This window comes from Bartonella sp. B41 (assembly GCF_053795765.1).
The window spans coordinates 692,055-749,725 of the sequence record NZ_CP200037.1; the positions used below are offsets into that span (position 1 = coordinate 692,055).

Below are 57,671 nucleotides of genomic sequence, written 5' to 3' on the forward strand. Positions count from 1 at the left end.
CTATATCAGCTAAGTCACTGATAACCGCTGACGCCGTCGCCTCTCCCCCAGCACCTGGACCAGAAAATATTAATTCACCTAACAAATCACTCTGAACAGCAAAAGCGTTAGTCACACCATGAATTTGTGCAATCATTGACGATATTGGCACCATCGTTGGATGAACACGTTGTTCAATTCCAGAATCGGTCTTTACCGAAACCCCCAATAACTTAATCCGATACCCTAATTCGTCAGCTGCACGGATATCAATCTGTGAAATATTACTAATACCTTCAACATAAACATCATCCAACGAAACCGAAGTTCCAAATGCCAAACTTGTTAATAAAGCTAATTTATGAGCAGTATCATTTCCTCCAATGTCAAAGGATGGATCGGCTTCAGCATAACCAAGCCTCTGTGCATCTGCTAAACAATCTTTAAATGAAAGACCTTCCGTAAACATACGTGTTAATATATAATTACAGGTTCCGTTCAGAATTCCATAAATTCGTGACACATGATTACCAACAAGCGACTCCCTCAACGCTTTTATGATAGGGATCCCTCCTCCAATAGCAGCTTCAAAATTAAGAAAAACACCTTTTTTCTCTGCTGTAAAAGCCAATTCCATTCCATATCTAGCAAGAAGTGCTTTATTTGCAGTAACAACATGATGTCCCGCTTCCAGCGCTTTCTTAACAGATTCATGCACAACATCTACTTCACCACCAATTAGCTCAACAAAAACATCAATTTCATGAGACGCAGCCATCTCTACAGGTGAATCAAACCACTTCACATAACTTAGATCCACTTTACGATCACGATCTTTATTACGCGCACTGACAGCAACAACTTTAATTTGTCGCCCACATTGGCAAGACAAACTACTTTCCTTTTCACGTAAAATTCGAATAACCGAACTGCCAACCGTACCAATACCTCCAATGCCAACTTTTAAAGCTTCTGTCATTATTCAAACTATCCATTTCTTATCTTCATTTTTAAAATATTCCTAAAATCATAAATAACACAAACAGCACCGATGAAAATCAGCATGGACATACCAATTACTCATACAAACCCTTGAAACAGGAAGCTTCATCTGTTGAATCAAAAACCATAAAAAACGCAAACAATCATACTTTTTAAAATTAATGCAAATAACATAACTTCATCAATGAAAGATTATTAATAAATGCTCCCCAAAGATCCCCGAATGTTTGACTACTAAACATTATGCTTCTTGTTGTATACGTTTTTTTTAACGTTGCAATATCAAAGCTACAACTATCTAAGGCAATGGAAACTATTAGACAATATCTTCTCCAAAAAATTGACTAATAATAGCTCAAATATATGTAAAAATAGTTCAATAAAATACACTTTTTTTTAAAAAAATTAAGCACAGGGCTTGCGAAGTAAAAAGATCCTCTCTATAAGCCTCATCACTGGTTTGCGCCCATCGTCTAGCGGTTAGGACGCCGCCCTTTCACGGCGGAAACAGGGGTTCGATTCCCCTTGGGCGTACCATTATACTTTTTGTTATAAATATCTTATTGATTTTATTAATATTTTATAGTGGTTCGGGATTAAAAAATAAGGTTAGGGAATAGGATTTTTGATCATATCTCTATAAACCACATTCTTTTTTACCAATTTTTTCCATTAATTCCTTCAATTTTTAAATCCTCTCGTAAAAGATCACTAATCACTTTATCAAACATACCTGTAGTTTGATGATTAAGTGAATCAGAACGGTTCATTGCAAAAATCTTCCGACAAGAATCAGCTTCTTTTCTTAAAAGGACTTCTATCTCTTTATCTAAAGCATATAATTCAATGATCTTTTCTTCCATGCCAACTGGTATAGACCTTTTGCCAATTTCTATAGAGGATAGAAAAGCTGACGAAATACCTAGTTTTTTAGACATATCGAAGAGACGCTCTAAGCGATCAATACGAAGCTCGCGTAAAATTTTACCAAATGATGTAAGCATCTGAACAAAGCTCTTATTATTTTAATTACAATCTTAAACCATAACTTTAAAATTATGAAGAAAACTTTGCATAAAGCTCGCTGATTTGTTTTACAAACTCTATAATCTGATTTCCTTTCCCCGCAAGCTCAGCAAGCTTATTCAGTTTGCCCATAATCAATTTAATACCTCCTTTTTTAACCTCATTAATACATAATTTTTGTATAACAGGATCAATACTTCTCGCCGCTCTGGGAGTTGGACTTAATTCGAAAAAATTTTCACAGATAATTTTAGATTCTTCAAAATCATTTGCCTCATTATACACGGAAAATAAATTGACAAGATTATTCTCATCAATGAGATAAGGAGAGTGCGTCGAATAAATTACTTTATTATGCTCTGCTTGTGGCAGATTTTGTAAGCAATTTAATATTTTTCCTTGTGGATAAATGTGTAAATTATTTGCAGGCTCATCTAATAAAAAAATTGTCCCATTTTTACTTCTATGCGTACGAATCTCTGTAAAAATTTTAAAACAAAAAAACCAACGAAATCCTTTACTTCTTTCATGCAAAGAAAAAGAATTACTCTCTGCTTTAATCTTTAAGCAAAAATCCGCAAAATCATTACTAGAATTACTATTGGATCTCTCTTCTTCAGGCACAAAGCTCTTGTTAAACTGAAGCGTATAATCCAGTAAAGAAGGCTCTTGGGGATTTAAATCCTCCATCGACGTAATTAGTTCTACTGGCTCTTTTTTTAACATCTTCTGTTCCTGTGTGAGAACCCCGAATAAGCTCTGCAAGACTGACTTTTTGTGAGTTATCGAATTTGTCAATATTTTCAAAAGGTAAAGTACTAAAAGCAACCTGCTCTAAAACACTAGGCTTATATTGTCCTGCTTTAACGTATTGAGAAGATATCTGTTGGTTTCGCGCTTGCTGCTCTAATATTTTGCGTTGCCGATCTTCTTCACGTTCTAGCTCGTTTAATTCTTCCTGCCAAAACATCACTGCACCCTTTCCATGTTAAAGCCAAGCTTGCTATAATCAACGTGCAGAAATCATGTTGCCTTATTCAAGAACACAGCCTTAGGATTTAATTTTAAAACTTCCTGTGCCATTACACCGCGATAGCGCTCTGGATGTCCCTTATAGTTGTACTCGTAGAGTTTATATCCATTTTTCTGCCCAATCTCTGTGATGTTTTCTTTCGCTCTTCTATCACTAAGCCCAGCAAACCCACCAAGAATACTTCCAATATTTCCAACAGTTTGCCATGGATTTGATTGCGAAGTAGACGTCGATTGTTGCGTTTGCGTTCCGTAATTCCCAGCAACAGCTCCTCCAGCTGCAAGCAACTTACTTAAATGATCCCAATCAAGGTTGTTCTGTTGTTCCCATTTTTGCCGATCTGCATCTAATTTCATTTGATTATTTGCATCAATCAAACTACCCCCAGTCAACGCATTTATATTTGCCTGACCTTGACCTTGAAAAAAGTTATTAGCACCCGCCAACTGGTTTTGATTTGCTTGATCAATAAGGCTGTTAGCATTCATCATGTTGTTGATATCTTGATTATGCTGAGACAAAGCTTGCGTTGCTACGCCTCCCAATTCGTTAGCAAGAACACCCATATGCGCACCTGAACCGTAGCGCCCCGCTCCTGCCAGTGAACTATTAATAGAGTTTGTTGCTTGATTTAATGTATTTTGCAGTGCTTCATTAAAGTAAGGATTATCTCCTACTTGCTGTCCAGAAGCCATATTACTTAGATTTTTGCTTGTTGAATTTTGCTCCGTAGCTAACCCATTCAAAGTGCTGTTATTATAATTATTAACATTATTGTTAAGCCCATTGATTGCGTTCATTGTTTGACTGCTTAAACCCGCAACACGATCACCATCATAAACATTTTTTCCGCTGCCTTGATTATAAAAATTCATTGCATCTTGAGCTGCATTTTCAAAAATACCTGTCGCCCATGCAGGTGGTGCATTTGTTTGTGTAGTATTTTGTTGGGCTGGTTTACTGCTTTTTCCCATATTTAAAGCTGCTTTCTATATTCTAAAAGATTAACAAAATATCCGTGAGATTTAAGAGATTTTTCCCACCCACGGCGACCTATAATGATAAGCTCTTTCGCCCCTTTTCCCCTATAATAGGCTTCAATATCAGAAATAGGTTGGGTTAAAGATTCTCCACCTTTCCCCCCAAGCGTTACAATCACCGCCCGCAGCGTACCAGTGACGAGTTTTTGTAATTGCGTTGTGACATGAGCCATAAAATTTTCATGCTCATCAACAATAATCCAAAGGATTTTTTCTCCCTTTAAAATGTCATTTAAAATAGTCTCTGGATTATAATCATCAGGGAATTTTTTATTAAAGTAAGATATTTATTTTATTACATGATCAAAATAAGGAGCCATTTGTTCAGCGCTCCATTTTTCTGTATTATAAATCTTAAAATTCATCTGATGCCTGCGGGTTTAAGCGTAACATCAAAACCCGTTATATGAGTCCACGGCGTGCCTTTTGGTATTCTAAGACGCAAAGCATGATAACGTGCTCGAGACCGAATATTATACATCCCGTTGTTATAGCCTGCGTAACGTTCCTTAGCCCAATTTAATTTATTTCTATTATCAATGATAAAAGCAGACCTAACACTTAAACAACCATCCATAGTATCAGTTTGAACAAAAGCCTCAGTCATAAGGTTTATCTGTCTGCCTGTATCTCCAACGGTTTGTGAAGCAATAACAGCTTCCATTGGAGAACCTGAAAAAAAGCCAAATCGATTGTCTTGAGTGAATGCTCCCAACACTGGTGCACCATTTTGCCATATTTTACTATCAAGAGAAGCAGGCAAATCTATAAGACGGTCTGCAACTTCATCTAGACCTTCTAATGTATAACCGGTTGCAAAGAGTGGAAATAAGAGAAGTTTCTGATCTTTAATGACACTCCATATTTGAAGAATCCAGTCATAAACATAAATATTCATTCCCATAACATCATCATTGATAGAAAAATAGACGCGTGAATATACTGGATCAATACATGCCTTCATGTCATCAATGGCAAAATTATTGTAAAGTGTAAAAATGGTTTTATCGACTTTGCCAAAGCCGATAGGCAGCATCTCACCTGCACTATTGATTTGATAAAAACCATCATCAGAAACAAAGAAAGTATAGTCTCCGCGACTTGCAATTGCCGTACTGCTTTTTGCCCCTACTTTATCTTTTATTTTTGCAAAGCTGAATATTATTTTAGAACCAGGCACAAAGGTTGCACGATAAATAGCCGATCGCATAAAAATAAGCGGATTGGTTGCTTCATTAGAACCTTGAACATATTCACCGTCTGGAAAATCTTGATAATCGCAATTTTTTTGTCCTACAGTCCAAAATTCAGCATCGTTTAAACCTGACCAATGAACACGGTTTGGCTTATCTGTAAGCTTCATCAAACAAACAAAATCACCCCATACACGCACAACACCAGCACGCGGAGGATTCCAGCCTAAATCACAAAATCTTTCATCCATTTTCAACGAAAGCATCTGTGGTGGATCGTTGCTATTAACGGCAATAATGTGATCGCCAAAGGAAGCAAAAGACCAAGGCGCTGTTTCATTAGCGTGGTATTCAGTGTTAAGCTTGCTTATATCTTTCCACCCACGTGTATTATTATCAAACTCATACAGTTTTGTTGGCGATACAACTATTATACGCACACCATTTAATAATCGTACAGCATAAACCCACAAGATTACATCAGGAAAAGAACTTGATGCTGGCACAACTGTCAGAAACGGAATATAAGATTGTGGAGCAGGCAAAACATTCACTATTTCATTAGAATAGTTGTTATTAATAAATGCAGTATCTGGTCTATATTCAGCAATAGGGATAAAAGTCATTAAAAATCCGTGTGTTGAATTTTGAATAAATTTTTGCGCCGCGAAGTTTCAATTTTAAGTGCATCTAATTGCTCTTGAAACATAGCGAAAGCTGCTGCTGCCATTTGTGGGTCTTTAATAATATTTGTATAAAGCTCATATTTTGCACGGGTTTTAATCAATTCATATGCTTCACAAAACCATATTGAGGTTTCTTGCATAGTCTCAATGTTTTTGACTTTTACAGGATCAAGAATGAGCCTAATAGAATAGGCACGATCTGGTATTGGATATAAAATCAGCTTTTGCTCAAAATAGGCATATCGTGTAGGCGTACCCTCATTAAAACTGTTATCCATATTCTCAATGAAAAGCGAGTCTACACGTAAAAGCTTTGATTTTATTTGATTATTTTCATGAATATAAGCATCAACAATACGCGTAGCATCTGCAATATAAGGATTTGCCTCCACTCCATAGCGGCGTTTTCCCTTTAGCGTTGCAAAAGTAACCTCGCGGCTTTCATTAAAATAAAATGGCAACCGTTCACAAAATCGAATAGCTGAAAATATCGCCTTTTGAACTTGGTCAACATATTCATTCGTTTGGTCATCTATTTCATCCTGAATATCACTTAATATTTGGGTGAAATTTTTTTCCTGAGGAACAACAGCTTCTTTTTCTGTAATGGGATCGCTTGTCTCTATTATTATTGCCATATTAGCCCTTTTCTAAACGTCTCAAGAAAAGCAAGGAACAAACGTTCCCACTTTTTAACGATTTGTATAAAACTCAACAATAACTTCTGCGTCACCTTTGGTGCTTTTTTTGCTTCGTGTCATATAAATCGTGTTTTCAAATTCTAATGGAACACACCGCTCAGCTAGAGGGATTTTAAGTTCTTCAATGTTAGGAGTTAGAAGTGTTGCATTGCCGTAATCATTGCTATTTGGCTCTTTTCAAAACTTGGCTGTAGCTCCTCCAAAATCGGTTAGTGTATAAACCGTAATGCTTTTGATAAAAGCATCTTGGGGTAAAGTGCCAATTTTCGTAACTAACCCACGATCAGTATATTTAACACGAGCTCGAAAGACGTTTACTTTTTGCGTATGAGTGTTACAACCTTGCAAAATAAGTGGCATTCCTTCATCAGTCATTGCGCTAATGCCAGAAGATGGACGTACAATAGGCTGTTGTTCTTCCATAATTTAGTCCTTTTCAATAAAGTTGGTCTTATTAGCTGGCTTCCGCAAAAGAAGGGATTACGATAGTGCCAAAATCTTGCCCCCCTTGATTAGAATGAGGCAAGGTGTAGCGTGACTTTTTCATGCCAATAATGGTTTTTGCAGCAACACCAAATTCGCGTTGATAATCAAACAGCTCTTCAACAAGTTTATAACGCGTTGCACCATTGCTTCCTGTTGTACCATTGCCAACACGTCCATAAGCCATGATAATGCTTTGTGCACCAAGCAAAACAGCACGTCGAACAGATGAAACAGGCTCTTGCGTTTTTGAATTGACACCATTAGGCACATGTTCTGCTTCACGCAAAATCACGCCGTTATACATTCCAAGAGAACCATCAAAAATTGGATTTTTAGCCCCTGAACCATCATAAGCCGCTTTGGTGATATCTAACCATTGTCCATCTTGTGTGTTCGTACGCAATTGGGTTACCTGTGTTGGATGTAAATACATGACGTAAGCTGATTTTCCATCAACACGAACAGGAGGCAAGCGCGGATTAGCGAGTTTAGCACGTTGCACAGCTACATCTATAAGAGCTAATTTAAAGGTGTCATCTTTTGTGAGTTCCTCATCCGTCTTTTTCCCATTTGGACGAATAACACGCAATTTGCTTGGCTCTGATGGCTCATTAAAACCATAATGCACTGGTTTAATTGTGATTGTGCGACCTTCAAACTGAATCCATGGTGCTGTATAGCCTGCTGCCTGAATAAAGAACATTAAACTCAAACGATCTGCATACCAATCAACAAGACCATCTTTTGCTTCTTGACGCAAATTAAATAAAATACGTTGCTGGTCAATCGTGCCTTCATATTTGACGCGCACAGCATGAGCAAGCTCATTGATGCGCACTGTTTCATTCATAAATTGAAGTGCTTCTTCATTGCCCTCTAGCGTTTGCCCCTCGCTCACACCATCACCCATAAGCTGAGCACGCAATCCACTTGTGATTGAATCACCAGCGGTTTTGCCTAATACATCCAAAACTTGAATAATGCTGTTTTTGTCTTTTCCCATCAGCGGAGCAATTTGCAACGCTTTTGAAGTCTCTGTATTTAGCATCTTAGCCCAAACGCCAACGGCTAATGGATCATTGAGCTTTACTTGTGTTACTGCCATTTCAAACAATGCCTTTCTTGGTTTTTAAAACTGCCTTGCGGCATAACCCAAGCGATAACAATCACTCGAATTATCTCTGCTGTTCCATTGCGTATTTCTTCACGCCCTGCTCATAATTTGTTCAAATTTTTCTGGATTTTTCTCAACCCATGCTGCAAATTCTTCTTCTGGCATGGAAAAGAGCGTTCTCGCATCAACGCCACCTATTGGAGCTTGTCCACTGCGCGCTGCCAATGTACGCGCTGCTGTGCTGCGCTCTTGAAGGGCTCCGACTTCATCACTCATCCCAATTTCATTTTTGATTTTTGAGCCATTATATCCAAAAGCTTTTGCTTTTTGCACAAGCATCTCAATTGGATTTATACCAGCTTTTTGACACTGCTGACATATTTGGCGCAGTTCAACACCAATTTGCTGTTGCCTTGCCATAGGGTCTTTCCATTGCGGATAGAGGCTTATTTGCGCTTGTAGTGAATTGTCTGCTATTTCATAGAGATAATCCGTGATATTATCTAAATCTGGATATTTATCCTGTACTTGTGCCTTTGCTGCCTCGAAATAATCCCCTAATTGCTGTCGCTCATGTTGCTCTTGGCTTATACGTGTTTGCTGTTCTCTCATATGAGAAAAATCATCAAGTACTTTCTGTTGCTCCAATACTTTTTGACTAAGCCATGCAATATGTGCTTTTGGATCATCTTCTAATGCAGAAACATTTTCATCAGTGTGTCGAGCAAATTCCTCCTGCATTGCAGCATATTTTTGCGCAAGCTCAATTGCTAGCTCATGAGACTGAGCAGCACTTTTCTCTGCCTTTTGGCGTGCTTGCCGCTCTTGCTCTATTGCTTCGTGAGTTAATTGCTGTTGAGACGATTCTGTGGGTGATTGTTCAGAATTTTGCTCTACATCAAAAACTTCTGCAACTTGTTCAGGTTCAACAATCTCAACATCGTGATTATCACCGACAAACTGCTCATCGTAGATTGCTTGTTCTTCAGGAGTAAATTGTTCTTCCATATTCTGTTCCTTCAATAAGTCTTTGCTCTGATCGTCGCAGCTCGATATTGTTCCAGCTGTGTTTGCAGAGCTTTGCGCTCTAAATCACGCTGCGTTATTTCATTTTTTGCTCGTTGAAGCTCAAGCTGCATCCGCGCTTGTTCTTGCTTCAAGAAAAGCTCAATATTTTTTTGCTGCAATGCCGCCTGTTTCTGCTGCGCATCGAGTTGATAAAGTGTGCTCTTAGCCTGTGCTTCCTGCTGTAAGACGGCAAGCTTTGCTTGTTGCTCTGGTGTTAATTGTGCCCCTTGGCTTTGTTGCATCATCTGTTGCTGCTGCTGTTGTGTCTGTGCTTGTTGTGCCTTTGCAGTTAAACTTGCTACAAGCGTTGCTGGCAGCGGTGAAAGCTTTAGAATATCTGGAATCATCTCAGGTGTTATGAAACCACCAAGCAACGGCAGCATCTGCGTAACCGCCGCGAACGTCTTCTCTTTTTCATTTGGGCTAGTGGGTGAATCATCAACAATAATGTCATATTCAAGAGTCGTTACAGCTTCACGAGTTAACGGCACATATTGAGCATTTTCTGCTCCAGAAATACGCACCAAACGACCATCAGAGAGATAATTTTGGATAAGATAAAGAATAATCTTTCCCTGTCTGCACCGATAAAGCTTTAGATTATCAAATAAGCCTGCAAGCAAATTAAGTGTTGATTGCCGTCGTGTATTTTCTAGAACATTTGCTTGGTTAACCTCTCGTGTTCCTATAAACTCAGCTGACAATCCTGTTACATGGGTTATCGCCTCACGTGATTCATTGAACAGTTGAAAAAGCCTGTAGGAAATTGTGCACTTGGCTTTGGTTGGATTTTCCCGCTAGTCAATGCCCCCTTTTCTAACCACGTGATCGTATCTGTCCGCGCCCAACTTTCTAGTGCTTGGCGCTCATCATCAAAAGCACCCCGTTCTGCCATTAAGCCACCCTTAGATTGGCTATTGAGGATGTACATCACTTGGCTAAAATATTTATTCGACCATTTTTGTGGGTCTTTAGCTGGACGAACAATCCCGTAAAACTGGTTTTTAAGTTTATCCAGTGTACCCGTGATACATTCCCACCCAAGCTGCCCATCAGGTGCTAATGGTCTATCAGGCTTCGCTAAAAGGCGACGTCCTAAAAAAGCACGCTTAACCACTTTTTTATTGAAGCGCGCCCCTTGTAGTTGTGGCACCATCATCTGAATTTGCTTAAACTCTCCCTTGCTATAGTTACGCATCTGACCTGTTTGGAGATCAGGCGCCTTGTAATAAATTTCGTACTCAAACCAACGGCATTCAACGAGCGTAACATACCGTTTTCCAGAAAACTGCTCTGATAAAAAATCTGCATTAGAATGATCATCATACGCATCAAGCGACACATGATGTTCCTCAGTACCTGCTGTACACTCTACAGCCAAATCGGCATTCAAATCTTCAAAAGCCACATTAGGGAAAAGGCTTTTAGCATCCTCGATTGGTTTGCGATCAACATACCACATACGTTGTGCATCAACGAGATTTGGTCTAACAGCGTTGACATCCCATACCATTTTCAGCGGGTCTAAACGTCTAACAGTAGGCATTCCTTCAGGGTCTGTTTCATAATCTAAACGTGTATCTGTCCAGCCCATGCCACAAATGACCATATCCTGAAAAGCATCAGAATCGGCATATTCAGCTTCCGCTTCGTCACGAAACCATTCTGCTGCTCCAGTAAGCAATTCATTTGGTATTGCTGCACCTACTTGTCGTGGCTGAAACTGCACTTCGCGTTTATTATTACGCTCCGCTCCAACAATTGCATTCACAAGTGAAGCAATACGGTTAAAGGTCATAACGGGGCGGCGTTGCATTTTTAAAACTGCAAGGTCTTCTTCAGCCCATTGGCGCCCATTATAAAAATCAAAATCTTCACGCGCCTGTTCACGACATTTATTAACGTGCTCAATATCTTCTGCATACCAAGATTTTAAACGTCGATAGAGATCATACTGATCTAAATCTGTTGTTTTCTTAGAGTCATCCTTTAGAATGCCATCCATGATGCTGCTTCTCTTTCTATGGCGCGATAGCGCTCTTGTTGAGGTTTGGTGCGTGGTGCTTCATAAGAAATACACATCAGTCCAAAGACATCAGCTCCATGACTCGACCAATCATGTTCAGCACCCAAACCAATGCCGCGCTTTTCATCCCATTTTTCGTGATACCAATTTAGTGCCTTGCGACCAGCAACTGTTGTTTCTTCATGAAACCAAACAGATGGCAAAATACGCCGTACTGCCTCAATACGCATCTTCACAGCTCCAGCACCTTGATTAGGAACCACTTGCGTTTTAAAGCCCGCATCATTTAAGGCGCTCTCAAAGCTCACATCATGAACGCGATCTTTGGTCGCTCCATCGTGTGGCAAAACCATCAATGCCTTCTCATAGCCATTGCGACGCAACCAACCTATATGCTCTGAAAGAGCAGCTGCCCCTGTGCTTCGTAATAATCAAGAACCCTTATTTCTTTGCCTACAAATTGTGCAATCCATATTGCTGTAGCATCTGCTTTAGCACCTGTTCCGCCAATATCCCAAAATGCCCGCATTTGCATTAAAGGATCACGTGCAACACGCCCTATTCGCCCATCTTGTTCAACTGCCAACATTTCTTTCTGGTAGTAAGCACCTTGAACAGCCTTAAGATAATCTCCATCCCATATATGTTTATAGGTTTCGGGGCGGTTCTTAAGATCATCAAGCCGTACTTCATCCAAAATCCTCGGAAATTTCGGATTATCTAACCAGTTTATCTCAACACGCTTAATTGACTGATTGTCTGAAAAACGAAACCGCTTCTCAACTGGAGCATTTTCACGCAGCGGGTTCCAAGTTACCCAAAGCTCTGCATGCCAGTCTTCTCCTTCTTCACGCAATGTTGGAATGAGCGTTTGCCAAGCCGTTTCAGTAACTGGTTCTGCTTCATCAACCCAGCAGAGCAAAATACGCCCCATTGACTTGATACTTGCTATATTGCGATCAAGACCTGAAAATTGAAAAGCTATACGACCATCGATCGATTTAATCGACGATTCTCCAACCTTATAATAGCTCTTTAAAAAATCATGGCTCTCAATAGCTCGTTTAATCTCCTCCAAAGAACTCTCAGCAAGCGAATTCTGAAATTGGCGGGCACAAAGAATGGTACCCGATATTCCTCGCATGCCAAATTGATAACCTTTTAAAGCCGCCATCAATGCAAATGATCTTGTCTTTCCAGACCCTCTCCCACCCCAAGCCGCACGAATACCTGCCTTACCTATAAAAATCGGTATAAGCTTTGGTACAATCTTAATTTGCTTGGTTGTCATTGATTAAAGGAACAATTTCAACACGCCCTACCATCTTGATGGCATCCCCATCCTCACCTGTTACTTGGAGAGGCAAAATCTTCCCAAACAATGATAAATAGGCTGCTGGACATTTAAGTGCTTGCTTCTCAAGGTAAGAAATTAAACCATCATCACCATATTTCTTACCCGCTCGTTCAGCAGCTTTAATCACTGCTTCTTTAAGAATACGTGTCGTTTTATTCGGAACACCTTTCACTCGCCCCATACCAGCTTTTGGTGGCGTTCTTTTTGCAGGTTTTGCAATAGTCGCTTTCATGTGTGTTTCTTTTGTGAATAAGATAACAAAAAACCCCGCAAATGCAGGGCTTCAAACAATAAACAATCATATCAATTTTATAAGAGAGATTGTAAACTTACTGTAATTTCAGACACAATTACGCCAGTACAGCAACGTCATTAAATACGACTTTTTATAGATTGTCAATATAAAAAATCTAAATATTGTATTTTTTATTCCTGCTATCCAAATTGAACGTTTAAAAATTTAAAATATGCTTTTGAAAAGTAGACAAATTTTCAATAAATAATTTAATTTCAATATCTTAATATAAAATATATATTTTAAAAATGTATTTCAATTTTCAGAATTTGATTTTAATACTTTACATATTTTTCATCTGCTATATAATAGCTCTTAATAGCTTTACACGTCACAGTAAGGAGCTGTGACGTGTAAAGCTACATAGAATAAAGTGGATGATAAGGTCAATGACAATATGAAAAACCCTCCTCACCCTGGCGAATTATTACGTGAAGATGTAATTAAGGAACTTGGCTTATCTGTTACCGAAGCAGCCAAACGGTTAGGTATGTCTCGCGTAGCTCTTTCTAGAGTTTTGAATGGAAAAGCTGCCATTAGTTCTGACTTAGCGATTAGACTTGAAACGGTTGGTGTTAGTACTGCGCGCACTTGGCTAAACATGCAGACAAGTTATGACTTAGCGCAGGCACGAAAACGCTCTCAGCCTAATGTATATTCTTTATCGCCTACCACAGCTGCGGCATGAATGAGAAGCGCTTTTTGGGAAGAGGTGAAGAGTACTAAAGATGATATTTTCCTAAAGTTAGCAGGAGATTTTTGTTGTATATTGTATCTATACACGATATGATATGCGATATTATGATTCTTTCTAAAAACAATAGCTATTTTAGGAACATTAATGATATTGAATTTTAAGCACAAAGGGCTTGGAGACTTTTATTATAATGATGTTATAAATGGCATTCCACTTTCTCACGTTAAAAAATTAAGACGCATTTTGTTCGCACTTGGAGAAGCCGAATCGCCAGAGAGCTTGGATATACCAGGATTTCGATTGCATTCCCTGAAAGGTGATTTAAAAGAATACTGGTCAATTACTGTCAATAAAAATTGGCGTGTGATATTTCGTTTTGATGGTAGAAATGTTGATTCGGTCGATTACTTGGATTACCATTAAGAAATACCAATAGAATATGTAATGAAATTGTCAAAAACGATAATAATATTTTTTTGTTATATATAAAAAGTTTAGTGATATATACTCTTAATGAAAAAAGCTGTTATTAATATTCAAGATGATACTTAAAATTTACATATTCACACGATTTTGCGTAAAATATCTATAAAGCTCGTTGAGAATAATATGCAATGAATTCACAAGATATGGCAGCGGTTGATCTTCTACAACAAGGTATTGTAGTGCGGCATGAAGATTATACTGACGATGTAAACTTTGGGTTTCTGCAATAATATCTTTCACAGCTAAAAACTGTTCTGTTGCTATTTTTACCCATTTTTCCCTTGCCTCATCATTAGAAGACGAAAGCGCTTCATTATAAACTGCTCCAGATAAACCTTTTGCACATAAATAATCATTTCTGATTTGTAAGTATCGTTGTGCAGCATCGTATTGTTCTTGGCTAAACTCACCTTGCAAACAAAGCCGCCCGATATAAGTACCAGAAAGTGGATTTTTTGCATCTTCCGCAGTCAAACCAAAGTGCTTTGCACGCATTTCAATTGCCAACCGATCAACCGCAACAAATGGCGTTTTTGCACGCGAAATACGTCCATTTTTCTCTCTCACACATCCTTCAATCCGTGGGCGTCCACATTTTACATGTTTTTTTCTTTTTGTCATATTTTTCTCAATCAAAATGGAACATCATCATATGCAGATACAGTGTGATTTTGTGTCGGATCTACAGTTGGATCATGATCTTTCTTTGCATCAAGCAAATACAATTCGCCTTTAAACTGCGGTACAATCACTTCTGTCGTGTAACGCTCAATACCTTTATTATCTTGCCATTTACGTGTCTGTAATCGCCCTTCAACATATACCTTGCTTCCCTTCTTGAGATACTGAAGGGCAATTTTTGCAATGTGGGGATTAAAAACAGCCACAGAATGCCATTCTGTTTTCTCTATTTTCTGATTGGTGTTTTTATCTTTATAGCTATCAGAAGTCGCCACGCTAAAATTGACTATTTCAACTCCAGAGGACATTGTTTTACTTTCTGGATCAGCACCAAGATGCCCTATCAACGTCACCTTATTAAGCATATTTTTATATCCATTAAGTTTGCGCTTTATATGGATATTATTTTAACATGATTTTATTATTTTTTCTAATATTTTCAAAGTGATATTATTAATTATTAACATATAACATTTACATTTTATAACACTAATTAATAAATACGTGACTACTATAAACGCATAGCGTATCGTATCAACTATCAAAAGAAATTTATTGATATAAGTTAAAATATTCCAACACAAAATGATAAAACTCATTGTTCTCTTCAAAATGCTGTATTTGTAGCTCAATTGTGCTATATAATAAAAGATGTGATATAGAGAACAACATTATGATGGACACAGTAACAAATTCAAAAGACGTCGTCCGCGCACGGATAGATAAAAATTTAAAAAAAGAAGCTAATGCAATATTAGAAACTATGGGTCTCACTATATCCGATTTTATGCGGATTGCCTTAACTAAAGTTGTAACTGAACAAGGTTTACCATTTGATATGCACACTCCGAATAAATTAACGGCTGAGACATTGGAAAAAAGTGATAAAGGAGAAGATGTCTACGTCGCAAAAGATATAAATGACCTATTTCGTGATTTGGGGATTTAATGTTAAAAATAATCCGTTCAAATCAATTTAAACGTGACATTAAAACAGTTGCAAAACGCGGTAAAGATTTGGAAAAAATCAAAAAAGTAATGCTACTATTGCAAGAAGGAAAATCTTTGCCATCACGTTATAAAGATCATCCCCTTAAAGGGAACTGGTGTAACTTTCGAGATGTACATATTGAGCCAGATTGGGTCTTGATTTACAAAATTAATGATAATGAAATACGGTTTGAACGTACATGGAATCATTCCGATCTATTTAGATAGTGTGTATTTATAACGTAATTTTACTTTATTTTTCAAAACTAATTATAACCTAGACTATCGGATTTATTTCGTAAAATGAAGTTATGATGAAAATAACACCCTTTGATGCCAGCGAGTTTTTTCAAACTCCTGAAGATTTGAAAGAACTCTTACAAGATGCTTTAGAAACCAAAGATAGTGGCTACGTTTCACATGTGTTAGGGATTATTGCGCGCAAACAAGGAATGACAGCAATTTCCAACGAAACAGGACTAAACCGAGAGTCTCTTTATCGCTCGTTAAGTGAAAAAGGTTGACCCACGGCTTTCTACTTTTTTAGTATTTTAGATGCCTTTTTATCGATTTAAACGCATATCTAATACAAAACGATCAGTACTTTTCACTATTTTGCTAAATGAAGATACTCTCACGCTGCTTTATCCCGCTGTGCTTTGGCAAAATACGCTTTTGCTTCTACGGAATCTGAAGCATCAAGCATCCGTCTCAGTTCATCAAATTTTTCTACAGAAATCGGCTCTCCTTTTGGTTTTGGTTTAACCTCTGATCTTTCTAAGTACTGAAATATGTTTTGAACTGCTTTTCGAACGCCATTTTCAAGCTGTTCACAATAAAGAAACAAATCTGTTGCTGATGGCATAAACGTTGTCGAAAAACCTTCTGCTTTACCTTTTATCACGTCTCTTATTGCCGTCTTAAGTCCCCACTGGCTCACCCCGTCAAGTGCAAAAAAATATCCAAGTGCAGTAGCCTTTTCATCTGCTGCAGTTGAGATTTTACGAGCACCAGACAGCACATCAAACATTAAACTGATTTCTTGCTCAGAAGCTTGCTCATCAAGTTGTTTTAACGCCTCATTACCCAAGGCAATGACTTGCTCCGCTTCTGCAATCGATGGTTTTTGTCCCGGGAGCCAATGGAATGGTGGGTCTTGCGTCATCCTCGAAGAGAAACCTGTACGCACTGTCAGAATGTTTGATATTGCGGATGTGTTCAGCGACGCGGTGCCCCCAGCCACGCTGTTGATCTGTTTGGTAACCAGTTCCTTTTCCATAGTTGTTTCCTTTCGCTAAATTCTCGACAGTCCTACGCACCCAGACACGCCATGTCGCTGGCCAATCACGTTTGACAGCATTCTTCCCTGTCGCAACTTTCCAATGATCTTTGAAGTTTGCGATCTCGAAGTTTACGCGTTCTGGAGGCAAACCTTCCTGAATTGCAAAATCGTAATCAGGCTCGAAATCAGCAGGCAATCGACAACCTCGATCAGTTTTGGCTCTTTTAGCTTTTGGTGAAATGTTCTCTTGCTCGTGAACGGGAGGTAATTTCACAACGTCAGTGATTTCTGAAGAACTATCTGCATCTGAAATCTCGTTTTGAGCTGAAAGTGTATCGAACAACGCATCACTGCCATTTGGCTCTTGAATGGATAGAGCAGTTTCTGAATCTTCGAAATTTTCTTTTTTTGCTAATACGATAGTATTAGTTTTTTTATATATGTTATTGTTAATGTTATTAGCATTGCGAACGCTATGCGCATCGCATGCGGTTCCGCATTCAGTCCGCATATGTGAATTATATGCGGAATTGTTTGCTTCTTTTAAATAATCGTTATCACTTTTGTTTTTAGCTTTCTGCCATCTAACACTAGCAGCTTTGGATGCAGATTCTGATTTTTCTTTACTATCACTTAATTCTGCTTCAACATCTAAATTCCATAAACGACCATCTGCTAAGCTGATAATTTTTTTCTTAAGCAATAAAAGGTCTAATGCTTTGATAAACGTTTTCATTGGGTAACCAACATAAAGAGCTAATGCCTTTAAGTCATTTAAAAGAGGTTCGCCAGTGTAAAGCATTTGAAACCGCAACATCACATAGATACATTTTTCTGTTGGAGATAAACAAGAAACCTCATTCATCCATTCACCCGCGTTAAGCTTCGTCCAAGGCAACTTAGTTGACATGCCCGATTTCCCCTTCCTTTATTTTCCTCATTTTAAGAGTGTGAATTGTGCTGTTTTGATATGTTGCGTTGTTGACATGTTTTCATGTGAACAGGAGGACATTCAACGAATGTTCGCGTTGAAGATAATGCGGAATCACATAATTGCGTTTTATGAGAAAACGATAAAAAATCTTCTGCTTTAATCGGTACACCAATTCTTGCAGCTTCATCCAAAAGAGTGAGAATATGCCTTATCGGAATCCTTCCACCAGTTCCTCCTTTTGATACGGGACGAAGCCAAACATATACACGTGTTCTATGAACCCCAAGAAGCTGAGAAACCCTACGAGCTCCACCCAATAAATTTATTACTTCATAAAATTGTTTCATAGCATATTATGTAGCGATTATGAAAACATTGTCAAGAAAGAAACTTAAAAATGAAATTATATGTTGTTAAATTAGAAAATGACGATTGTATACAACATACCTACAATAAAAAGATGAAAACAAGAATTACTCAATGGTTACAAGACGCTTTAACTGAATCTGGATTAAGTCAATCAGAGCTTTCGAGACAGCTAACAATTTCTTTAGGAAGATCTATAGATCGCGCTGCTGTAAACAAAATGCTAAAGGGCACAAGAGATGTTTCTGCCCGAGAATTACTAGAAATATCAAAACTTACTGGCGCTTGCATTCCAGACAATCGCTTAGTTCCTTTGATTGGGTATGTAGGAGCAAGCGGAGAAATAACTGCTATAGATTCTGGGCATTTAGAAGAAGTGGATGCACCGCCTTCAGCTCCCAAAGGAACTGTCGCTGTTCGTGTTGTAGGTGATTCTATGTTTCCAGCCATTGAGGAAGGGAGTCTTCTCTTTTATTCTCATCATCTCCCACCAGAAAACCTTATTAATAATAGAGCTATTATAAAAACTAAATGTGGGAAAGTTTACGTCAAGGTATTACGCCTAGGAAAAGAAAAAGGGAAATGGGTTTTATCCAGTATAAATGACAAATATGCTGATATTAAAGATATAGAATTAGAGTGGTGTGCACCTATAGATTGGATTAAGCCAGCTAGAATATAAATTTAATACCCTTATATTTTTCTTTAAATAAAACATTAATATGATAAATTTTTAAAAAATTTCTAAATTCGCTACATTTTCTTATTGACTTAGTTTCTAAATTCGCTACATTTATTCCCATAAACCACACACAAGCAATTGCCAACAGGCATTAGAGGGGGAGATTATGGAAAAGCCAATTTTTGTGAATTCAGATGAAATTTTGTTAGTTATCTACAATGGCGATGAACACTTTGCTGAATCAGGACCGTTCTACGATGAATTCGAAATCTTGAAAGTTCTGTATGGTACAGAGGGTGCAACAAAAATCCTTCGTATAGACAATTCAATGAAGCACTGTGAAGATATTAGCGAAGAAATTGCAGAAGCATACATCAGGGAGAATGATATCCTTCAACCATGCGAAATTGAACATCCTTTTGTAGAAGAGAGCGATGCCTTTGATGCTTTTTGGGATGAGGTTGCAAAGCAAGAATATGAAGATACAATGTACGGTACCTACGAACAGCAACACCGTTTACGCCTTTGTGACGTAATCTAACTCCTAAAGGCGTTTTAAGAGCGCCCCCCTTTTATCAAGAAATATCAGTTTCTTTCTTAAGAGCTGAAAAGACAAAACTCTAACAGCACAACAACTTTTAACAAATGCGTGATTCACGCCACAGGTGGATTGCGCATAAATGAGGGATTCAATATGACCAATTATCCATTAACAGCCATGGCACAGAAATATGGTTTTTCTCATGATGAATTTCGAGAAACAATTATCAAAACTTGTACCAGTACGAAATTTCCTTTTTCTCATGAAGAGTTTGCTGCTTTCATTTGTGTTGCCAATACCTATGAACTTAACCCTCTCACAAAAGAAATCTATGCACTCCCCAAAAAAGGTGGAGGTCTTATACCTGTTGTCTCTATTGATGGGTGGATTAAAATCATCAAATCAAACCCAGATTTTGATGGAATGACCTTTCAAGATCAGCTCGACAATAACGGCAATTTGATTGCTATCAAATGTTCAATACGTCTGAAAAACATTAAAGACCCTATCGAGGTCACAGAATATTTATCAGAATGCAAACAAAACACAGATGTTTGGGTAAAGTATCCCGCTCGTATGTTGCGCCATAAAGCAACCATACAATGCGCACGCTATGCTTTTGGTTTATCAGGTATTTATGAAGAAGACAAAGCTGCACGTATTAATGGTACAAGCCACAATACACAAAGCCAGCAAATTTCAAATGAACTGCTTATACAAATCCAAGAATTAATGGATCAAACACAAACACAAGAAGAAAATGTGCTTTCTTTTGCAAAAGTTGGAGAACTTAGCGAGATGTCTCCTGAGAAAGCACAGACTGTTTTGGAAGGTTTGAAGAAAAAACAACGTTTACAGATGGAAGCACAACAAGGAACTTCTATACAAGAAGCTGAATATGAACCAATTCAACAAGCGCAGGCAGCGGCGGTGTGATATGGAGCAAAGAACAGCAGAATGGTTCCAAGCGCGATTAGGAAAAGTTAGTGCTTCAAATGTTTATAGTATCATCAACAGAACAGCCAAAGGACTCCCTACAAGCAAATACGACGAGTACAAAATCAAACTCATCACAGAACGTTTAACAGGAGAAACAAGCCCATATTATGAAAGCGAAGATATGCGGTGGGGAGTTGAGCATGAAGATGCTGCAATCGAAGAATATAGCTTCATTTATGATGCTCATGTAACAAAGTGCGGCTTTATGCCCCACCCTACAATTGCAATGGCTGGTGCAAGCCCTGATGGTCTTATTGGTGAGTACGGATTAATTGAAGTCAAATGCCCAAGATCAACAACCCATATACGCTTTTTTATAGATAATGAGATCAAACCTGAATATATCGCACAAATGCAATTTCAAATGGCTTGTACAGGACGCAAATGGTGTGATTTTGTAAGCTATGATCCACGCTTTACTCATAAAGCATCACATTTACGCCTTTAAATATGCCGCATACATCGCGATGAAGAGCAGATTAAGCATATCAATGAAGCGGTCGAAGCCTTTTTAACAGAGATAGAACAAGACATGAAGCAGATATTGACTAAAGCTGCTTAACACTATGGGGGTGCGTTCCTCCTCTTAGCACCCCCGCCCTTTATCATAACAACTTTCAATAAATGCGTGATTCACGCCACAGGTAAATTGCACATAAAATTAGGAGACTACATCATGGCTCATCGCCAACCTACTATAACCCAGCCAGCGATTGCTCGTGCTTTAAGAGAAGCCAAAAAACAAGGCTGCGAATTAATAGAAATCAAGCCTACGGGAGAGCTACTCATCTATCTCAAATCTGATATCCCAATACCAAATTCAACCACTCACCCCGACAAGCTTTTAGACTTGCAAAAGAACGAATATTACGAAGCTTTGCTCTCTAAGATGTGAAGCCCCCATGCCTAAACCACGTCCCCCTCATCTTGTTAAAGAAATTACACGCCATGGCAAAACTATATGGTATGTACGTATCGGTCATGGATCACGTCGTAGAGTGCACGGAATCTATGGAACACAAGAATTTGTTGACAGCTATAAGAGCGCACTTGCTGAATTGAAGGCATCATCCCCCCTAAACCTAAATCAGGAAAACTGATTGAAAGCTCCTTTGCATGGCTCCTTAAACAATATTTAAACAGTGTCGATTGGCATAGTCTTGCTAAAACTACACAAAGACAAAAAAACTCATTTTAATGAAAGTATGCGATGCTATAGGAAATATTCCATACAGAGAAATTAAAAAAACACATATCATAGCTGGTGTTGAACGGCGCAAAGAAACACCAGCAACTGCTAGAAACTTTCTAAAAGCACTTAATGGTCTTTTTAAATGGGCAATTGATCAAGAACTTTTAAAAGATAATCCAGCTTCAAGCATAAAAAGACCACCTCTCAAAAACAAAGATGGGTTTCCTGTGTGGACAGAAGAAGACATAGAGAAGTATTATCAACGCTGGTCTGTCGGCACGCATGAACGAGTCTGGATTGGTGTACTTCTGTATACAGGTTTAAAACGTGATGATGCAGTGCGCATTGGCTGGAAAGACGTAAAAGATAACATCATTCATCTAAAAACAGAAAAAAGTAAATTCCAAACAGATGTTTTTCTTCCAATCTTGCCTGAGTTAGCAGAAACACTTCAAACTGGTTCTGTCGGAGATGAAACATTCATTTGCGGTAAAGGAGGTAAAAAATTAACTAAAGAAAGCTTTGGAAACCTGTTTCGTGAAGCATGTAATGCAGCAGGCATAAAAAAATCAGCACATGGATTAAGAAAATTAGCAGCAACACGCGCCGCAAATTCAGGTGCAACAGTTTCACAACTCAAAGCAATTTTTGGCTGGACAGAAGACAGTATGGCATCTCTTTACACAAAGAGCGCTGACCGCAAAAAACTTGCTCTTGAATCAATAAAAAAGCTTCAAAAAAGTGAGGGATAGAGACAAAAAAACATAATAGAATCAATGATAAGAAAATCCCTTACTATTAATATAACTCATTGATTTTCTTATTCTTTGTTTTGCCCCTTGGGCGTACCATTTCTTTTTTGTAGAGATTAACATTTTGATTTTTCCCATTTTTTGTACATTAGGAATAATGAATCAGACAATACAATTTTAAAGTAAATATCTGATTTCTGATACTATAGAATTGATTTTTATCATCTGTACAACAGTTATAGCTTATTTTAGCATGTGAGTTTTTTTTCGGTAATTTCTAATTTTTCAATAAAAAAATATATCAAATTAACAGCGTGTTTTTCTTATATCAGATTTGAAGCAATCTCTGTTTTCACTTTTCATCATAATCTTGAAGATGTTATAAAAAAAGACATGCCATAAAAAACAATATCGTTTAAATGAAAAAGGACTTCTAATGACAAAAATTACAGTGGAAAATCCCGTTGTTGAAATCGATGGGGATGAAATGACACGCATTATTTGGAAATATATCAAAGATAAACTCATACATCCCTATCTTGACATTGACCTTAGGTATTACGACCTTTCTATTGAAAATAGAGATGCAACCAATGATCAAATAACCACTGATTCTGCAAATGCCATAAAACAATATGGGGTCGGTATAAAATGTGCAACCATCACCCCTGATGAATCACGAGTAAAAGAGTTTAACCTAAAAAGAATGTGGAAATCACCTAATGGCACAATTCGCAATATTTTAGGAGGAGTTATTTTTCGTGAGCCTATCATCTGTAAAAATATTCCACGCCTCGTTCCTAACTGGACAAAACCAATTATTATTGGGCGTCATGCTTTTGGTGATCAATATAAAGCAACAGATTTTAAATTTCCAGGCAAAGGAAAACTGAGTATTCATTTCGTTGGTGAAGATAATCAAGTTATCCAACATGATGTTTTCGATGCCCCTAGTGCAGGGGTTGCCATGGCTATGTATAACCTTGATGAATCAATTTGCGACTTTGCACGCGCATCCTTTAATTATGGGCTACAAAGAAATGTTCCTGTTTACCTTTCAACAAAAAATACTATTCTAAAAGCTTATGATGGCCGTTTTAAAGACATTTTTCAGGAAATATTCGACACAGAATTTAAAACAGAATTCGAAAATCGTAAATTATATTATGAACACCGCTTAATTGATGATATGGTTGCTTCCGCTCTTAAGTGGCCAGGAGGATACGTCTGGGCATGTAAGAATTATGATGGTGATGTTCAATCTGATATTATTGCTCAAGGTTTTGGTTCCCTTGGTCTTATGACTTCCGTCCTCATGACACCAGACGGAAAAACTGTTGAAGCAGAAGCTGCCCATGGTACAGTGACACGCCATTATCGTCAGCATCAAAAAAATGAAGAAACATCAACAAATTCTATTGCCTCTATTTTTGCATGGACACGCGGGTTAACACATCGTGCTAAACTAGATAATAACGAGAAACTAAAAAATTTCGCTACAACTTTGGAAAAAGTTTGTATTCAAACTGTTGAGGAAGGTTTTATGACTAAAGATCTTGCACTTTTGATTGGACCTCAACAAAAATGGCTTTCCACAACAGGATTTCTCGATAAAATTGATGAAAATCTCAAGAAAGCAATGATTCATTAAACTAAACAAGAATTTCAAAGCTCTTCTTTTGCAGAGCTTTGAATATTCTCTTGGAAAATTTAAATAACTGCCTTATAAAGAAATAAGGTTAACTCTCTGCTAAATCGCAAAATAGTGAAAAAACAAAGCTGCTCCTCTCTTTTATTGAGTAAAAATGGCATTTGCACCTTAACCTTTACAGGAGGTGTTGCGCTACATGCTATCAATGCTTACATCGTGATAACTATTTTGCCCTCACTTATAAACGATATAGGCAGTGAGCTTTATTATTCTTGGGCAGCTACTGTTTTTGTCATAGCATCACTCCTTGGTACCTCACTTGCAACAAAAATATTAGGGGAAATGGGACCACGTAATGCATATGTTATCGCTTGTTTTATATTTACCGTAGGGACATTCATATGCAGCGTCGCATTAGACATGCAATTATTCTTAATAGGGCGCTTTATACAGGGATTTGGAAGTGGCTCTCTATTATCCTTATCCTATTCCATGGTGCGCATTATTTTTAGCCCACCTTTATGGCCGCGTGCATTAAGCATTATTTCTGGAATGTGGGGAATATCAACTTTGTTGGGGCCAGCTATTGGAAGCATTACTATACAATATGGCGCATGGAGAGTATCTTTTTGGATAGTTGGTGCATTGGCTATAATTTTTGCACTTATAGCCTTTAAATTTTTACCAAAAGAAAAGGGAAATTATGTTCCAACGCCTCCGCTTCCTCTCCCACAACTCCTCATACTTACTTTGCTGATTTTTATTATTTCTGCTGGAGGAACTACAGATATTACTATCATACAAATTTGCGGATTAATTATCGGACTTAGCCTTCTTTTTGTTTTGGCAAAACTCGAATCATCCACACTTTATCCCATGATGCCACATAAAACATTTTCTCTCTCCTCCGAATTTTTTCCTGTTTATACATTGATATTAATCATGACTACAATAGGATACAGTGTGGAACTTTATTTCCCACTTTTTCTTCAAAAAATTCATGGACAAACTCCACTCTTTGCAGGTTATATGGCAATACTCATGAGTTTTGGTTGGACATGTGGTTCTATATTAAGTACTGGTGCATCCACAAAAAAAATTGGCAATATTATTGTATATTCTCCCATATTAAGCCTACTAGGTATGGGTGTTCTTTTGTGGCTTATTCCAACAAGAGTTTCTGCACCTGAATACACCGTTATTATTTGCTTAACATTGCTTTTTATTGGAATTAGTATTGGCATATCATGGCCACACTTGTTAACACGAATCTTACAATGTGCAAGCAGTAAAGATGCTTTACGAGCTAGCGAATCCCTTACTTCTGTACAGCTATTCTCAGCAGCTCTGAGCGCGACACTAGCAGGAACAATTACTAATCTTGCTGGCATATGTGATCCTGGAGGAATAGCAGGAATGATTTCTGCAGCAAAAGTTCTCCTCACAACACTCACTAGCATTTTATTTTGTCTGGGTATTCCATTTGCCTTACGAGTCTCTTTCAAGATATTGAAAAATCCAACCGGACAATCTGATAATTAAATAGATCATAACTGCAGTCTTATCTCTAAACTGTTATCAGTCCCTGTTTCATTCCAAATTAGGCAATAAATCACTCAAAAAATTCTATCGTAAATAAAATGTATCAACATCTTTTACTAAAACTTAGCATTTGATAGTAAAAAAATGCAATTTTCATACTTCTTTAAGAGTTCACTAACCTCTCATTAATAATGTTGTTCTAGATAATCACCAGGAACAGAAGTATTCTGTTTTTCTCCGGATCAGGTAGCGCGTACCGGAGTTAAATTATCTCTGCTTAACATTATCAATTGTAGAGAATATATGTTGCCAATAAAACTGCGTGTTCATCTTTTGGTGCGGCGCAGTTTTATGTTTTTAAATGCATTTCTTTAATTACATGCAAGAAGGCAATATCATGTGTTATAAACGATCAATACCTTGTCTCCCTCGCATCCATAAATTTCTTGTTGCAGCACAGAAATCAGAGTAACATCCCGCTTCAATAGAAGCGCGAATATCTTGCATAAGTTGTTGATAATAAAAAAGATTATTCCAAGTTAACAGCATACCACCCAAAGATTCACCAGACCTTATTAAATGATGTAGATAGGCGCAACTATAATCACGTGCAGCTGGACAAAGAGACTGTGGATCAAGAGGATGAGAATCCTCTGCATAACGTGCATTGCGCAAATTAATTCGACCAAATCGGGTAAAAGCCAAACCATGACGTCCTGCACGAGTCGGCATGACACAATCAAACATATCAACACCACAAGAAACACTTTTTAAAATATCATCAGGGGTTCCAACCCCCATAAGATAGCGTGGCTTATCCTCTGGCAAACTAGGACAAGTAGCCTCTAATACAGCTATCATGACACTTTGTGGTTCACCAACCGCAAGCCCTCCGATCGCATAACCTTTCAAATCCATCTCTTTTAATACTTGAGCAGAGCGTTCACGCAGTTTCATATTATCACCACCTTGAACAATTCCAAACATAGCTTTATCTGGCTGATCACCAAAAGCCTGTTTACAACGCTGAGCCCATCGCAAAGAAAGCTCCATCGCAGATTCTATTTCTTTTTCAGTTGCGGGTAATGCAATACATTGATCTAATTGCATTTGAATATCCGAATTGAGAAGACCTTGAATTTCAATTGAACGCTCTGGATTCATTTCATAATACGCACCGTTAATATAAGAGCGAAAAATTGCACCTTGCTCTGTAATTTTACAGATTCCAGCAAGAGACATAACTTGGAATCCACCAGAATCTGTTAAAATCGGTTCAGACCAGCAAGAAAATTTATGTAAACCTCCTAAACGTGCGATACGCTCGGCTCCTGGCCTTAACATTAAATGATAAGTATTACCCAAAATGATATCTGTTCCCAAAGAACGTAACTGATCCATATACATAGCCTTAACTGTACCTGCTGTTCCAACTGGCATAAATGCAGGCGTACGAATACATCCACGTCCCGTTATAATTTCACCACGACGAGCATATCCATCTTGTGCAATTTTCCTATAATGAAACTTTTTTTTCATTATTTTCATCTTTTCTATCACATAAACTTATCTTCACCATAAAAATAAAGACAACTCTTCTCATCCACACAATCATAAGCGCTACAGATAATTTTGGACTTTGAATTTTTTTAAACACTAAATCTGCATGAAAAAAACAAATGAGATAAACGAAAAATTTTCTACAAATCAGCCAATATCATAGAAATGATTACTATTGCATTTCTAAAATACATAGAGCGCAAAACAACATATATTTTGTTATCTTTTTTATTTTTTAAAAGCGCATTTTTTCTACAAAAGATAGTATCAATATCAACAAACGTTCAACATAAACATTCTATATAAAAACTATAATTATTTTAAATCTGTAGCAATCATGGCTTTGATAATAACATCAGGATTCATTACAGGCTCACCACGAGTGATTTTATCAATATTTTCCATGCCTTCAATAACCTGACCCCATATAGAATACTGACGATCAAGCCATGGAGCATCTGCAAAACAGATAAAAAACTGCGAATTAGCAGAATTTGGATTCTGACCACGCGCCATGGAAACTGTGCCACGCTTATGAGAAAGATTTGAAAACTCTGCCGTCAAATTAGGCTTATCTGATCCACCCGTACCAACACACAATAAGTTGAATTCTTCACTGTCCTTTTTTCCGAATTGCACATCACCAGTCTGCGCCATAAAACCATCAATAACACGATGAAAAACGACATTATCATAAGCACCCTCACGCACAAGCTCTTTAATGCGTGCAGTATGCTTAGGAGCTATGCCAACAAAAAGATCAATAACTACTCTACCCCTCGTTGTTTCAAGAACCAAAGAATTCTCTAAATCTTTAATCTTAACCATATAATAAAACTCTTTAATTTACCTATCATCTTGTAAATAGGCAGCGTTAATAACATCAGGATCTTTCACAGATCCATTATTACTTGTAGTACCCTTCTTAATTTTATCAACAATATCCATTCCTTTTATAACCTTTCCAATAACAGTATATTGGCCATTTAAAAAGTAAGCATCCCTAAAACAAATAAAAAATTGCGAATTTGCTGAATCAGGATCTTGTAGACGTGCCATACCAACGGTGCCCCGCTTAAACGGCTCCTCTGAAAACTCAGCCAATATATTTGGATAATTCGAACCGCCAGTACCGACACGCTTAAGATCAAAATTCGCACTACCTTTTTTTCCAAATTTTACATCACCAGTTTGCGCTATAAAGCCAGGAATAACACGGTGAAATACAACATTATTGTAAGCCCCATCCTCTGTTAACTTCTTAATTCGCGCAACGTGTTTTGGAGCCAAATCAGAACGAAAGCGAATAATTACATCACCATTTTTAAGCGATAAAATAAGAAGACTCGAATCATTTGCTGAAGCACCGAACGAAAAAAAATAAAAAGCGTACACTAAAAAAAACAAAACTTTAAGATACACAATCATTCTCTCCTAAAGATTGAAATTTCGAACGTAAAGCTTGCGCAACATTTTTGGGAACAAAGGACGTAATATCCCCTCCCATAAAAGCAACCTGACGTACTAAAGTGGAAGTTATCGCGCGTCCAGAAACACTCGCAGGAAAAAAAACAGTTTGTAATTCAGGTGCCATTATAGCATTCATTCCGGCCATTTGCATTTCATAATCAAAATCTGTTCCATCACGCAGTCCACGAATAAGAAATGAAGCACCAATTTCACGAGCTTTATCAATCAAAAAAGTATCAAACGAAATAATCTGCAATCGATCAGAATCAACATTTAATAAATCTTTTCTCACTTGTGTAATTAAATCAACGCGCTCTTCGAAACTAAAAAGGGGAATCTTTGTAGCTTGCATACCAATAGCAATAACCACCTTATCAGCCAAAACTAAACCGCCTCGTAAAACATCAAGATGACCATTTGTAAAAGGATCGAAAGAACCTGCATAAAGAGCAATTTTTACCATTTTACTCAGCTACCTTCTGGATTATTTATCTTCAACAAGATCACCTACACTAAAATTCTTTTCATTTTCATTATTTAATTGGCTAATATCATCTTCAGATTCCGATATGCGCTCAACAGATACAACTCTTTCACCCTCAGCTGTATTAAAAATTGTCACCCCCTTAGTTGAACGACCAGCAATACGAATACCATCAACAGGAACACGAATAAGCTGCCCACCATCCGATACAAGCATAATTTGATCTTGTGTCTTAACTGGGAAAGCCGCTACCAACTTACCAATTTCAGATGTCTTAGACGGATCTGTTGCACGAATTCCTTTTCCACCGCGTCCTGAAATACGAAATTCATATGAAGAAGACCGTTTTCCATAACCAAATTCACTTACCGTTAACAGCATTTGTTCACCAACACTCAATTCTGCATAGCGTTCATCTGTCAATTCTGCTTCAACTCCCTCATCCTCTTCGTCAAAGTTTATGATATCTTCAGCACCCGCACCAGAAACGCGCCGTTCATTAATTGCACGTTTCATATAAGCAGCACGCTCAATTGAGGTCGCTTCAACATGTTCTAAGATCGTCATCGAAATAACCTTATCACCCTCAGCCAAATTAATACCACGAACCCCAACAGAATTTCGACCAGCAAATACACGAACTTCAACGACCGGGAAGCGAATACATTGCCCATTGGCAGTTGTGAGAACAACATCATCATGCTCTGTACAAGTCTCTACAGAGAGGATTTCATCTCCTTCCTCATCAAATTTCATAGCAATTTTGCCATTGCGATTGACCTGAACAAAGTCTGATAATTTATTACGACGCACAGTTCCACGAGTCGTGGCGAACATAACATCCAAAGCTCTCCAGCTTCCCTCACTTTCTGGTAATGGCATAATAGTTGTTATGCGCTCGCCTTGCTGTAAAGGAAGCATATTGATTAAAGCTCGACCACGTGATTGCGGCGTTCCAATTGGCAGCCTCCAAACTTTTTCCTTGTAAACAATACCACGCGATGAAAAAAATAAAACTGGAGTATGCGTATTGACAACAAATAAACGAGTCACAAAGTCCTCATTTTTTGTTGACATACCAGAGCGCCCTTTGCCACCACGTCTTTGTGCACGGTAAGTATTGAGAGGAACACGTTTAATGTAACCACTATGACTAACTGTAACAACCATATCTTCTGATGCGATCAGGTCTTCACTATCCATATTAGCACTACCAAAACCAAATACGGTGCGCCGAGAAGTCGCAAATTTCTCTCGAATAACACTTAATTCGTCTTTAACAATGCTCATAATCCGCGAACGCGACGCCAAAATATGAAGATAATCGGAAATATCTACCCCAATTTTATATAACTCATCAGCAATTTCATCGCGTCCAAGCGCAGTTAGTCTTTGCAAACGCAATTCCAAAATAGAGCGTGCTTGCTCTTCAGATAAATTGTAAGCGCTATCTTCATGAATAACATGACGAGGATCATCAATAAGTTTAATCAAAGGCGCTACATCAGCAGCCGGCCAGCGCCGACTCATTAACTGTACACGTGCCGTCTGTGGATCAGGCGCATTGCGAATCAACACTATAATTTCATCAATGTTAGCAACAGCAATAGCAAGGCCAACTAAAACATGTGCACGTTCACGCGCTTTACGCAAGAGATACTTTGTTCTCCGACTTACAACTTCTTCTCGAAAAGAAACAAACGCACGAAGCATGTCAAGCAACGCCATCTGTTCTGGTTTTCCTCCATTTAACGCAACCATATTACAACCAAAAGAAGTTTGAAGAGGCGTATAACGATACAATTGGTTTAAAACAACATCAGCAACAACATCCTTCTTAAGCTCAATAACAACGCGATAACCATCACGGTCAGACTCATCACGTAGATCAGAAATCCCCTCAATCCGCTTATCACGCACTAATTCGGCCATTTTTTCAATCATTGCTGCTTTGTTAACTTGATAAGGTATTTCACTTACGATAATTGCTTGCCTACCGTTACGAATTTCTTCAATATCGACCTTAGCCCGCACAATAATTGAACCGCGTCCTGTTTCATAAGCTGAGCGAACACCAGAATGACCAAGAATAATACCTCCTGTAGGAAAATCAGGACCAGGAATAATTTTTGTCATTTCATCAAGTGTTATATTAGGATTATCGATCAAAGCGATACAACCATTAACAATTTCGCCAAGATTATGGGGAGGGATATTCGTCGCCATTCCAACAGCAATACCACCTGATCCATTAACCAAAAGATTAGGAAAACGCGCTGGTAAGACAACAGGTTCACGTTCACGACCATCATAATTATCTTGAAAATCAACTGTATCTTTATCTATGTCAGCTAAAAGTTCTTCCGAAATTTTTTCTAGACGACACTCTGTATAACGCATCGCCGCAGGCGGATCACCATCAATAGAACCAAAATTTCCTTGACCGTCAATCAGTGGCTCTCGCAAAGAAAAATCCTGTGCCATACGCACCAATGCATCATAAATCGAAGCATCGCCATGAGGATGGAATTTTCCCATAACCTCACCAACAACGCCCGCAGATTTACGACAAGATTTATTGAAAGAAAGCCCCATCTCATTCATGGCATGCAGAATACGTCGATGAACAGGTTTAAGACCATCACGAACATCAGGAAGCGCACGTGAAACAATCACGCTCATAGCATAATCAAGATAAGAGCGTTGCATTTCATCAACAATGTTAACCGGCGCTATACCGCTCATCACGTTACGCTCCGGTAATGGAGTAAGATCAGTCACAGCCTCAAGACTTTCTTAAAAAAGAATCACTTAACTCTTTGTATATAGAAAAATATGCAAAAATACCAATCTATGCCCTATGACAAAGAAAAAAATTAACAATAATTTTCAACATGTTACTTAGATAGTACTTATTTACAAAAAAAGCTTCTGACAAAACAATCAGTACTCAATCTCATAATCCTCTAAAATGTAAAATAAGCAATCAAAAGGGTATATCATCATCTAATTTATGCGAAAAACTTTCTCCTAATTGGCTATTATTCTGATCAAAAACATCTCTCTTTTGATTTGAATTTCCATCATCAAAACCACCACCGCCATAACTTCCACTAAACTGGCCAGCGTTTCGCATTTGCTCTCCACTCCCGGTACCACGACCATCAAGCATTTGCAATTCACCACGGTATTTTTGTAAAACAATCTCCGTAGTGTAACGATCATGGCCATTTTGATCCTGCCATTTGCGTGTCTGCAGCTGACCTTCAATATAAATTTTGCTGCCCTTTTTCAAATATTGCTCCACAACTTTAATAAGATTTTCATTAAAAATAACAACACTATGCCACTCAGTACGTTCCTTACGCTCATTCGTATTGCGGTCACGCCAACTTTCTGAAGTGGCCATACGCAAATTCGCTACTTGATCACCAGAATTCAAACGGCGAATTTCAGGATCTGCACCAAGATTGCCAATTAAAATAACTTTATTAAGGCTACCAGCCATCGCATAAACTCCAAAATCGTAAAACGGTGTAATTATAGCAAAAGACAACAACAACGTATAGCTTATTCCACCACTCAGCATAAAAAGCTGCTATATTTTTCTTCTTTTTAAAATTTGCAACCTCTCTCCACGCGAAAGAAGTTAAATATATTGTAATTCGAAAAAAACAGCCTTATCTCATCTTAGATACCCAATTAGATACCCAATTTTGTCGTAATATGCCAAGGACAGACATGGCTCATAAAAAATATATCTCTATTCGCGGAGCTCGTGAACATAATCTGAAAAATATTAATCTTGATATACCTCGTGACAAACTGATTGTCGTCACAGGTCTCTCTGGATCAGGTAAGTCATCCTTAGCTTTTGATACAATTTATGCTGAAGGTCAACGTCGTTATGCTGAAAGCCTTTCAGCCTATGCACGCCAATTCTTAGAAATGATGCAAAAACCAGATGTTGACAAAATAGATGGTCTGTCACCCTCTATTTCCATTGAGCAAAAAAGAACCAGTCACAATCCCCGTTCGACAGTTGGCACCGTTACAGAAATATACGACTATATGCGCCTTCTTTTTGCACGTATTGGTATTCCATATTCTCCTGCTACAGGACTTCCCATTGAAAGCCGAACAGTGAGTCAAATGGTTAATCAAATTATGTCTCTACAAGAAGGCACACGAATTTTTGTTATGGCACCCTTAGTGCGAGGCAGAAAAGGAGAATATAAAAAAGAACTAGCAGAACTTCTAAAAAAAGGATTTCAACGTGTCAAAATTGATGGAAAATTCTATGAAATTCATGATCTTCCTTCTCTCGATAAAAAATATAAACATGACATAGATGTGGTCATTGACCGCATTATTGTCCACCATGACATTTCCTCTCGCTTGGCTGATAGCATAGAAACATGCCTAAAATTAGCTGATGGACTTGCAATCATCGAAATGGTCGATCAACCTTTAGATCAAAAAGGAGCTACAAGAGAATCGGCTAATAAATCAAAAAATGAAACTCATAAACGATTTATTTTTTCAGAAAAGTTTGCGTGCCCAATATCTGGTTTCTCTATTCCTGAAATTGAACCAAGATTGTTCTCGTTCAACAGCCCTTTTGGCGCTTGTTCAACTTGTGATGGACTAGGCATTCAAAAAATCATTGATCCATTAAAAATCATCCCTAATGAAGATATTATCTTAAAAGATGGGGCTATTGCTCCTTGGTCTAAGACACTATCGACTTACAATATTCAAACTCTAAACGCATTGGGAAAAGCTTACGGATTTAAAATAACAGATAAATGGTGTACTCTATCGGATGAAGCACAAAAAGCCATTTTATATGGCACAAAGACAAAAGTTGCCTTCGTTTATGAAGATAATGGGCGCTCTTACACAATAAACCAATGCTATGAAGGAATTATCCCAAGTATAGAGCGAAGACAAAAAGAAGCTAACTCTGCACAGAGATATGAAGAAATTGAATGCTACACATCTTCTTCACTTTGCCCCTCATGTAATGGTTATCGTTTAAAACCAGAAGCATTAGCTGTTAAAATTAATGGAATGCATATTGGACAAATATCAGAACTCTCCATATTGAAAGCGGATGATTGGTTTACAAATATTCATCATTACTTAACTGAAAAGCAACAGAATATCGCGAAACGAATTTTGAAAGAAATTCGCACACGCTTGGCATTTTTAAATCATGTTGGGCTTGAATATCTTACCTTATCCAGAACTTCAGGAACACTTTCGGGTGGAGAAAGCCAACGTATTCGACTAGCATCTCAAATTGGTTCTGGTCTTACAGGTGTTCTCTATGTTTTAGATGAACCATCCATTGGTTTGCATCAACGCGATAATGAACGCCTTCTGAAAACACTGCACCATTTACGTGATCTTGGAAATACCGTGATCGTTGTTGAACATGATGAAGACGCTATTCTCTCTGCTGATCACGTTATCGATATAGGCCCTGCCGCAGGCGTTCATGGAGGAAAAGTCATAGCTCAAGGAACACCACAGGAAATTATTAATAATCCGTCATCACTAACTGGTCAATATCTCTCCGGGAAATTAACCGTCCCGATTCCGGCTCAACGACGCAAAATATCAAAATCAAAAACGCTTAAAGTAATCGGTGCCAGAGGAAATAACTTAAAAAACATCACCGCTGAAATTCCTCTTGGAACGTTTACTTGCATAACTGGTGTTTCTGGTGGAGGAAAATCAACATTCCTCATAGAAACCATTTTCAAAGCGGCATCACACCATATCATGAGGAGCCATCATAATCCTGCCATTTATGAAAAAATTGAAGGGCTAGAATTTCTTGATAAAGTTATTGATATAGATCAATCACCCATTGGGCGCACCCCACGCTCTAATCCAGCAACCTATACTGGCGCATTTACACCAATCCGTGATTGGTTTTCGGAACTCCCAGAATCAAAGGTACGTGGTTATCAATCAGGACGCTTTTCATTCAATGTTAAAGGAGGACGCTGCGAAGCATGTCAGGGTGACGGCGTCATAAAAATCGAAATGCACTTTTTACCAAATGTTTATGTTACCTGCGATGTCTGTCAAGGAAAGCGCTATAATCAAGAAACGCTCGAAATAAAATTTAAAGGAAAATCTATTGCAGATATTCTGGATATGACAATCGAAAAAGCAGAAGAATTTTTTAAAACGGTTCCTGCCATTCATGATAAAATTAAAACCCTCATCACAGTTGGCCTTGGCTACATTAAAGTTGGTCAGCAAGCAACAACGCTCTCTGGTGGTGAAGCGCAGCGCGTTAAGCTCGCCAAAGAACTTTCCCGCAAAACAACGGGACGCACACTATATATTTTAGATGAACCAACAACTGGTTTACATTTTCACGACGTTTCTAAACTCCTTGAAGTTCTGCACGGACTCGTTGAACAAGGAAATACGGTTGCTGTCATTGAACATAATCTTGAAGTTATAAAAACTGCTGATTGGATTATTGACTTTGGACCAGAAGGTGGAGATGGAGGCGGTAAAATTATCGCTGCTGGGAGACCAGAGGATATTGTTAATTCTACCACTTCCCACACGGGAAAGTTTCTGAAAAAAGTTTTGCTACGTCAACCTTTATCAAATATAAATTCCTAAATTAAATCTTCAAATAACAAAATACATAATGAAATGATAAAAAATAAAAAAATACACAATCACATAATGTTTGATTTTTTCGTGTAAAAAGTATCTTTTTCACATCCTGTATCTGTCAATATAATATATTGCGATCTAAAAAAGCGAAATAATGTTGGAGATAATTTGGGCATGAAAAAAATTGAAGCCATTACAAAACCCTTCAAACTTGATGAAGTAAAGAAAATGCTTCAAAAAATTAGTTTACATAGTATTACCGTAACAGAAACAAAAGGATTTGGACACCAAAAGGGACATACAGAGCTCCATAGTGGTGCTAAGTATATTGTTGATTTTTTACCCAAATTTAAATTGTTATTGCCAATGAACAGCTGGAAGATGTTATTGATACAACACGAAAAGCAGCCCAAATAAAACACATAGGAGATAGAAAATTCATTTCCTCTATTGATGAGGCCATTCGTATCAGCACCGAAAAATCTTGAATTGACACCATTTAATAAGATCCACAAATTTTTACTTTTTTATCCACACAAATTCAATAAGGAAATTGAATATGACAACCGCATCAGATATTCTCAAACAAATTGCAGACAATGACGTACATTTTGTCGATTTGCGTTTCACTGACCAACGAGGGAAATTACATCACGTCACAATAGACGTTACAGAAATAAGCGAAAATACATTCAGCGATGGCGTCATGTTTGATGGTTCTTCAATTGCTGGATGGAAAGCTATTAATGAATCTGACATGGTGTTGATGCCAGATCCACAGACAGCACATGTTGATCCTTTTTTTGCCCAATCTACTTTAGTCATATTTTGTGACGTTCTTGATCCTGTTTCTGGCGAACTTTATCGTAGAGATCCCCGTTCTATAGCCAAAAGAGCTGAAGTTTATATGAAATCTTTAGGTATTGGAGATACGATTAATGTTGGACCAGAAGCGGAATTCTTTATCTTTGACGATGTACGTTATAAAACCGATCCTTACAATACAGGATTTAAACTCGATTCAAGTGAATTTCCATCAAATGATGACACAGAATATAAAATAGGAAATCTTGGTCACCGTCCGCGAATGAAAAGTGGGTATTTTCCAGTACCTCCGATTGATTCTTGTCAAGATATGCGCTCTGAAATGCTCACAGTACTAAAAGAGATGGGCGTAAAAGTTGAAAAACATCATCACGAAGTGGCAGCATCTCAGCATGAACTCGGTATTCGCTTTGACACTCTGGTACGTGAAGCTGATAAAATGCAAATCTTTAAGTATGCTGTCCATCAAATAGCAAACAGCTACGGGAAAACAGCTACTTTCATGCCAAAACCCGTTTTTGGTGATAACGGCTCAGGAATGCATGTGCACATATCTATTTGGAAAGATAATAAACCAATCTTTGCAGGAAATGAATACGCAGGACTATCAGAAACTTGTCTGTTCTTCATTGGTGGTGTTATTAAGCATGCAAAAGCCCTCAATGCTTTCACAAATCCATCAACAAATTCCTACAAACGTTTAGTCCCTGGCTATGAAGCACCTGTCCTACTTGCATATTCTGCACGCAATCGTTCTGCATCCTGTCGGATTCCAATGAGTTCTTCACCTAATTCAAAACGTGTTGAAATCCGCTTTCCAGATCCAACAGCAAATCCGTATTTAGCATTTTCTGCACTTTTAATGGCTGGTCTTGATGGTATCAAAAACAAAATTCATCCGGGACATGCAATGGACAAAGATCTTTATGATCTTCCTCCAAAAGAACTCGAAAAAATTTCCACAGTTTCAAGAAGTCTTCGTGAAGCTCTTGAAGCTCTTGATCAAGATCGTAGCTTTCTTAAAGCAGGCAATGTTTTTGATGACGACCAAATTAATTCTTTTATTGAATTAAAAATGCGGGAAGTATTGCGCTATGAAGCAACCCCTCACCCATTAGAATTCGATATGTATTATTCTGTTTAAAATGAAAATCATTCTTTCCAATTCAAAAATGGAGGTTTTTATCTCCATTTTTTTGGGCGTTTTTCTCTAAGAATAAAATAACAGACTTTTTGTCGATAAGATTTTCCTTTATAAATTGAGATGAATCGATCAAAATCAATTACAAGGGGTTTCAATGTCGCGTATTTATCTTCTTTTCCCTATCCTCATATGCATTGCTTTTATCATTTCAGCAGTTCAAAGTTATAAGGTTGCCAACCAAAAACTTACCTCTCTTGAAAAAGCGATATTGTCTTACAGTCAAGCGATTAAAAACATCGATGCAGATGCAATTTTAAATGCTATTCCTCCTCAAATTATCGAAACCCTAGCTGCAAAAAAACACCTAAGTACATCACAATTTCAAAAAATCATGAAAAATCAAATAGAACAGTTGGAAGAAAATTATAAAATTGAGAATGTTCAAATTGACCAAAAACATAAACGTAAGGGAAAATTTGATAACGACATTCCATATTTTGTTATGCCCGTAAATTTTATAGCAACAACAAATTCTGGTAAAAAACGGTCTGTCCAAATTGAAATAATTGCTATTTTTGACAAGAACAAATGGTACTTTATTCCTAGTAATGATAAAGCAATTTTAAGCATAACCAGCAAGGTTTTTCCTGGATTTGAAAAAATAAAAATCAATCCTCAAAAGATTACACAAATATTATGACTTCTAGAATGAGTACACATCCATAAAAAAATGGGATTTTTTCTTTATAAACAAGCTTTAATGATTGCATCAGCTGCTTGAAATTCGTCTTTTTTACAGGCTCGATTCTTTGCTGCTTCTTTATCAATTCCCCATTGTTCTATCATCCAATCTTCATCCAAGTGGGCGATATCCCAAGCATAATTGAGATCTAATTTTTTTTCTAAAACAGCAATAGCAATAAGAGCTGATCCTGTTAAAGTTGTTATCATATGAAGTGCAGCAAGCACATAAGGAGAAGTAATTTTGCGTAAATAATTGCTCACTGCCTGAACAGCTTCCCGTGATTGCTCAACATGCATAACCCCCTCTGTCAAATTAAAACGCGAACCGAGTTTTTCTTCTACCCAGTCTAGTAGTGGATCCCAATGTTTGCATTGCCGTTGTACCAACTCTTTTGGTGCTTGTGCACGATAAAAAATCATATCACATGCAACAAAACGTAATAAATCTTCAAAAATAACTTGCATATCATCAGTTATACCGTCAATAACTGTATTAACAAGACGAGTAATCGGCATTTTTGCGGGATCAATGACCTCTTTCTGTCCTTCGAATTCTTGTACTACCAATTTAGCGAATGCCTCCGTTGGCACAAAAAAACATCGTCCAACAGGTGTTTTAATTGGATTCTCATCCAGTAATATAGAAAACCCCCTTCCCTCACCAACAATTTTCACTTCTTTATAAAATCTCTTAGGCAGCATCTGATATGAAAGTTTTTTAGTCTTATAATTGGAATTATCTTGGTTCAATGATACATTAAAGTGGTCTAAGATTTCACGCATACTATTCTACCTATGCTGTTTGTACTATTTTCATTTTTTCTGGGTAGAAGATTTTCATCAGGCTTTTGTGAAAGATATACAACATAATGTTTTTAAAACAGTACAAAGCTTTTTCTCATAATAAAACAAAGGAGACAAGAATATTCTTCATTATTCTGTTTCACAATCAATATTATTAAAAGCCAACAAATTAAAACTTTGTACCATATGGGGTGGTAAAGGAGCAACAATATCCAAAGTACCTCCTGAAGGATGGGGTATACGAATGCGGCGCGCATGAAGATGAAGACGGTTTTGAATTCCACCAGGTAGTGTCCAATTATTATCGGAAAAAAAATATTTTGAATCGCCAATTATTGGATTGTTCATATAAGCAGCATGCACACGTAGCTGATGTGTTCTGCCAGTATAGGGTTCCATTTCAAGCAACGAAAGAACTCTCCCACGACTATCCAAAACGCGATAATAGGAAACTGCATGACTAGAATCTGGCTCCCCATGATTACAAACACGCATTTTATCACCATGCGAAGTTGTTTCTTTCACCATCCATGTTGAAATCTTATCTTGCTTTTTTTTAGGAACTCCTCGAACAAGTGCCCAATAAGTCTTCTTTGTTTCTCGTGCTCTGAAAGCAGCTGTCAAAGCTTGAGCAGCACCCCTTGACCTAGCCACAACACAAACACCTGATGTTTCGCGATCAAGACGATGAACCAAACGTGGTTTTTCACCTTTTTTATTACGCCACGCCTCAAGCATACCATCCAAATGATGTATTAAACCAGAACCACCTTGTACGGCTAAACCGGCAGGTTTATTAAAAACAAAAACTTTTTTATCTTCATAAAGAAGAATTTTTCTCAACATTTCTCCATTGTCCTGCTCACTAGCAGTCCCGTTAGATACAAAAATATTTGCCTTGTCACCAACAAGTAAAGGTGGAACACGGACAAACTGCCCAGAAAAAAGACGTGTATCAGCTTTAACACGCCCGCCATCTACTCGGATTTGACCAGAACGCAGCAATTTTTGTAAATATCCAAATAAAAGCTCTGGATAACGCACTTTAAACCAGCGATCCACACGCATTCCATTTTCATCTACCTCAACCTTTTTTATTTCTACACCTGCCATGACAGTTCCTTTGTCATACAATTTCATTGATTAATTTTTTCTGCATCTTTATAGATACAAGAAACCGCACGCAATTGTATTGACTTTACCACATCATATCAAAGCCAGTATTTGCAATTGCATTTCCTTATCATTCAAATTTTATGATCTCAAAGTAAAATATTGCAAAATTTGGAATCTCTATGCTAGTAACAAATACTAGAGATACCACCTTGTATCTTTATTTGGAATTCATGAACATACTTTCAGCTATATCACAGCAGGAAAAAGTATTTCTTTTTTATGTTTACTATTATCACCAATGGTAGAATCTACTTTCTAAATCCACAATAAATTTCACAATTCATAAAATAAACATTATTCTTATTTTCATAATCTTGATATGCTTTAGCGCTCAATACTGTACTACTTTTGTTTTATAAACACTGAGTAAAAATTAAAACAAAGATTTCTTGATAAAAAAACAGCTTCTACAGATTACTTTAAAACTGCTAACCTAACAATATAGGCCAGATAATGATAAGAGTTCAAAATAAAAAAAGATCTAACACACAAAGGTGTTTCCAACATACATCACAAATGATTAGTTTTATCTAAATCATAAAATCTAGTCTCTTTAAGAAATTCAAAACAAAAACGGTACATATAATCAATAAAAAATTATCCCTCAAGAAAAGTCTTCAATGCCATAATGACTTCATCAGCTTTATTTCCATCTGGGCCACCGGCCTGAGCTAAATCAGGACGACCACCACCACCTTGACCACCCAAAATACCTGAAGCAATATGCACAAAATCAATAGCACTTAACTTATTAGTTAAATCATCCGTGATACCAACAACAATACTTCCTTTGCCATCCTCAGAAATACCAATAAAGGAGACTACACCAGAACCTATTTTCTTTTTTCCAGAATCCACTAACGCCTTTAGATCCCGTGCTGAAATATTTTTGATAATACGTCCCATAAAAGGAATACCATTAATATTTATAACATCTTCTTGATTATCATTTACAGCTCCACTTCCTAATGCAATTTTCTTACGTGCATTATTTAATTCTTTCTCAAGTTTACGACGATCATCAATTAAAACACGAACACGCTCTTCCACATCAGCAGGAGAAGTTTTTAGAATATCAGCAATGTCACAAATACGCTTATCTTGATTGACAAGATAGAGACGCGCGTCTGCACCTGTCAAAGCTTCAATACGACGCACCCCAGCAGCTACAGAACTTTCAGAAACTATGTGAATTAAACCTATATCTCCTGTTCTCACCACATGCGTACCTCCACAAAGCTCAACCGACCAATGTCTTTTCAGTCCTTCCTTCTTAGGCTTGTTTCCCATGAAAACGACACGAACTTTATCACCATATTTTTCACCAAATAATGCCATAGCTCCTTCAGAAACCGCATCATTTACGGCCATAACGCGTGTTATTACTTCACTATTTTGTAAAATAACTTCATTTACTAAATCTTCTATTTCTTTCAACTCTTTTGAAGAAATCGATCTTGAATGAGAAAAATCAAACCGAAACCTATCTGGTAATACTAAAGATCCTTTCTGTACGACATGAGAACCCAATACTTGATGCAAAGCTTCATGTAGTAAATGAGTGGCAGAATGATTTGCACAAATTTTCTTACGACGAATAACATCAACTGTTAGCTCTACACAATCAGATATATTTATTTGACCAGACAAAACTTCTCCAATATGAGCAACAACACCATCACCCTTTTTATGAGTATCATGTACTTTAAAAATAAAAGACTGACCAGAAATTATACCACTGTCACCAACCTGCCCACCAGATTCACCATAAAAAGGCGTTTTATTAACAACAACAATAGCTTTTTGTCCTGAGGAAACACAATCAACAGCTTTGCCATCATGAACAAGAGCAGTAACAACAGCTTTAGACTTTTCTGTTTCATAACCCAAAAATTCTGTAATCCCTACTTTATCACGAATAGAAAACCAAATCTCCTCTGTTACAATTTCCCCAGAACCAGACCAGCTGGCACGTGCTTCCTTTTTTTGTCGTTCCATTTCCTGATTGAAAGCGCAAACATCAACGGATATTCCACGAATCCGAAGAGCATCTTGCGTCAAATCAAGTGGAAATCCGTACGTATCATAAAGTTTAAAAGCAACCTCACCATCAAGACAATCACCTTCTTTAAGATTGCTACTTGCCTCATTCAATAAACTAAGTCCTCTCTCAAGAGTTTTACGAAAATGCATTTCTTCTAATTTTAATGTTTCTGAAATCAAAGCTTCAGCACGCTCCAACTCAGGATAAGCCTGTCCCATTTCACAAATTAAAGTAGGCAAAAGACGCAACATCAACGATTCCTTTGCACCAAGAAAATGAGCATGACGCATAGCACGACGCATAATGCGACGTAAAACGTACCCCCTCCCTTCATTAGAAGGAAGAACTCCATCAGAAATCAAAAATGCAGACGAACGAAGATGATCAACAATGATACGATGGCTCGCAACAAAATCACCAATTGCTTCAATACCTGTAATTTCTTCTGATGCACCAATTAATTTACGAAAAAGGTCGATATCATAATTATCATGAACACCCTGCAAAACAGCAGCAATGCGCTCTAATCCTACTCCAGTATCAATAGAAGGATGTGGCAATTTAACACGCTCTTCTTTACTTACCTGCTCATACTCCATGAAGACAATGTTCCAAATTTCAACGAAACGATCACCATCTTCATTAACACCTCCAGGAGGACCACCAAAAATTTTATCACCATGATCATAAAAAATCTCAGAACATGGACCACAAGGCCCTGTATCTCCCATTGTCCAAAAATTATCAAACGTAACGATACGAATGATTTTTTCGTCCGGAAGACCTGAAATTTTACGCCACAATTCAGCAGCAACATCATCACTATGATAAACTGTTACCCACAACTTATCCTTTGGCAGACAAAATTCCTTCGTCAAAAGATGCCATGCAAAAAAAATTGCTTCTTCTTTGAAATAATCTCCAAAAGAAAAATTACCGAGCATTTCAAAAAAAGTATGATGACGTGATGTATAACCAACATTATCAAGATCATTATGCTTTCCACCTGCACGGACGCATTTTTGTACAGTCGCTACTCTCTTATATGAAGGCAATTCAAATCCAGTAAAAATATTTTTGAACTGCACCATTCCTGCATTAACAAACATAAGTGTGGGATCGTTACGTGGGACAAGAGAACTGGAAGGAAGAATCTTATGTCCGTTAAGATGAAAATAATTCAAAAAAGTTGACCGAATACTATTAACACTATTCATATTTATACCTGCAAAGTACAGCACAAAAGAAAAATCGACTCCCAACTAAAAACTCTTTTCCACTCATGGATCCGACTTTAAAAAATAGAAAAATTTGAAATGGAAGAACTATATTCAACAAAATATTTTATCAAATTATCCCATCACTCTCGATGCTATCCGACCCTACATTTTCTAGCAATTCAATTGCAATTAAACCTGCATTTTGACGTAAAGCTGTTTCAATCTCTACCGCTATTTCGGCATGTTCACGTAAAAACTGCTTTGCATTCTCACGCCCCTGTCCCAATCGTTGAGAATTATAAGAAAACCATGCACCAGATTTTTCTACAATGCCAACCTTAACACCTAAATCAATTAACTCGCCTAGCTTAGAGATACCTTCACCGTAAATAATATCAAACTCAACTTGCTTAAATGGAGGAGCTAATTTATTTTTGACTACTTTAACACGTGTCTGATTACCAACCACCATATCCCTATCTTTAATTGCACCAATACGGCGAATATCCAAACGAACTGAAGCATAAAATTTCAAAGCATTTCCACCTGTTGTCGTTTCAGGTGATCCAAACATAACACCAATTTTCATACGAATTTGATTAATAAAAATAACCATACAATTTGAGCGAAAAATTGATGCTGTTAATTTTCTCAGAGCCTTACTCATTAATCGAGCCTGTAATCCAGGCAAAGCATCACCCATTTCCCCATCAATTTCCGCACGCGGTGTTAAAGCAGCAACTGAATCAACAACAAGAACATCAACTGCACCAGAACGAACGAGTGTCTCTGTAATCTCTAATGCCTGTTCTCCGGTATCTGGCTGAGAAATAAACAAATTTTCTAAATCAACACCAAGCTTACGCGCATAAATAGGGTCAAGAGCATGCTCCGCATCAATAAAAGCACAAATCCCACCGCTTTTTTGCGCCTCAGCAATGGAATGAAGAGCCAGTGTCGTCTTTCCAGAACTTTCTGGTCCATAAATTTCAATAATACGTCCTTTCGGTAGCCCACCTACACCTAAAGCAATATCCAAGGACAACGAACCCGTTGGAACTGTTTCAATCTCAACAACCTGCTCTTTTTGCCCAAGACGCATGATCGAGCCTTTACCAAAAGAACGTTCAATTTGTGATAGAGCCGCATCTAGAGCTTTTGTTTTATCCACGATCATATCCTTATCAAGTCGTACAACCAAACACTTAGTGTATACTGTTCTCTTTAAATTAACTAAAGTATTGAGTTCTGATTTTCACAAGCTATTTCAATACTTATCTCTGCGTAGAGCCAACCAATTCATTAATAAAGCTTAAAAAATTTCATTTCCCATATTACGATACAAAATCATATTTTCAATAAAATACCTCCATACAAAAGACACGAACTAAATGCTGTACATTCATATTCAACATCTTCTTTAAAAAAAGCAAAAGTTTAATTCAACACAATGCTTTGAGCATACCCTTCTGATATTTAAAAAATTAGGAAATGACATACATCTGATTTGATCACGCATATTTATAACCCGAGAATATAGAACTAATCAAGGATACACATTAAACCGCTTAAAGATGTACAACATCCAGGTTGTAACAGCACAACGTTCCATAAAACTTAATTTTATATGCATATGCTCTTACTATTCGAATAAAAGATAAACAAACATTAAAAACATACTCCATGAAAACATGGTTCCAAATTTCAACTGAATTACAACTAAAATAAAATTATTTTTCACAGGATCGTTTTTTACGCAATCCTTCCCACCACTCAAGACGCTTCAAAATCTCACGCTCAAAACCACACTCTTTTGGCTTATAATAAATTTGGCGTCCAATCTTTTCAGGGAAATATTCTTGCCCTGAAAATGCATCTGGTTCATCATGGTCATAGCGATAGCCATATCCATATCCCTCCTCCCTCATAAGTTTTGTGGGCGCATTCAGAATATGTCTAGGAGGAAACAAGGAGCCATTTTTGCGAGCACTATCCATAGCCTCTCTGTAAGCAAGATATGTTGCATTTGATTTTGGTGCCGTTGCGACATAAAGGCATGCTTGTACCAAAGCTAACTCTCCCTCAGGAGATCCTAAATAATTATAAGCATCCTTCGCTGCATTACAAATGACAAGGGCTTGCGGATCTGCTAAACCAACGTCTTCAATAGCTATACGAATCAATCTTCTCCCAATATATGAAGGATCTTCACCTGCATCAAACATACGCGCTAAATAGTAAAGGGCAGCATCAGGATCAGATCCGCGAACAGATTTATGCAATGCCGAAATAAGATTATGGTGACCGTCACGCCCCTTATCATAAATCGGAGCACGGCGTTGAATAATTTTTTGCAGAGCCTCTACATCAAATATCTCTCCTGATTGTGAAACTCTCCAAATTTCCTCTGCCAATATTAAAGCTGCTCTTGCATCTCCATCAGACATTTTTATTAAAACGTCCCTGGCATCTCTATCTACAGGAAGCGGTTTTCCTTCTACTTCTTCAGCACGTTTCAAAAGAGCTCCCAAATTTTCATTATCGTGTGGAAAAAACGTTACAACACGTAAACGAGAAAGAAGAGCAGAATTCAATTCAAATGAAGGATTTTCTGTTGTTGCACCCACAAGAGTTATAGTTCCATCTTCTATAACAGGAAGAAAACTATCTTGCTGAGAACGATTAAATCGATGAATTTCATCCACAAATAAAAGTGTTTTACATCCAGACATAAAACGAACCCGAGCCACTTCAAAAATCTTCTTAAGTTCTGCAACACCAGTAAAAATAGCAGAAACTGTTTCAAAAGAAAAATTTGTTTCAAGTGCTAATAAACGTGCAACCGTTGTTTTCCCTGTCCCTGGAGGCCCCCAAAAGATCATTGAACTAAATGAACCTGACGCTACCATACGCGAAAGCAAACCTTCCTCTCCAATCAAATGACCTTGTCCAACCACATCACGCAAAAAACGAGGACGCATTCTTTCTGCAAGAGGCCGTCTTTCATTTATATAACAATTAGAAGATGAAATAAAAAAATCTTTATCCAAAAAAACCTCAACGAACAAACTGACGAATATACATACCACCGCGTTCGTATTCCAACTGCCAAATACGCGGATGACCTTGCATAAGGATACTTTTTAGCTGACTGACTGTTTGAATTTTGTGACCATTAACGATACGCAAAATATCTCCTGAACGAAAAATCCCTGCAGCATTGCTCATCTCATCAATATTAGTAATTATGACTCCTCTCGCAGTAGCAGGAAGATGAAAATGTCGACTATTTTGTGGTGTTAAATCCAACACTTCAATCCCCAAAAGAGGCCCTTCACTCATAATTTTTTCTGATTTTAAAAATGCAGTCTCTGGTACTGATGAAACAATTATTTTCGTTTTTAAAATTTTTCCATTACGCAGATATTCTAAAGTAAGCCCTTGTCCAATTCCGGCAGTCATTAAACGATAACCAAGACTATCTGGATTATCGACTCGTATCCCTTGCACACTTAAAATAACATCACCTACTTTTAAACCAGCCTTTGCGGCTGGGCTATTTTGAGTAATCTCAACGATAAGAGCGCCATAAGGACGTTCTAACCCTAAACCACCCGCAATATCTGGTGTAACACGCTGAAAAGATGCGCCAATGTAAGGTGGTACAAAATACTTTCCACCACGTCTCACAGTATCAAGAATCGCCTTTACAAGATTCACAGGAATAGCAAAACCAATACCAACAGAACCACCAGACCGAGAATAAATAGCCGTATTAATGCCAATTAATTGTCCCTTCATGTCAATCAAAGCTCCGCCAGAATTACCTGGATTAATAGCAGCATCTGTCTGAATAAAAAAATCAAAATCAGAAATACCAACTCGTGTGCGCGCTTGCGCCGAAACAATACCACTCGTAACAGTTTGACCAACACCAAAAGGATTACCAATTGCAAGAACGAGATCACCAACCTCAACGGAATCAGAATTTCCCAAAGGAAGAACAGGAAATTGCGCTCCTTTTGCATCAATTTCAAGCACAGCAATATCAGTTGCTTCATCTTTTAGAATAATCTTACTTTCAAACTCCCGCCCATCAGAAAGAGCAACTTTAATTTCGTTTGCATCCTTGATGACATGATAATTGGTGACAATCAAACCATGCGCATCAACGATTACCCCAGACCCCAATGATGATTGTTTACGTAAAGGAAGATTATCTTGATAACGACCAAAAAATTGCTCAAAAAACGGATCACCCTCAAAAGGAGAACGTATTCTTACCTGCCGAGCAGCATAAATATTTACAACAGATGGAATGGCCTTTTTAACTAAAGGAGAAAATGAAAGAGTTATTTCTGATTGTGTTTGCGGAACTTGAGCATATGCACAGTGAAACAACATCTGCGCCATAACCATAAAAAAAAACACAAAAAAAAAGGACTCTTCATTACTCACTCCTCATAAAACTGCTTAATTCCTTAACAAGATAACCCCCCCCCATCCCCTATAAAATATAGGAGTATCATTAATATTCACAATTTAAAACAAAAATAACCTATCTGAAAATAAATATTATAAAAATAAAATAATTTAATATCATGCACTATCCTCTCCAAATTATCTCTACAATAATAAACCAATTTTAAATGGTAATAAAAAACCGCCTTCGAAAGGCGGCTTTTAAAACTCAATAAAAAAATTACCTTATGAAGAAGATTCTTTTTCGTTAATTAAACTTTCCATACGTGCACGATCTATAGCCCCCTTCGCATCGACGTCACGATCAACGAATTCTATAACAGCCATAGGAGCATTATCACCCACACGAAAACCCGCTTTCATAATTCGCAAATATCCGCCATTTCTGGACGCATAGCGCGGAGCAAGAGTACTAAAAAGCTTAGCAACTTTTCCAACATCACGAATAGCTGAAATTGCTTGTCGACGTGCATGCAAATCCCCACGCTTACCAAGAGTAACCAATTTTTCAACGATAGGACGAATTTCTTTAGCCTTTGGCAATGTTGTCATAACCTGCTCATGCTCAATCAACGAAGCCGCCATATTCGCAAACATCGCCTTACGATGACTAGCAGTTCGGTTCAACTTACGACCTGACTTACTATGGCGCATAAAATTTCTCCTTAATTCCTAATTTAATACTGATCCTCATACCGCTTCGCAAGATCATCAATATTTTCAGGTGGCCAAGAAGGAATCTCCATACCAAGATGCAATCCCATGCATGCCAAAACTTCTTTAATTTCATTTAACGATTTTCTCCCAAAATTTGGGGTTCGAAGCATTTCAGATTCCGTCTTCTGAATGAGATCACCGATATAGACAATATTGTCATTTTTGAGACAATTTGCAGAACGAACAGAAAGCTCTAACTCATCAACTTTTTTAAGAAGTGCAGGATTAAAAGCAAGCTCAGATGGAGTTTCTTCAACAACTTCTTTCTGCGGCTCCTCAAAATTAATAAACAAAGACAATTGATCCTGAAGAATACGTGCGGCAAAAGCAACGGCATCCTCTCCATTAACAGCACCGTTAGTTTCAATCGTCAACGTTAATTTATCATAATCGAGAACCTGACCTTCACGGGTATTTTCTACTTTATAAGATACCTTGCGAATTGGAGAATAAAGACTATCAACTGGAATAAGACCTATTGGTGCATCATCAATACAATTTCGATCAGATGGAACATACCCCTTTCCCGTATTAACAATTAATTCCATACGAATCTCAGCACCCTCATCAAGAGTGCAAATAACATGCTCTGGATTTAAAACCTCCATATCTCCAACAGTATTAATATCCCCAGCTTTCACAACACCAGGCCCTTCTTTACAAACGATAATACGCTTAGACCCCTCCTCTTCCATACGAAGAGCAATCTCTTTGATATTTAAGATAATATCTGTAACATCCTCACGAACACCCGGAATCGACGAAAATTCATGCAAAACACCGTCAATTTGTACAGCAGTAACCGCAGCACCACGAAGCGACGACAACAATACGCGACGAAGCGCATTTCCTAATGTCAAACCAAAACCACGCTCAAGAGGCTCAGCAACCACGCTTAAAACATTTGGATTATCATGCGCATAAAACTCAACCTTGCTTGGTTTAATCAGCTCCTGCCAGTTTTTCTGGATCATACCTTTATTCCCATTCTTTAGTTCCACTACCATTCAATCGCAACGGCCAATGTGAACATCAGAGAAAGCTCTGATAACAAAAAACAATACCCGATTAAACACGCCGTCTTTTTCTTGGACGACACCCATTATGAGGAATCGGCGTCACATCGCGAATGGAAGTAATTATAAAACCAACAGATTGCAATGCACGTAAAGCAGACTCCCGACCTGCCCCAGGACCACAAACTTCAACCTCTAATGAACGCATACCATGCTCTTGAGCTTTCTTAGCACAATCCTCAGCCGCAACTTGAGCTGCAAAAGGTGTCGACTTCCGAGAACCTTTAAAACCCTGAGCACCCGCAGATGACCACGCAATTGCATTTCCTTGAGCGTCAGTAATAGTAACCATTGTGTTATTAAATGTTGAATTGATATGCACAATACCTGATGAGATATTTTTTCTCTCGCGACGACGAACGCGTGTGGCTTCCTTGGCCATATTTTTCCTTTCACTGATCTCCGCACTGCCGCAACATCAGCAGTTCTACCCGGACATTTGCTCTCTAAAAAAAATCTAAAAAAACAAAAATATCTTAAAAGCAAAACTATTTACTTTTAAGATACTACTGCTTCTTTTTACCAGCAATAGCCCTAGCCGGACCTTTACGTGTACGCGCATTTGTATGTGTACGTTGCCCACGAACTGGTAAAGAACGACGATGACGCAATCCACGGTAACAGCCAAGATCCATCAAACGCTTAATATTCATAGCAACGTCACGACGCAAATCACCTTCAACCTGATAACTCTGATCTATTGCTTCACGAATCTGCAACACCTCAGCATCCGAAAGCTCACTCACACGGCGCCCCGAAGGAATACCAACCTTTTCAGTGATTTCTTGAGCAAATTTCTGTCCAATTCCATGGATATATTGAAGCGCAATAACTACGCGCTTATTCGTCGGTATATTGACGCCAGCAATACGAGCCACGCCTACTCTCCTTGATTATGTCCACAACAAACTGCAAAATACACCACATACCTTGCAAAACACAGACTCAGCGTAAAACGCTTAAAATCCTACTATTATTATTAAATAAACCAAAGCAGCTTTTGATAGATTTTATTACAAAAGTCAACATATTTTATTTATTTATAAAAAAATCTCTATTAAAAAACTCCCTAATGATGCGTGATACTTCAGTAACATCAAGCATCCCATTAATTATCTTTAATAAACCAATTTTTAAATAAAAATTTGATAAAGGAGCCGTCTTTTCTCGGTATTCTACTAATCTCTTTGCAAAAGAAACAGAATTATCATCTGCACGAACTTGTAACCCAGAAACTATAGCATCCTGAACACGTCTCTTCATACGTTCAATTAACACATCTTCATCAACAGCTAACTCAATAACAACATCAAGAGGCATATTTTTTGATTTCAAAACTTGTTCCAAAGCTTCTGCTTGTCTAACCGTACGTGGATATCCATCCAACACGAAACCACTTATACAATCATTTTTATCAATACGATCTGATACAATACGATTAACTATACTATCGGGAACCAAAAATCCAGAATTCACAATAACTTCAGCTTTTTTACCAATTTCTGTCTTTTTTGCAATAGCCTCACGTAACATATCACCAGTTGACAATTGAGGAACGTGGTATTCTTCAGCTAATATTCTAGCTTGCGTACCTTTTCCAGATCCAGGAGGCCCCAAAAAAATGACTCTCATCGACTCCTTCTACCTCCACGAAGTCTTGATTTTTTAATCAACCCTTCATATTGGTGTGCAACAAGATGCCCCTGAATTTGAGAGACTGTATCAAGCGTAACAGTAACAACAATCAACAAAGAAGTTCCACCAAGATAAAAAGGAATCCGTAACGCAGATACCATAAACTCAGGTAACAAACAAACCAAAATAATATAAACAGCACCAACGACAGTAATACGTGTTAAAACATAATCAATATACTCAGCTGTACGTTCTCCAGGACGAATTCCTGGAACAAAACCAGAATGTTTTTTTAATTGATCAGCTGTATCCTTTGGATTAAATACAATCGCTGTATAAAAAAAGCAAAAAAATGCCATTAGAATAGCATAAACGATCATGTAAAGGGGCTGTCCATGACCAAGAGAATAAGAAATAAACTGAACCCAGTGTGGCATTTTATCAGAAAAATTATTAACAGTTGCAGGCAATAATAATAAAGAAGAAGCAAAAATCGGAGGAATAACACCAGCAGTATTTAATTTCAAAGGAAGGTGAGACATATCTCCCTGAAAGATCTGATTACCAACTTGACGCTTTGGATATTGAATGAGGATTTTCCTCTGTGCACGTTCTACAAAAACAATAACCCCTATAACAGAAACAGCGATAAAAACAATTCCAATTAATAAAAAGGTCGATAAATCAGCCTGACTGTGAGCGGTCAAAAGCTGAGCAAAAGTGGAAGGAAAATTGGCTACAATTCCTACAAAAATGATAAGAGAAACTCCGTTACCGATACCGCGTGACGTGATCTGTTCTCCAAGCCACATCAGAAACATTGTACCTCCAACAAGTGTAATAACAGAAGAAATACGAAACATAAGGCCTGGCTCTAAAACTATTTGAAGTCCTGTTCCTATACCAGTTTCAAGCGCAACAGCAATACCAAAAGCCTGCATGACCGCTAAAACAACCGTTACATACCGAGTATACTGATTAATAATCTTACGCCCCACCTCACCCTCTTTCTTAAGAGACTCTAATGAGGGAATGATAGACGTTAACAATTGTACAATAATCGATGCTGATATATAAGGCATAATTCCTAATGCAAAAATTGCCATGCGACCAACAGCACCCCCAGCGAACATATTAAACAATCCTAACACGCCAGATGCATGATGTTCAAATGTCTGCCGCAAAGCATCAAGATTAATACCAGGAAGAGAAACGTAAGTACCAAAACGATACACAATGAGTGCAGACAAAGTAAACCAAATTCGTTTCTTTAATTCCGTAGCACGCGAAAAAGTGCCGAAATTTATATTGGAAGCAAATTGCTCAGCTGCTGACGCCATAAAACCTCTCCAGTCAACATTCCATTTCTCTAAAATACAAAAGCATAACTACAAAATTCACATTGCCACACATAAACAGAAATAAAATTCCAATACCCCGTCAAAATATTTCTTAAGAAAATATGTTAAATGCACCTAAACAACTTAGTCTATATCAAAATAATAAACTTACAAATTCACTGAACAACTTCAGAAAAAGTAACTTGACCACCTACCTTCTCAATATTGAGGCGAGCAGCTTTAGAAACACCAGAAACACTAAATACAATCTTATCTTTCAATTCACCACCAGAAAGAAGACGAACTCCATCTTTCGCACGACGAATGACACCAGCCTCCTTCAGCGCAAAACTATCAACTATTTTTTCAATATCCAGCTTACCGGAATCAACTGCCAACTGAATACGACCAAGAGAAACCTCATTATAACTTTTAGCAAAAAAATTCTTAAACCCACGCTTTGGTAAACGACGATAAATAGGCATTTGCCCACCCTCAAAACCATTCAGCGAAACACCAGAACGTGACTTTTGCCCCTTGACTCCACGACCACCAGTTTTTCCAAACCCCGAACCGATACCACGCCCAACACGTTTACAGTTCCTTGTCGCTCCTTTACAATCACGCAGCTCATTGAGTCTCATATTCCTATACTCCCGCGATCTTCAATATTCATCTACAACTCGAACAAGATGCTGAACCTTAGTGATCATACCACGAACACACGAAGTATCCTCTAAAGTTCTACGGCGATGCATCTTATTTAACCCAAGTCCCTTTAGAGTCTCTCGTTGAATCCGCGGACACCGAATCGGGCTCCCAATTTGCTCTACTGTCACGACCCTAACACTCTGAGACTTTTTCTCAACCATTTCTTAATTCCTTTTCTAGCAACTCCAGGAACTAGCCTTCTGTACCAACAAAATTCTGACGACGAGCTTGCAAAGTTGAATATTTTATACCACGTCGAGCAGCAATATCCTTAGGATGCATTTGACGCTTCAATGCATCAAAAGTTGCTCGTACCATGTTGTACGGATTTGAAGATCCAAGCGATTTCGCGACAACATCCTGCATGCCAAGAGTTTCAAAAATAGCACGCATTGGCCCTCCGGCAATAATGCCAGTACCAGCAGAAGCAGAACGCAACAAAACCCTCCCCGCTCCATGACGACCTTCTAGATCATGATGTAACGTACGCCCAGAACGAAGAGGAACATAAATCATCCCCCTCTTTGCTGACTCTGTTGCTTTTCGAACAGCTTCAGGTACCTCACGTGCCTTACCATGACCAAATCCGACACGCCCTTTTTGATCTCCAACCACAACAAGAGCAGCAAAACCAAAACGACGACCGCCCTTTACAACCTTAGCAACACGATTAATATGAACAAGCCTATCTACAAATTCACCATCATGCTCATCCCGCTCATTGCGCTCTTTTTGTGCCATTCCTCATTCCTTTTTCTTTTCCGGAAGCACGTTTAAAACGTCCAAACAAAAAAACCAAGGGAACCTACACGAAATACCCTAAAGTTTCCTTCTAAAAACCTATAAATAAAAACATGCTAAAAACTCAATCCGCCTTCACGAGCAGCTTCAGCCAAAGCCCTTACCCTACCATGATAAACATATGCACCACGATCAAATACAACCTTATCAATACCGATTCTCTTTGCACGCTCAGCAATCAATTTACCAACAGCAAAAGCAGCCTCTTTATCTGCACCTGTTCTCAAAGATTTTTTTAAATCTCCCTCAAGAGTAGAAGCAGAAACAAGCGTACAACCGCGTGAATCATCAATAATTTGAACATAAATATTTTGATTCGAACGAAAAACACTAAGCCTTAAACGATCTTTAGAGACCGCCTTAATCCGACGACGAACACGCCGCGCACGCCGATGGATAATGTCCTTAGATGAAACCATGATACAAAATCCTCATTTCTTTTTACCCTCCTTACGGAAGATACGCTCATCTGCATGCCTGATACCCTTACCTTTATAAGGCTCAGGCCTACGATACCCACGAATCTCTGCCGCAATCTGCCCAACCTGCTGTTTATTAACCCCAGAAACAACAATCTCTGTCGGCTTTGGAACCGTTACAGTTACACCTGACGGCACTTTATAAATAATATCGTGAGAAAAACCTAAAGACAATTGGACATCCCTCCCCTGCAAAGCCGCACGATAACCAACACCGCTAATCTCAAGCCTCTTCTCAAAGCCGTCCTTTACCCCACAAAAAATATTCTCAATCATTGAGCGAGACATCCCCCATTTAGAGCGTGCATCTTTTGACTGATCCCGAGGCGAAACAAATACAACATCGCCCTCAAGTTTAACCAAGACCTCATCATTCACGACATAGCTCAGTTCACCTTTAGGCCCCTTCGCTTTGACAACTTGACCTTCAACAGATGCAATAACTCCTGAAGGAACTGAAATGGGTTTTTTTCCAATACGAGACATTGTTCTAACCTAATTTTTCTTCCACCACTTTCTAATCGCTTAGAAAATACTACAAAGAAGCTCTCCACCAACATTCTTCTCGCGTGCCTCATGATCAGCCATAACTCCTTTGGAAGTTGACAAAATCGAAATACCAAGACCATTTGCCACCGGAGGAATAGATTTAGCAGAAACATACACACGACGCCCTGGCTTTGAAACACGCGAAATCTTACGAATAGCAGACGAGCCTTCAAAATACTTTAACTCAATTTCAATTTCAGATTTCCCATTACCAGAGTCAACTTGGTTATATCCACGAATGTAACCTTCTGATTGCAAAACATCTAAAACATGTGCGCGGAGCTTTGAAGCAGGAGTAACCACTTTCCCTTTTTTACGACAAAGCGCATTGCGAACACGTGTCAACATATCACCAAGAGGATCAGATATAGACATTAAACAATCTCCTCTTACCAACTAGACTTAACAATACCAGGAATATGCCCCAAAGAACCAAGTTCTCGCAACGCAATCCTCGACACCTTTAATTTACGATAATAGGCTCGTGGCCGACCTGAAACTTCACAACGATTACGAACACGAACCTTAGCAGAATTGCGCGGAAATCCTGCCAATCGCACAGAAGCACGAAAACGCTCTTCAAGAGAATTTTTTTGGTCCATAACTATCGCCTTCAAGCGTGCACGGCGTGCAGCATAACGTTTCACCATAGATTCACGACGCCTATTTTTCTCAACTGCACTCACTTTAGCCATAATTCTACCTCACTTCACCTGCCCTTACGAACGAAATGGGAAATTAAAAGCACGTAACAACTCACGCGCCTCATCATCCGTTTTCGCCGTCGTGCAAACAATAATATCCATGCCCCAAATTTGATCAACCTTATCATAATTTATTTCTGGAAAAACAATGTGCTCTTTAATGCCCATGGCGAAATTACCATTACCATCAAAGCTTTTTGAATTCAAACCACGAAAATCACGAACACGCGGAAGTGCAATCGTAATAAGACGATCCAGAAACTCAAACATACGATCTTTACGCAACGTAACCTTAGCACCTATAGGCATTCCTTCACGAACTTTAAAAGTTGCAATAGAATTACGTGCACGAGTAATAACAGCCTTCTGACCAGTTATTAACGCCAAATCTTCAGCAGCAATGGACGGTTTCTTCGAATCAGCAGTCGCCTCGCCAATTCCCATATTAACCACTATTTTATCGACGCGTGGAATCTCCATTTCATTCCTATAATCAAACCGCTCACGAAGAGCCTTACGAACGACTTCAAAATAATGCGTCTTCATACGCGGCTTTTGTTTTTCTTCAGCCATTAATCAATTCTCCCGAACGCTTGGCAAAGCGAACCTTATTGCCATCTGCATTCACACGAAAACCTACACGCGTAGGCTTACCATCCCTAGGATCAGCAATAGCCAAGTTGGACAAATGAATCGGAGCCTCTTTAGAAACAATTCCTGCCTCTCGCTTCTGCGTTTGACGCTGATGACGTTTAATCATATTAACACCACGAACAAAAGCACTACTCTCCTTCGGGTTTACCTTAATTACTTCACCACGGCAACCTTTATCTTTACCAGACAAAATAACAACTCTATCACCTTTTCGAATTTTTTGCATAATATCTGCTCCCTACAATACTTCCGGAGCAAGCGAAATAATCTTCATATGATTTTTACCACGAAGTTCACGAGGAACCGGTCCAAAGATACGTGTTCCTATTGGCTCTTTTTTATTATCCACTAAAACAGCAGCATTACTATCAAAACGGATAACACTACCATCAACGCGACGAATATCTTTAGCGGTACGAACCACCACAGCTTTCATCACATCCCCCCTTTTTACACGACCACGAGGAATAGCATCCTTAACCGAAACAACAATAATATCACCGACCGAAGCATATTTTCGCTTTGAACCACCCAATACTTTGATGCACATAACACGACGAGCACCAGAATTATCTGCAACATCGAGATTCGTTTGCATCT

At 38.0% G+C, this 57,671-nt stretch carries 58 protein-coding genes, 1 tRNA gene and 6 pseudogenes (2 of these 65 cut by a window edge); 18 read left to right on the forward strand and 47 right to left on the reverse strand.

Translation table 11 applies throughout. From position 1 onward, the window contains the following. Positions 1-958: the 5' portion of a homoserine dehydrogenase gene (locus tag V4P54_RS02905; protein ID WP_455477635.1), read on the reverse strand. The gene continues 359 nt to the left of window position 1, outside the view; the window shows 958 of its 1,317 coding nt (coding positions 1-958); the start codon lies at positions 956-958; the stop codon falls past the left edge of the window. Between the two features lie 485 nt (positions 959-1,443). Between V4P54_RS02905 and V4P54_RS02910 the strand changes: the two genes are divergently transcribed. Then, positions 1,444-1,518 (forward strand) — tRNA-Glu (locus V4P54_RS02910). Between the two features lie 119 nt (positions 1,519-1,637). Here V4P54_RS02910 and V4P54_RS02915 read toward each other — a convergent pair. The 13 genes and pseudogenes from V4P54_RS02915 to V4P54_RS02975 all read right to left on the reverse strand — a co-directional run bounded on the left by V4P54_RS02915 (position 1,638) and on the right by V4P54_RS02975 (position 12,943). Then, positions 1,638-1,985, reverse strand: a complete 348-nt coding sequence (locus V4P54_RS02915; RefSeq protein WP_455477636.1) for a helix-turn-helix domain-containing protein — start codon at positions 1,983-1,985, stop codon at positions 1,638-1,640. Positions 1,986-2,037: 52 nt separating this feature from the next. Continuing rightward, positions 2,038-2,733: an AAA family ATPase gene (locus V4P54_RS02920; RefSeq protein ID WP_455476577.1), complete on the reverse strand. Its 696-nt coding sequence runs from the start codon at positions 2,731-2,733 to the stop codon at positions 2,038-2,040. After that, entirely contained in the window at positions 2,642-2,977 is a 336-nt protein-coding gene (locus tag V4P54_RS02925; protein ID WP_455476578.1) for a hypothetical protein, read from the reverse strand. Before V4P54_RS02925 ends, V4P54_RS02920 begins: the two co-directional genes overlap by 92 nt. A gap of 53 nt (positions 2,978-3,030) precedes the next feature. Further along, positions 3,031-4,014, reverse strand: coding sequence for a tail fiber domain-containing protein (locus V4P54_RS02930; protein ID WP_455476579.1), 984 nt, complete (start codon positions 4,012-4,014; stop codon positions 3,031-3,033). A gap of 2 nt (positions 4,015-4,016) precedes the next feature. Beyond that, positions 4,017-4,367 carry a hypothetical protein gene (locus tag V4P54_RS02935; RefSeq protein ID WP_455477671.1) on the reverse strand — a complete coding sequence of 117 codons (351 nt, stop codon included), beginning with the start codon at positions 4,365-4,367 and terminating at the stop codon, positions 4,017-4,019. A gap of 74 nt (positions 4,368-4,441) precedes the next feature. Continuing rightward, positions 4,442-5,899, reverse strand: coding sequence for a hypothetical protein (locus V4P54_RS02940; RefSeq protein ID WP_455476580.1), 1,458 nt, complete (start codon positions 5,897-5,899; stop codon positions 4,442-4,444). Continuing rightward, entirely contained in the window at positions 5,899-6,597 is a 699-nt protein-coding gene (locus V4P54_RS02945) for a phage adaptor protein (protein WP_455476581.1), read from the reverse strand. The genes V4P54_RS02940 and V4P54_RS02945 overlap by 1 nt, the downstream gene beginning before the upstream one ends. A 240-nt stretch (positions 6,598-6,837) precedes the next feature. Continuing rightward, positions 6,838-7,083 (reverse strand): hypothetical protein, encoded by a 246-nt coding sequence (locus tag V4P54_RS02950; RefSeq protein WP_455476582.1) that lies wholly within the window; start codon positions 7,081-7,083, stop codon positions 6,838-6,840. A 31-nt stretch (positions 7,084-7,114) separates the two neighbouring features. After that, on the reverse strand, positions 7,115-8,251 hold the full coding sequence (locus V4P54_RS02955) for a N4-gp56 family major capsid protein (RefSeq protein ID WP_455476583.1): 1,137 nt from the start codon (positions 8,249-8,251) through the stop codon (positions 7,115-7,117). Positions 8,252-8,350: 99 nt separating this feature from the next. Continuing rightward, complete coding sequence (locus tag V4P54_RS02960; protein ID WP_455476584.1) at positions 8,351-9,268, reverse strand: hypothetical protein; 918 nt, start codon at positions 9,266-9,268, stop codon at positions 8,351-8,353. Positions 9,269-9,279: 11 nt separating this feature from the next. Beyond that, positions 9,280-11,333: pseudogene (locus V4P54_RS02965) on the reverse strand (portal protein). Further along, positions 11,318-12,645, reverse strand: a pseudogene (locus V4P54_RS02970) (PBSX family phage terminase large subunit). Before V4P54_RS02970 ends, V4P54_RS02965 begins: the two co-directional pseudogenes overlap by 16 nt. Further along, complete coding sequence (locus V4P54_RS02975) at positions 12,626-12,943, reverse strand: hypothetical protein (protein WP_455476585.1); 318 nt, start codon at positions 12,941-12,943, stop codon at positions 12,626-12,628. The pseudogene V4P54_RS02970 and the gene V4P54_RS02975 overlap by 20 nt, the downstream one beginning before the upstream one ends. Positions 12,944-13,403: 460 nt before the next feature. Here V4P54_RS02975 and V4P54_RS02980 point away from each other — a divergent pair, with 460 nt between their 5' ends. Together V4P54_RS02980 and V4P54_RS02985 are read left to right on the forward strand one after the other, a co-directional pair. Beyond that, complete coding sequence (locus tag V4P54_RS02980; protein WP_455477672.1) at positions 13,404-13,694, forward strand: HigA family addiction module antitoxin; 291 nt, start codon at positions 13,404-13,406, stop codon at positions 13,692-13,694. 153 nt (positions 13,695-13,847) lie between these two features. Further along, positions 13,848-14,126 carry a type II toxin-antitoxin system RelE/ParE family toxin gene (locus V4P54_RS02985; RefSeq protein WP_455476586.1) on the forward strand — a complete coding sequence of 93 codons (279 nt, stop codon included), beginning with the start codon at positions 13,848-13,850 and terminating at the stop codon, positions 14,124-14,126. Positions 14,127-14,258: 132 nt separating this feature from the next. Here the strand turns inward: V4P54_RS02985 and V4P54_RS02990 are convergent, their stop codons facing one another. Further along, the gene (locus tag V4P54_RS02990; RefSeq protein ID WP_455476587.1) at positions 14,259-14,810 is read right to left on the reverse strand and encodes a hypothetical protein; all 552 of its coding nucleotides are present in this window, start codon (positions 14,808-14,810) and stop codon (positions 14,259-14,261) included. An 11-nt stretch (positions 14,811-14,821) separates the two neighbouring features. Further along, positions 14,822-15,235, reverse strand: coding sequence for a single-stranded DNA-binding protein (gene ssb, locus V4P54_RS02995; RefSeq protein ID WP_455476588.1), 414 nt, complete (start codon positions 15,233-15,235; stop codon positions 14,822-14,824). 308 nt (positions 15,236-15,543) lie between these two features. Between ssb (V4P54_RS02995) and V4P54_RS03000 the strand changes: the two genes are divergently transcribed. The 3 genes and pseudogenes from V4P54_RS03000 (at position 15,544) to V4P54_RS03010 (ending at position 16,415) form a co-directional block, all read left to right on the forward strand. After that, positions 15,544-15,819, forward strand: a complete 276-nt coding sequence (locus V4P54_RS03000; protein WP_455476589.1) for a type II toxin-antitoxin system RelB/DinJ family antitoxin — start codon at positions 15,544-15,546, stop codon at positions 15,817-15,819. Continuing rightward, positions 15,819-16,088, forward strand: a complete 270-nt coding sequence (locus V4P54_RS03005; RefSeq protein ID WP_455476590.1) for a type II toxin-antitoxin system YafQ family toxin — start codon at positions 15,819-15,821, stop codon at positions 16,086-16,088. Before V4P54_RS03000 ends, V4P54_RS03005 begins: the two co-directional genes overlap by 1 nt. 86 nt (positions 16,089-16,174) lie before the next feature. Continuing rightward, positions 16,175-16,415, forward strand: a pseudogene (locus tag V4P54_RS03010) (addiction module antidote protein). Positions 16,416-16,494: 79 nt separating this feature from the next. Here the strand turns inward: V4P54_RS03010 and V4P54_RS03015 are convergent. From V4P54_RS03015 to V4P54_RS03025, 3 genes are read right to left on the reverse strand one after another with little or no spacing between them, the layout of a single operon-like run. Next, a complete protein-coding gene (locus V4P54_RS03015) occupies positions 16,495-17,025 on the reverse strand; it encodes a hypothetical protein (RefSeq protein ID WP_455476591.1) in 531 nt (176 codons plus the stop codon). Then, complete coding sequence (locus V4P54_RS03020) at positions 16,943-18,040, reverse strand: DUF1376 domain-containing protein (protein WP_455476592.1); 1,098 nt, start codon at positions 18,038-18,040, stop codon at positions 16,943-16,945. Before V4P54_RS03020 ends, V4P54_RS03015 begins: the two co-directional genes overlap by 83 nt. A gap of 44 nt (positions 18,041-18,084) precedes the next feature. After that, positions 18,085-18,423 carry a hypothetical protein gene (locus tag V4P54_RS03025; RefSeq protein WP_455476593.1) on the reverse strand — a complete coding sequence of 113 codons (339 nt, stop codon included), beginning with the start codon at positions 18,421-18,423 and terminating at the stop codon, positions 18,085-18,087. A 50-nt stretch (positions 18,424-18,473) separates the two neighbouring features. On the opposite strand from V4P54_RS03025, the gene V4P54_RS03030 reads away from it, so the two are divergent. The 8 genes and pseudogenes from V4P54_RS03030 to V4P54_RS03065 all read left to right on the forward strand — a co-directional run bounded on the left by V4P54_RS03030 (position 18,474) and on the right by V4P54_RS03065 (position 25,801). Then, the gene (locus V4P54_RS03030) at positions 18,474-19,124 is read left to right on the forward strand and encodes a S24 family peptidase (protein WP_455476594.1); all 651 of its coding nucleotides are present in this window, start codon (positions 18,474-18,476) and stop codon (positions 19,122-19,124) included. A gap of 166 nt (positions 19,125-19,290) precedes the next feature. Beyond that, positions 19,291-19,665, forward strand: coding sequence for a hypothetical protein (locus V4P54_RS03035; protein WP_455476595.1), 375 nt, complete (start codon positions 19,291-19,293; stop codon positions 19,663-19,665). Between the two features lie 153 nt (positions 19,666-19,818). Continuing rightward, the gene (locus V4P54_RS03040) at positions 19,819-20,601 is read left to right on the forward strand and encodes a RecT family recombinase (RefSeq protein WP_455476596.1); all 783 of its coding nucleotides are present in this window, start codon (positions 19,819-19,821) and stop codon (positions 20,599-20,601) included. Position 20,602: 1 nt separating this feature from the next. Next, positions 20,603-21,226: pseudogene (locus V4P54_RS03045) on the forward strand (lambda exonuclease family protein). Positions 21,227-21,340: 114 nt separating this feature from the next. Further along, positions 21,341-21,559, forward strand: coding sequence for a hypothetical protein (locus V4P54_RS03050; protein ID WP_455476597.1), 219 nt, complete (start codon positions 21,341-21,343; stop codon positions 21,557-21,559). 7 nt (positions 21,560-21,566) lie between these two features. Then, positions 21,567-22,608 (forward strand): annotated as a pseudogene (locus V4P54_RS03055) (tyrosine-type recombinase/integrase). 436 nt (positions 22,609-23,044) lie between these two features. Next, the gene (locus tag V4P54_RS03060; RefSeq protein WP_455476598.1) at positions 23,045-24,259 is read left to right on the forward strand and encodes an NADP-dependent isocitrate dehydrogenase; all 1,215 of its coding nucleotides are present in this window, start codon (positions 23,045-23,047) and stop codon (positions 24,257-24,259) included. Between the two features lie 114 nt (positions 24,260-24,373). After that, positions 24,374-25,801 (forward strand): MFS transporter, encoded by a 1,428-nt coding sequence (locus V4P54_RS03065; RefSeq protein WP_455476599.1) that lies wholly within the window; start codon positions 24,374-24,376, stop codon positions 25,799-25,801. 402 nt (positions 25,802-26,203) lie between these two features. Here V4P54_RS03065 and tgt read toward each other — a convergent pair whose 3' ends face one another. The 6 genes from tgt to ssb (V4P54_RS03095) form a co-directional block, all read right to left on the reverse strand. Beyond that, positions 26,204-27,340: a tRNA guanosine(34) transglycosylase Tgt gene (gene tgt, locus V4P54_RS03070; RefSeq protein WP_455476600.1), complete on the reverse strand. Its 1,137-nt coding sequence runs from the start codon at positions 27,338-27,340 to the stop codon at positions 26,204-26,206. Between the two features lie 336 nt (positions 27,341-27,676). Further along, positions 27,677-28,189 carry a peptidylprolyl isomerase gene (locus tag V4P54_RS03075; protein ID WP_455476601.1) on the reverse strand — a complete coding sequence of 171 codons (513 nt, stop codon included), beginning with the start codon at positions 28,187-28,189 and terminating at the stop codon, positions 27,677-27,679. Positions 28,190-28,207: 18 nt separating this feature from the next. Further along, the gene (locus V4P54_RS03080; RefSeq protein WP_455476602.1) at positions 28,208-28,789 is read right to left on the reverse strand and encodes a peptidylprolyl isomerase; all 582 of its coding nucleotides are present in this window, start codon (positions 28,787-28,789) and stop codon (positions 28,208-28,210) included. Next, positions 28,773-29,294, reverse strand: coding sequence for a pantetheine-phosphate adenylyltransferase (gene coaD, locus V4P54_RS03085; protein ID WP_455476603.1), 522 nt, complete (start codon positions 29,292-29,294; stop codon positions 28,773-28,775). The genes V4P54_RS03080 and coaD overlap by 17 nt, the downstream gene beginning before the upstream one ends. 21 nt (positions 29,295-29,315) lie before the next feature. Then, positions 29,316-32,096 carry a DNA gyrase subunit A gene (gyrA, locus tag V4P54_RS03090; RefSeq protein WP_455476604.1) on the reverse strand — a complete coding sequence of 927 codons (2,781 nt, stop codon included), beginning with the start codon at positions 32,094-32,096 and terminating at the stop codon, positions 29,316-29,318. Between the two features lie 205 nt (positions 32,097-32,301). After that, positions 32,302-32,823: a single-stranded DNA-binding protein gene (gene ssb, locus V4P54_RS03095; protein WP_455477673.1), complete on the reverse strand. Its 522-nt coding sequence runs from the start codon at positions 32,821-32,823 to the stop codon at positions 32,302-32,304. A 233-nt stretch (positions 32,824-33,056) separates the two neighbouring features. Between ssb (V4P54_RS03095) and uvrA the strand changes: the two genes are divergently transcribed. From uvrA to V4P54_RS03115, 4 genes and pseudogenes are all read left to right on the forward strand, one after another. Further along, entirely contained in the window at positions 33,057-35,969 is a 2,913-nt protein-coding gene (uvrA, locus tag V4P54_RS03100; RefSeq protein WP_455476605.1) for an excinuclease ABC subunit UvrA, read from the forward strand. Positions 35,970-36,140: 171 nt separating this feature from the next. Continuing rightward, a pseudogene (locus V4P54_RS03105) lies at positions 36,141-36,454 on the forward strand (P-II family nitrogen regulator). Positions 36,455-36,525: 71 nt separating this feature from the next. Continuing rightward, positions 36,526-37,935, forward strand: coding sequence for a type I glutamate--ammonia ligase (glnA, locus tag V4P54_RS03110; protein ID WP_455476606.1), 1,410 nt, complete (start codon positions 36,526-36,528; stop codon positions 37,933-37,935). Positions 37,936-38,089: 154 nt separating this feature from the next. After that, positions 38,090-38,635, forward strand: coding sequence for a hypothetical protein (locus V4P54_RS03115; protein WP_455476607.1), 546 nt, complete (start codon positions 38,090-38,092; stop codon positions 38,633-38,635). Between the two features lie 44 nt (positions 38,636-38,679). Here the strand turns inward: V4P54_RS03115 and V4P54_RS03120 are convergent, their stop codons facing one another. The 22 genes from V4P54_RS03120 to rplN form a co-directional block, all read right to left on the reverse strand. Beyond that, complete coding sequence (locus tag V4P54_RS03120) at positions 38,680-39,462, reverse strand: ATP12 family chaperone protein (RefSeq protein WP_455476608.1); 783 nt, start codon at positions 39,460-39,462, stop codon at positions 38,680-38,682. Positions 39,463-39,612: 150 nt separating this feature from the next. Then, on the reverse strand, positions 39,613-40,596 hold the full coding sequence (locus tag V4P54_RS03125; RefSeq protein WP_455476609.1) for an RluA family pseudouridine synthase: 984 nt from the start codon (positions 40,594-40,596) through the stop codon (positions 39,613-39,615). Between the two features lie 660 nt (positions 40,597-41,256). Continuing rightward, the gene (gene alaS, locus V4P54_RS03130) at positions 41,257-43,920 is read right to left on the reverse strand and encodes an alanine--tRNA ligase (protein ID WP_455476610.1); all 2,664 of its coding nucleotides are present in this window, start codon (positions 43,918-43,920) and stop codon (positions 41,257-41,259) included. A 130-nt stretch (positions 43,921-44,050) separates the two neighbouring features. Continuing rightward, positions 44,051-45,094 carry a recombinase RecA gene (gene recA / locus V4P54_RS03135; protein ID WP_455476611.1) on the reverse strand — a complete coding sequence of 348 codons (1,044 nt, stop codon included), beginning with the start codon at positions 45,092-45,094 and terminating at the stop codon, positions 44,051-44,053. A gap of 559 nt (positions 45,095-45,653) precedes the next feature. Continuing rightward, complete coding sequence (locus tag V4P54_RS03140; protein ID WP_455476612.1) at positions 45,654-46,973, reverse strand: replication-associated recombination protein A; 1,320 nt, start codon at positions 46,971-46,973, stop codon at positions 45,654-45,656. 7 nt (positions 46,974-46,980) lie between these two features. Continuing rightward, positions 46,981-48,336, reverse strand: coding sequence for a DegQ family serine endoprotease (locus V4P54_RS03145; protein WP_455477674.1), 1,356 nt, complete (start codon positions 48,334-48,336; stop codon positions 46,981-46,983). Positions 48,337-48,630: 294 nt separating this feature from the next. Next, positions 48,631-49,059 carry a 50S ribosomal protein L17 gene (gene rplQ / locus V4P54_RS03150; RefSeq protein WP_455476613.1) on the reverse strand — a complete coding sequence of 143 codons (429 nt, stop codon included), beginning with the start codon at positions 49,057-49,059 and terminating at the stop codon, positions 48,631-48,633. Between the two features lie 23 nt (positions 49,060-49,082). After that, a complete protein-coding gene (locus tag V4P54_RS03155) occupies positions 49,083-50,096 on the reverse strand; it encodes a DNA-directed RNA polymerase subunit alpha (RefSeq protein WP_455476614.1) in 1,014 nt (337 codons plus the stop codon). A gap of 94 nt (positions 50,097-50,190) precedes the next feature. Then, positions 50,191-50,580 (reverse strand): 30S ribosomal protein S11, encoded by a 390-nt coding sequence (gene rpsK, locus V4P54_RS03160; RefSeq protein ID WP_455476615.1) that lies wholly within the window; start codon positions 50,578-50,580, stop codon positions 50,191-50,193. 124 nt (positions 50,581-50,704) lie between these two features. Next, positions 50,705-51,076: a 30S ribosomal protein S13 gene (rpsM, locus tag V4P54_RS03165; RefSeq protein WP_455476616.1), complete on the reverse strand. Its 372-nt coding sequence runs from the start codon at positions 51,074-51,076 to the stop codon at positions 50,705-50,707. Between the two features lie 154 nt (positions 51,077-51,230). Then, positions 51,231-51,830, reverse strand: coding sequence for an adenylate kinase (locus V4P54_RS03170; protein WP_455476617.1), 600 nt, complete (start codon positions 51,828-51,830; stop codon positions 51,231-51,233). Beyond that, entirely contained in the window at positions 51,827-53,173 is a 1,347-nt protein-coding gene (secY, locus tag V4P54_RS03175) for a preprotein translocase subunit SecY (RefSeq protein ID WP_455476618.1), read from the reverse strand. The genes V4P54_RS03170 and secY overlap by 4 nt, the downstream gene beginning before the upstream one ends. Before the next feature lie 176 nt (positions 53,174-53,349). After that, positions 53,350-53,817 carry a 50S ribosomal protein L15 gene (rplO, locus tag V4P54_RS03180; protein WP_455476619.1) on the reverse strand — a complete coding sequence of 156 codons (468 nt, stop codon included), beginning with the start codon at positions 53,815-53,817 and terminating at the stop codon, positions 53,350-53,352. 21 nt (positions 53,818-53,838) lie between these two features. Then, positions 53,839-54,045 (reverse strand): 50S ribosomal protein L30, encoded by a 207-nt coding sequence (rpmD, locus tag V4P54_RS03185; protein WP_455476620.1) that lies wholly within the window; start codon positions 54,043-54,045, stop codon positions 53,839-53,841. Between the two features lie 31 nt (positions 54,046-54,076). Further along, positions 54,077-54,625 (reverse strand): 30S ribosomal protein S5, encoded by a 549-nt coding sequence (gene rpsE, locus V4P54_RS03190; RefSeq protein WP_455476621.1) that lies wholly within the window; start codon positions 54,623-54,625, stop codon positions 54,077-54,079. A gap of 116 nt (positions 54,626-54,741) precedes the next feature. Then, a complete protein-coding gene (gene rplR, locus V4P54_RS03195) occupies positions 54,742-55,104 on the reverse strand; it encodes a 50S ribosomal protein L18 (RefSeq protein ID WP_455476622.1) in 363 nt (120 codons plus the stop codon). Between the two features lie 12 nt (positions 55,105-55,116). Continuing rightward, positions 55,117-55,650: a 50S ribosomal protein L6 gene (rplF, locus tag V4P54_RS03200; RefSeq protein WP_455476623.1), complete on the reverse strand. Its 534-nt coding sequence runs from the start codon at positions 55,648-55,650 to the stop codon at positions 55,117-55,119. A gap of 39 nt (positions 55,651-55,689) precedes the next feature. After that, positions 55,690-56,088 (reverse strand): 30S ribosomal protein S8, encoded by a 399-nt coding sequence (rpsH, locus tag V4P54_RS03205; RefSeq protein WP_455476624.1) that lies wholly within the window; start codon positions 56,086-56,088, stop codon positions 55,690-55,692. Positions 56,089-56,102: 14 nt separating this feature from the next. After that, positions 56,103-56,408, reverse strand: coding sequence for a 30S ribosomal protein S14 (rpsN, locus tag V4P54_RS03210; RefSeq protein WP_455476625.1), 306 nt, complete (start codon positions 56,406-56,408; stop codon positions 56,103-56,105). Positions 56,409-56,432: 24 nt separating this feature from the next. Next, positions 56,433-56,990, reverse strand: a complete 558-nt coding sequence (gene rplE, locus V4P54_RS03215) for a 50S ribosomal protein L5 (protein WP_455476626.1) — start codon at positions 56,988-56,990, stop codon at positions 56,433-56,435. After that, complete coding sequence (gene rplX / locus V4P54_RS03220; protein ID WP_455476627.1) at positions 56,983-57,297, reverse strand: 50S ribosomal protein L24; 315 nt, start codon at positions 57,295-57,297, stop codon at positions 56,983-56,985. The genes rplE and rplX overlap by 8 nt, the downstream gene beginning before the upstream one ends. 12 nt (positions 57,298-57,309) lie before the next feature. Next, positions 57,310-57,671, reverse strand: the 3' portion of a protein-coding gene (rplN, locus tag V4P54_RS03225; RefSeq protein ID WP_455476628.1) for a 50S ribosomal protein L14. The gene runs 7 nt beyond the window's last position; the window shows 362 of its 369 coding nt (coding positions 8-369); the start codon falls outside the window, past its right edge; it ends in the stop codon at positions 57,310-57,312.

Bases quoted from the DNA above. Each gene is read 5' to 3' on its own strand.
- V4P54_RS02915 (WP_455477636.1), bottom strand. From the start codon at position 1,985: ATGCTTACATCATTTGGTAAAATTTTACGCGAGCTTCGTATTGATCGC.
- V4P54_RS02920 (WP_455476577.1), bottom strand. From the start codon at position 2,733: ATGTTAAAAAAAGAGCCAGTAGAACTAATTACGTCGATGGAGGATTTA.
- V4P54_RS02925 (WP_455476578.1), bottom strand. From the start codon at position 2,977: ATGTTTTGGCAGGAAGAATTAAACGAGCTAGAACGTGAAGAAGATCGG.
- V4P54_RS02930 (WP_455476579.1), bottom strand. From the start codon at position 4,014: ATGGGAAAAAGCAGTAAACCAGCCCAACAAAATACTACACAAACAAAT.
- V4P54_RS02940 (WP_455476580.1), bottom strand. From the start codon at position 5,899: ATGACTTTTATCCCTATTGCTGAATATAGACCAGATACTGCATTTATT.
- V4P54_RS02945 (WP_455476581.1), bottom strand. From the start codon at position 6,597: ATGGCAATAATAATAGAGACAAGCGATCCCATTACAGAAAAAGAAGCT.
- V4P54_RS02950 (WP_455476582.1), bottom strand. From the start codon at position 7,083: ATGGAAGAACAACAGCCTATTGTACGTCCATCTTCTGGCATTAGCGCA.
- V4P54_RS02955 (WP_455476583.1), bottom strand. From the start codon at position 8,251: ATGGCAGTAACACAAGTAAAGCTCAATGATCCATTAGCCGTTGGCGTT.
- V4P54_RS02960 (WP_455476584.1), bottom strand. From the start codon at position 9,268: ATGGAAGAACAATTTACTCCTGAAGAACAAGCAATCTACGATGAGCAG.
- V4P54_RS02975 (WP_455476585.1), bottom strand. From the start codon at position 12,943: ATGAAAGCGACTATTGCAAAACCTGCAAAAAGAACGCCACCAAAAGCT.
- V4P54_RS02980 (WP_455477672.1), top strand. From the start codon at position 13,404: ATGAAAAACCCTCCTCACCCTGGCGAATTATTACGTGAAGATGTAATT.
- V4P54_RS02985 (WP_455476586.1), top strand. From the start codon at position 13,848: ATGATATTGAATTTTAAGCACAAAGGGCTTGGAGACTTTTATTATAAT.
- V4P54_RS02990 (WP_455476587.1), bottom strand. From the start codon at position 14,810: ATGACAAAAAGAAAAAAACATGTAAAATGTGGACGCCCACGGATTGAA.
- ssb (WP_455476588.1), bottom strand. From the start codon at position 15,235: ATGCTTAATAAGGTGACGTTGATAGGGCATCTTGGTGCTGATCCAGAA.
- V4P54_RS03000 (WP_455476589.1), top strand. From the start codon at position 15,544: ATGATGGACACAGTAACAAATTCAAAAGACGTCGTCCGCGCACGGATA.
- V4P54_RS03005 (WP_455476590.1), top strand. From the start codon at position 15,819: ATGTTAAAAATAATCCGTTCAAATCAATTTAAACGTGACATTAAAACA.
- V4P54_RS03015 (WP_455476591.1), bottom strand. From the start codon at position 17,025: ATGACGCAAGACCCACCATTCCATTGGCTCCCGGGACAAAAACCATCG.
- V4P54_RS03025 (WP_455476593.1), bottom strand. From the start codon at position 18,423: ATGAAACAATTTTATGAAGTAATAAATTTATTGGGTGGAGCTCGTAGG.
- V4P54_RS03030 (WP_455476594.1), top strand. From the start codon at position 18,474: ATGAAATTATATGTTGTTAAATTAGAAAATGACGATTGTATACAACAT.
- V4P54_RS03035 (WP_455476595.1), top strand. From the start codon at position 19,291: ATGGAAAAGCCAATTTTTGTGAATTCAGATGAAATTTTGTTAGTTATC.
- V4P54_RS03040 (WP_455476596.1), top strand. From the start codon at position 19,819: ATGACCAATTATCCATTAACAGCCATGGCACAGAAATATGGTTTTTCT.
- V4P54_RS03050 (WP_455476597.1), top strand. From the start codon at position 21,341: ATGGCTCATCGCCAACCTACTATAACCCAGCCAGCGATTGCTCGTGCT.
- V4P54_RS03060 (WP_455476598.1), top strand. From the start codon at position 23,045: ATGACAAAAATTACAGTGGAAAATCCCGTTGTTGAAATCGATGGGGAT.
- tgt (WP_455476600.1), bottom strand. From the start codon at position 27,340: ATGAAAAAAAAGTTTCATTATAGGAAAATTGCACAAGATGGATATGCT.
- V4P54_RS03075 (WP_455476601.1), bottom strand. From the start codon at position 28,189: ATGGTTAAGATTAAAGATTTAGAGAATTCTTTGGTTCTTGAAACAACG.
- V4P54_RS03080 (WP_455476602.1), bottom strand. From the start codon at position 28,789: ATGATTGTGTATCTTAAAGTTTTGTTTTTTTTAGTGTACGCTTTTTAT.
- coaD (WP_455476603.1), bottom strand. From the start codon at position 29,294: ATGGTAAAAATTGCTCTTTATGCAGGTTCTTTCGATCCTTTTACAAAT.
- ssb (WP_455477673.1), bottom strand. From the start codon at position 32,823: ATGGCTGGTAGCCTTAATAAAGTTATTTTAATTGGCAATCTTGGTGCA.
- uvrA (WP_455476605.1), top strand. From the start codon at position 33,057: ATGGCTCATAAAAAATATATCTCTATTCGCGGAGCTCGTGAACATAAT.
- glnA (WP_455476606.1), top strand. From the start codon at position 36,526: ATGACAACCGCATCAGATATTCTCAAACAAATTGCAGACAATGACGTA.
- V4P54_RS03115 (WP_455476607.1), top strand. From the start codon at position 38,090: ATGTCGCGTATTTATCTTCTTTTCCCTATCCTCATATGCATTGCTTTT.
- V4P54_RS03120 (WP_455476608.1), bottom strand. From the start codon at position 39,462: ATGCGTGAAATCTTAGACCACTTTAATGTATCATTGAACCAAGATAAT.
- V4P54_RS03125 (WP_455476609.1), bottom strand. From the start codon at position 40,596: ATGGCAGGTGTAGAAATAAAAAAGGTTGAGGTAGATGAAAATGGAATG.
- alaS (WP_455476610.1), bottom strand. From the start codon at position 43,920: ATGAATAGTGTTAATAGTATTCGGTCAACTTTTTTGAATTATTTTCAT.
- V4P54_RS03145 (WP_455477674.1), bottom strand. From the start codon at position 48,336: ATGGCGCAGATGTTGTTTCACTGTGCATATGCTCAAGTTCCGCAAACA.
- rplQ (WP_455476613.1), bottom strand. From the start codon at position 49,059: ATGCGCCATAGTAAGTCAGGTCGTAAGTTGAACCGAACTGCTAGTCAT.
- V4P54_RS03155 (WP_455476614.1), bottom strand. From the start codon at position 50,096: ATGATCCAGAAAAACTGGCAGGAGCTGATTAAACCAAGCAAGGTTGAG.
- rpsK (WP_455476615.1), bottom strand. From the start codon at position 50,580: ATGGCCAAGGAAGCCACACGCGTTCGTCGTCGCGAGAGAAAAAATATC.
- V4P54_RS03170 (WP_455476617.1), bottom strand. From the start codon at position 51,830: ATGAGAGTCATTTTTTTGGGGCCTCCTGGATCTGGAAAAGGTACGCAA.
- secY (WP_455476618.1), bottom strand. From the start codon at position 53,173: ATGGCGTCAGCAGCTGAGCAATTTGCTTCCAATATAAATTTCGGCACT.
- rplO (WP_455476619.1), bottom strand. From the start codon at position 53,817: ATGAGACTCAATGAGCTGCGTGATTGTAAAGGAGCGACAAGGAACTGT.
- rpmD (WP_455476620.1), bottom strand. From the start codon at position 54,045: ATGGTTGAGAAAAAGTCTCAGAGTGTTAGGGTCGTGACAGTAGAGCAA.
- rpsE (WP_455476621.1), bottom strand. From the start codon at position 54,625: ATGGCACAAAAAGAGCGCAATGAGCGGGATGAGCATGATGGTGAATTT.
- rplR (WP_455476622.1), bottom strand. From the start codon at position 55,104: ATGGTTTCATCTAAGGACATTATCCATCGGCGTGCGCGGCGTGTTCGT.
- rplF (WP_455476623.1), bottom strand. From the start codon at position 55,650: ATGTCTCGTATTGGAAAAAAACCCATTTCAGTTCCTTCAGGAGTTATT.
- rpsH (WP_455476624.1), bottom strand. From the start codon at position 56,088: ATGTCTATATCTGATCCTCTTGGTGATATGTTGACACGTGTTCGCAAT.
- rpsN (WP_455476625.1), bottom strand. From the start codon at position 56,408: ATGGCTAAAGTGAGTGCAGTTGAGAAAAATAGGCGTCGTGAATCTATG.
- rplE (WP_455476626.1), bottom strand. From the start codon at position 56,990: ATGGCTGAAGAAAAACAAAAGCCGCGTATGAAGACGCATTATTTTGAA.
- rplX (WP_455476627.1), bottom strand. From the start codon at position 57,297: ATGCAAAAAATTCGAAAAGGTGATAGAGTTGTTATTTTGTCTGGTAAA.